The following is a 56,866-nucleotide window of genomic DNA, read 5'->3' as shown; positions in this document are numbered from 1 at the left end:
CAGCCGCACTGAGAGGCAGCGGCAAAAATATAAGTACGCCCTCGCTTTAAAGGTTGGCAGCCCCATCGCCGACACCAATCAAACGAATTAAGTGTGGATACCGTCTTATGGAGCAAAACCCGCAGTCACAGCTGAAACTTCTTGTCCAACGTGGTAAGGAGCAAGGCTATCTGACCTATGCCGAGGTCAATGACCATCTGCCGGAAGATATCGTCGATTCAGATCAAATCGAAGACATCATCCAAATGATCAATGACATGGGCATTCAGGTGATGGAAGAAGCACCGGATGCCGATGATCTGTTGCTGGCTGAAACCTCCAACAACACTGACGAAGATGCGGAAGAAGCTGCTGCACAGGTACTGTCCAGCGTGGAATCTGAAATCGGGCGTACCACTGACCCGGTCCGCATGTACATGCGCGAAATGGGTACCGTTGAACTGTTGACCCGCGAAGGCGAAATTGACATCGCAAAACGCATCGAAGACGGGATCAACCAGGTTCAGTGCTCTGTTGCTGAGTACCCGGAAGCGATCACCTATCTGCTGGAGCAGTACGATCGCGTTGAAGCGGAAGAAGCGCGCCTGTCTGACCTGATCACCGGTTTTGTCGACCCGAACGCTGAAGAAGATATGGCACCTACCGCCACTCACGTCGGTTCTGAACTGTCTCAGGAAGAGATGGATGATGACGAAGACGAAGATGAGGAAGAGAGCGACGACGACAGCGCCGATGATGACAACAGCATCGACCCAGAACTGGCGCGCGAGAAGTTTGCCGAGCTGCGTACCCAGTACGAAGTGACGCGTGACACCATCAAAGCGAAAGGCCGCAGCCACGCAGCCGCTCAGGAAGAGATCCTGAAACTGTCTGAAGTGTTCAAACAGTTCCGCCTGGTGCCAAAACAGTTCGACTACCTGGTGAACAGCATGCGCGTGATGATGGATCGCGTACGTACCCAGGAACGCATTATCATGAAGCTGTGCGTTGAGCAGTGCAAAATGCCGAAGAAGAACTTCATCACCCTCTTCACCGGCAACGAAACCAGCGAAACCTGGTTCAACGCGGCTATCGCGATGAACAAGCCGTGGTCTGAAAAGCTGCACGACGTGAAAGAAGACGTGTATCGCGGCCTGCAGAAGCTGCAGCAGATTGAAGAAGAGACCGGCCTGACCATCGAGCAGGTTAAAGACATCAACCGTCGCATGTCCATCGGTGAAGCGAAAGCCCGCCGTGCGAAGAAAGAGATGGTTGAAGCGAACTTGCGTCTGGTTATCTCTATCGCCAAGAAATACACCAACCGCGGTCTGCAGTTCCTGGATCTGATTCAGGAAGGCAACATCGGTCTGATGAAAGCGGTAGACAAGTTTGAATACCGTCGTGGTTACAAGTTCTCCACCTACGCAACCTGGTGGATCCGTCAGGCTATTACCCGCTCTATCGCGGATCAGGCGCGCACCATCCGTATTCCGGTGCATATGATTGAGACCATCAACAAGCTCAACCGTATTTCCCGCCAGATGCTGCAGGAGATGGGTCGCGAGCCGACGCCGGAAGAGCTGGCCGAGCGCATGCTGATGCCGGAAGACAAGATCCGTAAAGTGCTGAAGATCGCCAAAGAGCCAATCTCCATGGAAACACCAATTGGTGATGATGAAGATTCGCATCTGGGTGATTTCATCGAGGATACCACCCTCGAGCTGCCGCTTGACTCTGCCACCACCGAGAGCCTGCGTGCCGCAACGCACGATGTTCTGGCTGGCCTGACCGCCCGTGAAGCGAAAGTCCTGCGTATGCGTTTCGGTATCGATATGAACACCGACCACACGCTGGAAGAAGTGGGTAAACAGTTCGACGTTACCCGCGAACGTATCCGTCAGATCGAAGCGAAGGCGCTGCGTAAGCTGCGTCACCCAAGCCGCTCTGAAGTGCTGCGTAGCTTCCTGGACGACTAATCTGTTCTGACAGTGAAAAAGCTCCCCTCGGGGAGCTTTTTTTATTGCCTCGACCTGTGGGAAAGGGTCAGGGTGAGGGCATCAGGCCGTAGAGGTCCCTAAAGCCCCCGCACCATCAGCGCCTCATCCAGCTCCCTGTAGGCCTCCACCAGCTTGTCCAGCGTCGCCCTGTTGAGCCCGCTCGGGTTCGGCAACACCCACACCTGCGTAACGCCAATCATGATGCTCTGCTTACCCCACTTAGCCCCACGCTGGCTGAATGCCTGCTCGTAGGCCTGCTTGCCGAGGATCGCCAGCGCGGCCGGCTGGTAGTCTTCAATCTTCTTCACCAGCTCCCGCCCGCCGCTGCGCAGTTCATGCAGGTTGACCTCGCTTGCCTGTACCGTCGGCCGCTCGACCAGCATTGTAATTCCGCAGCGCGTGTCCAGCAGATGCTGCTCCTCTTCGGGCTTGAGTAACCTGTCGGTAAACCCGGCCTGGTAGATCACCTTCCAGAAGCGATTGCCCGGATGGGCAAAGTGAAAACCGGTGTGCGCCGAGGACTTGCCCGGGTTGATTCCGCAGAACACCACCCGCAGGCCAGGGGCCAGAATGTCGTTGATCATCTTTACTCCCGCTGATACATCGTTATGGAAGTATAAAGGATTGATAATGCGTTGTTTATAAAAACAGCAGGCAGGTGTGAATGGCTGGATTGCTGCGGGGAGTTACTTTATAATTCACCGCCACGGCCCCTTAGCTCAGTGGTTAGAGCAGGCGACTCATAATCGCTTGGTCGCTGGTTCAAGTCCAGCAGGGGCCACCAAATTTTCCCTTTAGTATCAGCAATATATCCATCGCAAATCCTTGTAAAACTAGCTATTCTCTTCCGTTGTGTCGCAAAAGTGTCGCACGACTTAGCCACTGCGAGCCAACGCACCAACATTTCAAACGACGAGTTAGAGGAAAATGGAAAGAAAAATTCCGCAGCCTTTAGTGTCAGTTGTAGCCGATCACATATCATCCGTAGAAACCCACGCTAGTTTAGATAGTCTTTTTTTCTATGCCGATGCTCCGGGAGATGCTCCCGAAGGTTCAAAGCATGTAAAAGCTTTAGAATGGTTACGTAGAATTAATAAAGTATGCGAAGACCCTTTATCGGTACTCGGCAAGTTGATCGAGGGATACATGGAGAGTGAGGAATCTTACGCTACACCATCGCCGTTCAGCTTTCTTGCAGATAACAAAAACGAGCCAACCTTCAAAGAAAACGTAAATAAAATGTTGGCTAAATACGGTTTTTCTTACATGACAGGCGGCTTTATTGCTTCTGGTGGATCGAAGCCATCGCTATCATTGCAAGAGGCAATTGTAGGTAGAAACATGCCCGCGATTGAAATGGAATTCAATCGAGCCCTGGAGCACATTCAAAAAGAGCCAAAAGAATCAGTTTCGGCTGCATGTAACATTCTTGAATCTGTATGCAAAATTTATATTACAGACGAAGGTTTACAAATGCCCGCCAAACAAGACCTTCAGAGCGTCTGGAAGGTAGTGAAAGATAGTTTAGGTATGAATCCACAAGTCATTGAGGATAATGATCTGCGCAGAATCCTCACAGGATTGTTCTCTATAGTAGATGGTATTGGCGCTTTTCGTACACATGCCAGCACAGCACACGGCGCAGGAAGAAAGTCCTATAAGGTTCTGCCTCGCCATGCAAGGCTTGCAATTAACTCAGCTCATACGCTTGTTTTGTATATTCTTGAGTCATGGGACGAGAGGAAAAACAAAGAATAGATTTCAGTTTTTATATAACAGATTACTGTCCACAAACCCGCACCCTACTTGGTTTCGCGGGTTTCTATTTCCCTCCTCGCACCAACATAACTTGATCCATTCAACTCACAAAAATCAAAAAATATTCATATTTTTCTGAATGTTAAGCTCACAATCAGATCCTGTTAAGATCCACTAAACTGAAAAATACTGAAATTCTTTTCACTCTTTTCAGTTTCGGTTTTCCACAAAGCCGCCAGCACTGGCGCGGTCTGGCGGTCTGGTTTGAAGAAAAATAAAACTGAAAAATTTTTATGATCCAAAAACCGCAGGCGGGTGCGGTAATGTTTGGGGCGCACTCACGCCGGTTGCAGCTAGTGGAGCAAACTGCATAAACCACAACAATTAAAATGATATTATGTTCTGCGCCCGGCGTGTCCATCATCACATTTTAGAGATTCATGCTGTGAACTGTTATTTGTGACGAGCGCCAGAACCTTAGCAAAACTTAACATTTCAAATTGCGAATTCGTAATTTTGACGGATCCGCGTGTCGGTTTCGTTTTTTAACGGTAATTTTCTGCGAATTCGCAGATCGTATGTGGGGGATTCTGGCTGTAATTTTTGCAGGGAAGTTCTTCCCTGACAATATCAACCGGATCTCCCCCTCGCCCCAGCCATTAACCTGCATGGGTAATACCCAGCGGGCAATCACAATGTACTTTTGATCCATGAACCGCTACGGGTACGCCGTGAAACTTACACGCGGCTCATCGAGTCATTGACACGACCGCAGGGGATTTTTAAATAAATAATTATCTATCGACTAAATTTCCCCTTGCCCCAGCCCTCGCCACGGGCCGTTAAGTCGATTGACGGCGCGGCAGCTATTCCCTCAGCATCATAAAAAAATGCGGACGTTGTAAAGCTGTACACGGTGCCATAAACAGTAAATGAGATATTGTTGCCTATGCCGTCAACTTTCGCACGGGCGGTGTTCGCGGTAAGCGTTGGGGCGATATGTTGTTTTTCGAGAGCCGCCAGCGGATCGCCGTCAATCTTGCTTGCTAAAAAATAACGATATACTTCCCCTGTGGTCATGTTCGAGCCGTCATATTCAGTTATATATAACCACGTACGGGGCGTGAGTTGGCGAACCTCATAAAGTTTGTCACTCACCGTTAAGCGCTGGATATGCTGAAAATAACAGTATCCCGCAATCACGATAGCCATGGTGAATGTAGCCACCCAATGCAACGCCTTAAACGCCTTAATAGTGGTGCTGCTTAACATAGTCTATGCCTTGCTTTATCCAAAATTGGTCCATCGGATCATCACCAAACGGCGGGGCTCCCGTAAAATTGCCCCATTCCGGCCTTGATGTGCCGGCCTTCCACTGCGCCGCGCCAGCGGCAATAAGCAAAATCTTTTCAGGGATGCACGCTGCATAACCCACAGCGCCGTAATGAAAATTTCCGAAGTCAGCGTAAGCCCGTTTTTGTTGTTTGTAATCCCACGGTCCGCCGTTCCTTACTCGCTCATAAAACCACGTATACGTAAGCGGGGTGGCCATGTCCTGAACTCCGTGACGCGCCCGCGCAAGCCTGATGTGTTCGCGCAATATCTCCAGCCCGCGGGGCGGGTAAATCGGTATACATGCCATCGTTATTCCCTTTTACCTGGCAAAACCAGCAACATAAGAGCAACAGCACGGCGCGATACTGTTTGAGATCAATCTATTAATTTTATTTGCAACATCAATAAGTAACCCGATTAAATAACACGAATCTATAACACAATTTGTATCACCTGCGATCGGTTTTTAGCCGTTAATGAGGGTTTATTCTCTTTACATAAAATGGAGTTTTAAAAATGGCTATTCCTGCTTACCTGTGGCTTAGAGACGATGGCGGCAACCCGATTTATGGATCTGTGGATGTTCAAAACCGCGAGGGAAGCATTGAGGTGCTTTCTTTTAGTCACGGCCTGTTAGTTCCTACCGATAACAACACGGGCAAAATCACCGGTACACGCTTACATGCGCCGCTCGTAATAGAAAAGGAGTTTGATAGCTCCAGCCCATATCTTTATAAGGCCGTAGCTACCGGGCAGACGCTGAAAAGCGCGGAAATTGAGTGGTATAAAATCAACGATGCGGGGCAAGAGGTAGAGTATTTCAACATGCTGTTGGAAAACGTCCGGATAGTCAGCATTAACCCCGTTATGCATAACTGCAAAGAGCCAGGTTTACAGATGCATAATCATAATGAGGGCGTACAGCTGCGCTATGAGCGGATCACCTGGAAGTATTGCGATGGGAACGTCCAATATTCAGACGCGTGGAACGAGCGTGTAACAGCGTAAAAAAAAGGGCGGTTAATCCGCCCTATATTGTTTTTAGTGCCAATTCTTTCGCACCTTGGGTTTGCCAGCACGTAGCCTCCCTCGATGGCAATACCTCGCGCGATCACCCGGTGCCGGCTCTCCGCACTTCTTACACGTTCGGGGTATTTTAATCATGCTTAATGCTGTTAAGCATTCTCTGGCAGTTACCGCCTCTGTTTTTTGCTGCACCCTATGCAAGCACATACGTAATCAATCACACATAGTCCGGCGTGCCGCTCACCCTCACAAACCCTAAAAACTAAAGAAATCCCCCATCGCGCCGATCATCATCCGTGTGTATTATTTCCTGTAGCTTTTACAACAACTAACCTTAACTCAAATACTTAAGCGCCAAAGCGAAAGGCATCATGAGCACACCGATCAAACGGCTAGAAATCATTAAAAATGCCATTGAACTGGAAGATGACGACATCATCCAGAGCCAGCTGACACGCCTGAAAAATGAAGCGTTTGACGATGAGCTGCAGGCAATCGTCGTGGCGCTTGAGGAGAAGAACTATACCGCGGCCATGGCGGCCATTACCGCCTGGCTGCAGGGCCAGCGCGCCGTGACGCCGTGGCGCGATCCGCAGGTGGCGGCCAGCAAGCTGGAGCTGAAGGCGCTGGAAGAGCGTCTGCGCGATCTGATTGACCGCCGCAACGCGCGGATGCAGCAGCTTGATGAGTTCAACGATCTCTATTTCTCCCGCCTCGGGCCGCTGATGCAGCAGATCCTCGCCCTGCGTAAAACGCTGGCGGAGCTGAACCTGCGTCGTCAGCAGGCGGAAGCGCGTCGTCGCGAGGAGGATTACCGTCGCTGCCAGCACTATATGGCGCAGGCGGTAGAGGTGCTGGCGACGCTCACCCAGCGCTGGCGCGATCTCCCGGCGGACTCCGTGCAGGCCGCCGAGGCGCGTAAGCATCTGGAGCAGCAAAGCAATCTGATTGCCAACCTGCTGGCCGAAGCGCTGGAGCTGGAGAGCGGCTTAACGCGCGAGGAGGAGCCTGCGCGTCAGGCGCGCGACGAGGCCAACGAAGAGTACGAGAAGTATCGCGAACAGCATCACGATGCCGAAGTGCGGCTGCGCAAAGGTAAGCATCTTTCACAAGAGGACCAGAACGAACTCAAGCGTCTCTGGCGGCAGGCGAGCAAGCTCTGCCACCCGGATCTGGTGGCGGACGATCTGAAAGAAGAAGCCAACAACATGATGGTACAGCTTAACCAGGCGAAGCAGCGCGGCGATGTGAAAGCCATTCGTTCGCTGGTGGCCCGCCTGCAGCAGGGCTTCGAACCATTGATGGCAAGCGACAGGCTGAACGATCTGGAACGTATCCGCAAAAAAATGGCGCAGGTTCGCGAGCAAATCGACATTTTAGTGAACGAGCTGGCGGAGCTGGAGAAAGAGGAGTCCTGGCTGCTGGTCTCGTCGTTGAGCAATATGGAAGCGTACTTTGCTCAGCAGGAGAAAGCGCTGCACGAGGTCCGCGCCTCGCTCGAACATCAGGTGAGCGAAGCGCAGCTGGATTCAGCAGCCTGATTATTTGGCGTGCCAGTATGCGCTGGCACGCACCAGCTGTGGGTCAATCGCGTCGGTTTCAAACTGACGGTTCAGGCGTTTCACCACCTTCCCTTCCCCGGTCAGCCAGATAAAGTAATCGTCCTCCGGAACGCTCAGCGCCGCCAGATGGTCAGCGACTGCCTGCTCGCTGTGGCCCACCACCCACGTGATGTTGAACGCGCTCAGGTGCGCCAGATAGTCCTGGTACGATTCATCCCCAACCGTCACGACCGCGTGTATGTCCGGGCGAACCGGCAGTTGAGCAATGCTCTCTAAGCGTCGGCGCAGCGCGGGCATGCCGGATTCATCGCACACGTACAGCTGCCAGGCGTAATCCTCCGGCACCACCAGCGAACCGCGCGGGCCGCCGATGGTCAGCTTGTCTCCCGCTTTCGCCTCAACCGCCCAGCTGCTGGCAATGCCGCCGTCATGAATGAAGAAATCGAGAACCAGCTCATGATTTGCCTCATCGTATAGCGGCGTATAGTCGCGCGCCTGCGGACGCACGCCGTCGCCCCAGTCGATGCCTTCATCGGTGACCACCGGCGGCGTAAACGTCGTCCCGGGTGCCGGGAAAAAGACTTTGGTATGGTCGTCGAAACCGCGGGAGCTAAAGCCCTCCAGCGCCTCGCCGCCTAAAACAATGCGCTGGAAACCCGCGCTGGCGCGCTCAACGCGGAGCACCGTCAGCTCGCGAAAACGCAGGTCATTACGAACACGCTGTGGATAACGAGTAGATGCCATTTTTAGACCCTTTTCTGGTGAATACGATATATCTAAATCAATTTTCAAATGATAATGATTACTAATAAGGAAAAATGCAAGATCTTTTAGATTGCATCTGAATATATCTTAGATATAGTTTAGATATATCAAAAAAAGGGAATACTATGCGACACGAACACGAGGGCGGCGGACGTCGGCCGCGCTTTTTCGGCCACGGCGATTTGCGGCTGGTGATTCTGGATATCCTGACCCGCAACGCGAGCCACGGCTATGAGCTGATTAAAGAGATCGAGAACCTGACCCAGGGGAACTACACCCCGAGCCCGGGCGTCATCTATCCAACCCTGGATTATTTGCAGGATCAGGCGTTTATCACCATTACAGAAGAAGAGAACGGGCGTAAGCGCATTGCGATTACCGCTGAAGGACAACGCTGGCTGGACGAAAACCGGGAACAGCTGGAACAGATCCAGGTGCGTATCAAAGCGCGCAGCGTCGGCTTTCAGCTGCGCAAAAACCCACAGATGAAGCGGGCGCTGGATAACTTTAAGGCGGTATTAGACCTGAAGGTGAATCAGGGAGAGCTCAGCGACGCGCAGCTTAAGCAGATTATCGGCGTGATTGACCGCGCGGCGCTGGAGATCTCCCAGCTGGATTAAGCCGGTGCGTGCTCGCTCACGCGGAAGACGCGTACCAGCTCTTTCAGGTGCATCGCCTGTTCGTTAAGCGATGCCGCCGCCGCGACGGATTCCTCCACCAGCGCGGAGTTTTGCTGGGTAGTGGCATCAATCAGGCCAATCGCGCTGTTGATCTGCGAGATCCCCTCCGTCTGCTCATGGCTGGCCTGACGGATCTCGCGCAGGATCGCATCCATCTCCTCCACGTTGCCAACCATGCCGTTGATCAGCCCACTCGCTTTTTCGACCAGATTCATCCCGTCCTGGGTCTGGCTGGTGGAGCTCTCAATCAGCTCGCGGATTTCGCTGGCAGACGACGCGCTCTTCTGAGCAAGCTGGCGCACCTCTCCTGCCACCACCGCAAAGCCGCGGCCGTGCTCACCGGCGCGCGCCGCTTCCACCGCCGCGTTCAGCGCCAGAATGTTGGTCTGGAACGCAATAGCGTCGATCAGGTCGATAATGTCGGACATCCGGTTGGAGGTCTCGTTAATCAGGCGCATTTTGCTGGTCACCTGCTTCATCATCTCACCGTTGTTTTTGACCACCGTGGCGGCATCGGCAGAAAGGTTGGTCGCTTCACCGGTATGCGAGGCGGTATTTTTCACCGTCGCGGTGATCTGCTCCATCGAGGCGGCAGTCTGTTCAACGGAGCTGGCCTGCTCTTCCGTGCGTGCGGCCAGATCTTGGTTCCCGGCGACAATCTGCGCGGCTGCGCTGGAGATATTCTCCGAGCCGGTCTGCACCTGCTGCACAATGTCCAGCAGACGCGTCTTCATCTCCATCAGCGCATGCAGCAGCAGGCCCGTTTCGTCTTTGCCGTGCGGCGTGATGCTGCCCGTCAGATCGCCCTCTGAAATCGCTTTTGCGAAACTCACCGCCTCACCGAGCGGGCGGGTGATGGCGCGCACGATAAACCAGCCAATCAGGCTGCCTGCCCCAACGCTAAAGAGCGTGAGGAGGATCAGCAGCAGACGGTTAGACCTGAAATCTCCTTCCACCTGCGTGCCCGCACGCTGCATTTCGCTGTTCTGAATGGCGATCAGCTCCTTCACCTTCGCTTTATAAGCCTGCTGCACGGCGAGGGTGGTAGTCATCATTTCCTGTATGGCGCCCGCACGGTTGTTGTTCTGCACCGCCTGCAGAATGCGGTAGCGTGAATCCAGGTACTGCTGGCGCACGCTGCGGATATCCGCCAGCACCTGCTGAGACTTTTGATCCTGCAACGCGGTGTTCAGCTCGCCCAGGATCACCGTGATATGCTCGCTGATCTCTTTCAGGCGCTGCTGAGATTGCCCCGTGTAGGTACCCTGCTCGTCCAGCAGCATCAGCTGTTGAGTGCTAATAAATTCCTGGAAGTTATCAATTAACTGGTTCGCTTTTACCGTGGTCGGATAGTCATGGGTAACAATGGACTGCATCCCATTATTTGCCCGGTTCAGGCTCAGCAAAGACACACTTGCGCTGATCGCCATCAGGACAATAAAGAACCCAAACGCCAGAAATAATTTTGTGCCGATCTTTACGTCATGAAAGAACATATTTTCTCCATCGATGTGATTATTTCTCAGACGATCGCTGTTATCGGTAACGATTTCGCTAACTTTATGAGTTTGATCGTTTTTTTATTTCATAATCCTCACAATACATAGGTGCAGGCTATTAATATGGCCTCATCGATCGTTACCAGACCGCCAAACGGGGTATTTTCGAAATAGCATTCTGAAGAACTGACTTAGGCAGGAATAAATAACTGACGCACTTTCTTTAGTTATTTAATATTAAATTAACAATAAACCCCATTAATAGTCACAATCAGAAAAATAAAAAGCCGTTTATTCCCTACGGTATAAACGGCTTTTTTGGAACATGACTGACTCAATGGAGCACGGTCACCGCATCCTTAAGGCGTCCGGCGCGGTGCTTCACCATGGCCGAAATGTGCGCGCTCTCCTCGACCAGATCGGCGTTTTTCTGCGTGATGCTGTCGAGTTCAGCTACCGCGCGGGTTAGCTCTGATAAGCCGGTTGCCTGCTCGGAGGTCGCGTGGCTGATCTGGGCGATAAGCTGGGTCACGTTTTTCACCTGCACAACGATATCATCCATCGTACGGCCCGCGGCGTGAACCTGCTCAGAGCCGGACTGCACCTTGCTGGCGCTGGCATCAATGAGTTTACGAATATCATTAGCCGCACTGGCGCTGCGGCTGGCGAGATGACGGACTTCGCCCGCGACCACGGCAAACCCTTTGCCCTGCTCCCCTGCCCTTGCCGCTTCAACCGCCGCGTTCAGCGCCAGAATGTTGGTCTGGAACGCGATATCGTTAATCAGAGAGGTAATCGAGCCAATGCGCTGCGTGCTGTCGGCAATGTCATCCATCGTTTTAACCACGGTTTGCATCGCGTTGCCCCCTTTCGTCGCCGCGCTGCTGGCGGCCACGGAGAGTTTGTCCACCTCGGCGGCGGTTTCGGAGTTACTCTGAACGGACGCGGCCATCTGGTTCATTGTCGCGACGGTCTGCTGCACGTTCGCGACGGTCTGACGGGTCCGATCGTTCAGATCTTCATTTCCCTGCGCCAGCCTGTCGCTCCCGTCACGGACGCTCACCACCTGGCTCGACACGTCATTGATCAACCAGCGGCACATCAGGCCAAGTTGTCCTACCGCGCGCAGCGTCAGGCCCAGCTCATCGCTGCGGTTAAGATGCTGCACGCTGTTGCGCTCGCCGGTGGCGACCTTCAGCGCCTGTCGCGCCACATTCTCTATCGGGCGGACAATCTGTTGCTCAAAGAGCAGCGTTCCCATCAGCATCACCACCGCAGCGGCGGCAAGCGGTAACCAGCCTGCGGAGGTGGCGGCCAGCGTGGCGGCGAGTCCGGCAAAGAGCACCGCCATCACGCTGCGCACGCGCCAGCGCAGCGGCATGGCCGGGAGTTTACCCAGCCAGCCCTTTCCCACCACCAGCCCTTTGTGAATACGTTTTTTACAGCGCCCGTCGTTCAGCGCCCGGTAGAGCGGCTCCACGGCGGCGATCTCTTCCGCTGTGGCTCTGGTGCGAATCGACATATAGCCCGTCACCTGCCCGCGGCGCACCATCGGCACCGCGTTAGCACGCACCCAGTAGTGGTCACCGTTTTTGCGCCGGTTTTTGACAATCCCGCTCCACGGCTCGCCCTGCTGCAGCGTGTACCACATATCGGCAAACGCAGCTTTTGGCATATCGGGATGGCGCACCATATTGTGCGGCTGGCCCGTCAGCTCATCGAGCTGATAGCCGCTCACCTGCACAAAGGTGTCGTTGGCGTGGGTGATGTAACTGTGGACGTCTGTGGTAGACATTAAGGTGGTGTCATCGTCCAGAGGATATTCATTCTGGGTGACATAGGTTGGAGAGGACATCGTGAGCATCCCTTGCAGGTTATTTGAATGTTAATTTTGTGGGTCAATGTTTTTTCGGCGGTAAACAATTTATCTTTAGTTGTTAAACTTGATGAAGATCGCAGATTTGACTTAAACCATACTTTTTGTACGATATTTTAATTCATTGATTTCAAATACTTTCGCAAAGAAATTACCGACAAAGTATGACCTGTTAATGCCCGCTTAAGTTGCAGCGTATGCACCTCTTTAGTGCAGCGACGCTCTTCCCCCCTTTCTTTATACTTGCTGCCCCGTACCGCTAAATCCCGTTTGGCTTCTTTCGGCATGATTAAATATTGTGCAACATTATTTTAACCTGGCGTTTATCCCGATTTTCGTTAAGGCCTCTGAAGTGGCGTAATCCCTGCAATACTTAAACCAGTATCATGTGATACGCGATCCCCGGGAGCACATTTTGAACAGGTTACCTTCCAGCGCCTCGGCTCTTGCCTGTACCGCGCACGCACTGAATCTCATTGAGAAGCGAACGCTTGATCATGAGGAGATGAAACAACTTAACCGTGAGGTCATCGATTACTTTAAAGAGCACGTCAATCCAGGGTTTCTGGAGTATCGCAAATCTGTTACCGCCGGCGGGGATTACGGAGCCGTAGAGTGGCAAGCGGGAAGTCTCAACACGCTTGTCGACACCCAGGGACAGGAGTTTATCGATTGCCTGGGAGGTTTTGGAATTTTCAACGTGGGGCACCGTAATCCAGTTGTGGTTTCCGCCGTACAGAATCAACTTGCGAAACAACCTCTCCATAGCCAGGAACTGCTCGACCCGCTTCGCGCCATGCTCGCGAAAACGCTGGCGGCCTTAACGCCCGGCAAACTGAAATACAGCTTCTTCAGCAACAGCGGCACAGAATCGGTCGAAGCGGCGATTAAGCTCGCCAAAGCGTACCAGTCGCCGCGCGGGAAATTCACCTTTATCGCCACCAGCGGCGCGTTCCACGGTAAATCCCTCGGCGCACTGTCGGCGACCGCGAAATCCACTTTCCGTAAACCGTTTATGCCGCTGCTGCCGGGCTTCCGCCACGTGCCGTTCGGCGACATTAACGCCATGCGCACCGTGCTGAGCGAATGCCGTAAAACCGGCGATGACGTGGCGGCGGTGATCCTGGAGCCCATTCAGGGTGAAGGCGGCGTCATCCTCCCTCCGCAGGGCTATCTGCCTGCCGTGCGTCAGCTGTGCGACGAGTTTGGCGCGCTGCTGATCCTCGACGAAGTCCAGACCGGCATGGGGCGTACCGGCAAGATGTTCGCCTGCGAGCACGAAAACGTGCAGCCGGACATTCTGTGCCTGGCGAAAGCGCTCGGCGGCGGCGTGATGCCGATTGGCGCGACGGTCGCCACCGAAGAAGTTTTCTCGGTGCTGTTCGACAATCCGTTCCTGCATACCACCACCTTTGGCGGTAACCCGCTGGCCTGTGCGGCGGCGCTGGCGACCATCAACGTGCTGCTGGAGCAAAACCTGCCTGCGCAGGCGGAGCAAAAAGGCGACATGCTGCTGGACGGCTTCCGCCAGCTGGGCCGGGAATACCCTGACCTTGTGCAGGAGGCGCGCGGCAAAGGGATGCTGATGGCGATTGAGTTCGTTGATAACGAAATCGGCTACAGCTTCGCGAGCGAGATGTTCAGGCAGCGAGTGCTGGTGGCCGGAACGCTTAATAACGCAAAAACCATTCGTATTGAACCGCCGCTTACGCTGACCATTGAGCAGTGTGAGCAGGTGCTAAAAGCGGCACGTAAAGCGCTGGCAGCACTCAGAGTGCGCGTAGAAGAGATCTGATCAATCCCCCCTCTTAAACGAGGGGGATTTCATTTTTCTGGTATAAATATTACAAATTGAAATAATAGCATTATATTTCAGACATACATTTATACTTTTAAAATTATAAAGTTCCTTTTCTCTTACATGATTTTTTTTGCAACCAAACCGATATCCATACACCACCTTTATCTATTTGACCGCAAACAGGGCGCCCATTGTTAAAATCCGGTAAAAACACCACTGCTTACATCATTTAAAAATATTAATTAATTCTAATATTATACCTAAAAAAAACTAACGGCATATTATACCACCATACATTGAAATAATATTTCACGGCTCCTAGAATACCTGCCGCGGAACATCATAAACATGATGAAAAGAGCTTTTCAATAAGCCCGTCCATTATGCGAAATGCATATTCTAAATAACGGAACTTGTTAAACGTTATTCAAGTTCACGCTGTGAAAGCATATAGCTTTTACTCAATTTCAATTTGACAGAAAGATGTTTATTTAAAAGGATTTGTATGAAAAAGCACGTTTTAGCAATGGTCATTGCAACGGCAATGGTAAGTGGCGTAGCGATGAACGCACAGGCAGACACCGTCACGGTTTCTGGCGGTACGGTTAACTTCGTTGGCCAGGTTGTTAATGCTGCATGTTCGGTCGCAGCTGACTCCGTAGATCAGACTGTAACGCTGAGCCAGGTTCGTACTGTGAAATTGACGACAAAAGGAATGCAGGCGAACCAGAAAGAAGATTTCAAAATCGTTCTGGAAGATTGCGACACCACGGTAAGCCAGAACGCCGCTGTGATTTTCAACGGTCAGCAAGACGCAGCACTGGCAGGTTCACTGGCTAACACAGCGGGAGCTGGCTCAGCAACTAACGTCGCACTGCAACTGTTCGGACCGGATGGTAACGTACTCAATATCGGTGATACCTCCTCCAACGTGAAGCTGATCAATGGCGAGAACACCATCCCGCTGAGCGTTGACTACATCGCTACCGGTGCGGCCACGCCGGGTAACGTATCCTCGACTGCAACATTCCAGATGGTTTACTCCTGATTCGTTAGCTGCAGTAACACCCCCGGAATCTGATTCGGGGGTGTTTTGCCGATCCATCGAAACGGAGTCACTATGCGACAGGTCACCAGGCAATCAGTGCTGTTTTTCAGCGTATTGCTGTGCGTTGCACTGCCCGCCTCGGCAATTGACGACGGAAGCGTGCATTTTCAGGGGCAAGTCGTCAACACCGGCTGTTCCGTCAGTGCAGAAAGTCAGGACCAGATTGTGCGTATGGGCCAAATACGCAATAACGAATTTGCCGCAACGGGCGATTGGGCAGCACCGACAGCCTTTCAGATAACGCTAGAAGACTGCGATACCAGCGTCAGTCAACGTGCGGGCGTACTGTTCAGCGGCGAGTCCGATGCAAAAGACCCGCAAATTTTTCGCGCAGGTTATGGCGCAGGCGCAGCGCAGGGGATTGGTGTGGGAATATTTGACGCAACCGGCCATCTACTTATTCCGGATACAGCCCCGCCCTGCTACGCCCCCTTGCAGAACGGCGCCAATGTTCTGCGTTTTATGGCGAAATACCGCTCCACACAACCGCACGTTCAGGCTGGTACGGCCGACGCCCAGGTATGGTTTAACGTCGTCTACCAGTAAAACACTCAGAGGCCCGAGTGCCTCGTCATGAGAATTGAGGGAACAATGCAAATGAACACATCACCTACGTCTTTGTCTCGCCTGATGATGGCTGGTACGTTACTGCTGACAATGGGTCTGGCAACGAATGCCTCTGCAGGTGGAATTGCTTTAGGGGCTACCCGCGTCATTTATCCGCAGGGGGATAAACAGGTTTCATTACCGGTGATCAATTCGTCGGCAGACAATACGTTCTTAATACAATCATGGGTAGCCAACGTTGAGGGTATCAAGTCACCAGACTTTATCCTTACGCCACCGTTGTTTGTTATCCACCCTAAGAAAGAGAACACGCTGCGTATTATGTATATCGGCCCCGACCTTCCTGCCGATCGCGAAACTGTTTTCTATCTGAACAGCAAGGCTATTCCGTCTGTCGATAAAAATAAGCTTCAGGGCAATACGCTGCAAATAGCAACACAGAGTGTGATTAAGTTATTCATTCGCCCTAAGAAATTAACATCCCTTTCCGTGGATGCGCCCAAAACGCTGACGTGTCGGACAGAAAATGGAAAAGTCATCATAACGAATCCATCACCGTATTACGTATCGTTGGTGCAGTTCTTTGTTGGGGGAACCCGTCTTCCCAATTCAATGGTCGCACCTAAAAACACGTTGACGGTGGATATCCCCGGCGGCGGTTCCGGTAGTGTGAAATTCCAGACAGTGAATGATTTCGGCGCAAATACCCCTACGCAGATTTGTTCCCATTAACAACCTGAAATGAAATAGCAGACCTGCATTTTGTCTTCAAGGAAGGAAGTACTTAGCATTTACTGCAGGGAAAAGAGATGAAACGTAATACTTCACTGATTTTTAGCACATTTTCTTTAACATCCCTTACGCCAGTGGCGATGGCGATAGCAGGATTGCTATCGCCATCAGATGCAAGTGCAGAATATTTTTTCAACCCGGCATTTTTGTCTAGCGATCCCTCTGCCGTTGCTGACCTGTCGCGGTTTTCCACCAATGGCCAGGCACCAGGCGTTTATCGTGTCGATCTCTGGCTTAACGGGGCGTTTGTGGCGACTCGCGATATCACCTTTACGGCAAGAAATACGGCGTCGACGGCACAACCGCAGGCGGATGATACCGGTCTGACCGCCTGTTTATCAGCAAAAGCGCTGGAAAACCTGGGCGTTAACCTTCAGGCGTTTCCTGCGCTGACGGCGGAAAAAACGGACAGCTGTATTGATATTGCGTCAATCATTCCCGCCTCATCAACCACCTTTGATTTTGAGCATCAGCGGCTGGATATCAGTATCCCGCAAGCCGCCCTGAGGAATAGCGCACGCGGATATATTCCGCCTGAACAATGGGATGAAGGCATTAATGCCCTCCTGCTGAATTATAACTTCACCGGCTCTCGTAGCCGCGATCGGGGGGAGAGCAACTCAACCAGTAAAAGCTATTTCCTCGGGCTTAACAGCGGGTTGAACCTTGGCCCGTGGCGGTTAAGGGATTACTCAAGCTGGAATTATCACAACAGCGATGACTCACGCAGCGACAACTGGCAGCACATTAATACCTATGTTGAACGCGCGGTCATTCCGCTGAAAGGAAGACTGACGCTGGGTGACAGCTACACCCCATCAGACGTATTTGACAGCCTCCCTTTTCGCGGTGCGCAAATCGCCTCTGATGACAATATGCTGCCCGATAGCCTGAAGGGTTTCGCGCCCACGATCCGGGGTATCGCAAAAAGCAATGCTCAGGTAACCATTAAGCAAAATGGCTACACCATTTATCAAAGCTATGTTCCACCGGGTGCATTTGCGATTAGCGACCTGTTTCCCACGTCCTCAAGCGGTGACCTCAGTGTTGAGGTAAAAGAATCTGACGGTAGCATCAACAGCTATTCCGTGCCTTATTCCACCGTTCCCGTACTCCAGCGTGAAGGCCGCGTAAAGTACGCATTAACAGCGGCCGAATACCGCAGCAGCAGCGATCAACAGGACGAGGTTAATTTCGTTCAGGGGTCTCTAATCTGGGGGCTTTCGCATGGCTTCACGCTGTATAGCGGATCGCAGATAACCAACAATTACCACTCGCTGGCATTCGGCACCGGCCTGAATATGGGTGAACTGGGCGCTATCTCTGCGGATGTGACTCACGCGAAGAGCACGCTGGCGGATGACAGCACGCATTCAGGGCAATCGATCCGTTTTCTGTATGCAAAATCCCTTAACGGCCTCGGCACTAACTTTCAGCTGCTGGGCTACCGGTACTCGACCTCGGGATTCTATTCCCTGGATGAAACAGCCTATAAGCAAATGCGCGGCTACACGGGTGACCACGAGGACAACGATACCGAACAGCAAAATCCCTGGATGGATTATTACAATCTGTACTACACCAAGCGAGGAAAGGTTCAGTTCAACATCTCTCAGCAGCTTGGTCATGCAGGTTCGCTCTTTGTCACGGGCAGCCAACAGACCTACTGGCATACCGATGAAAAAAATACGCTACTCCAGGTAGGCTTTAGCGGAACCATTAAAGATGTGTCCTACAGCCTGTCCTACAACTACAACAAATCACCGGGCATGTCGAAAAGCGACGAGATTTACGCGCTGAATTTGTCGCTGCCATTGAGCCTGTGGCTGCGTCCACAAAACGATGTCAGCCAGAAGCATAACTATGCTTATGCCACCTACAACATCAGCACCGACAAAAAGGGTGAAACCTCGCAAAATGCCGGGATCAACGGCACATTGCTTGAGGATAACAACCTGAGCTACAGCGTTCAGGAAGGGTATTCAAGCCAGGGGACCAAATCACAAGGCTCCAGCAGCCTTGAATACGATAGCGCCTATGGCAATGCGAACGTGGGCTATAACTACAGCGGAAGCGGCGACTACCAGCAGGTGAACTACGGTTTGAGCGGCGGCGTCATTGCTCACCGGAATGGCATCACCCTTAGCCAGCCGCTGGGTGATACCAACGTGCTGATTGCCGCTCCGGGCGCGAGTAACGTCAAGGTCGAGAACGAGCCAGGTATTCATACCGACTGGAGAGGCTATGCCGTGGTTCCCTACGCGTCCTCGTATCATCTCAACCGCATGGCACTGGACATCAACTCACTGGCTGACGATATGGATATCGATGATGCCGTAACCAATGTGGTCCCAACCCGTGGCGCGGTTGTGCGTGCAACCTTCAAAGCCCGGCCTGGTACGCGTGCGTTAATGACCTTAACCCATCGGGGCAAACCCGTTCCTTTCGGTGCCATGGTGTCACGTGATGACAATGGCAGCGATACGATTGTGGGTGAAGACGGAGAGGTCTATCTCTCTGGCCTGAGCCCGGCGGGAACGCTGAAAATTCAGTGGGGTGAAGGGTCAGACAAGCAATGTAGCGTGAAGTATCAATTACCTGAAAGTAAACAGCCGCTGCTGCGGTTGAAAACGGAGTGTATATAAATGAAATTATGGATGATTTTATTTTATGTGGTCGGGCTGGCATTCTCACCTTATGGAATAGCCGATATTTGTAAAAATGCTAACGGTGGCATCTCGATTGTTAACTATGATTTGACCACCACGCTGAACACCAATCAGAACATTAAAGGTGGCTCCACAGAGCTGGAAAAAAATCAGGATGTGCAGGTTAACGCCACCTGTCCACCGGGTGAGTGGGAAAAACGCACCTATCGCTCCTATTTGAGCCCTTTTCCGGTCGTCAAAACGGATGGTGAATGGAAATATCTCCAGCTTGACCCGGATTATATTATTGGCGCCATGAAAATAAATGACGCAACCATTGGTGAATTTTATCCCCCCATTGAGTACGTTCACATGGGCGGCCACGATGAAGTGGATACCGGCGGCGTTTTCCCGGTCAACGATAATGACCTGATCTTTAAATTACAAATTGTCAGGCCTTTTATCGGCACCGTGGTTATCCCGCCAAAATTGATGTTCAATGTGTACGTCACCACGACGAATAACGATCGCCTGACCAATATTGTCTACCAGATTACCTACAGTGGCGTCATTACCGTGCCGCAAAACTGCGTCATTAATGCCGGGCAAACCGTAACGGTGGATCTGGGTTCTCTTTATCACGGTGATTTTACGCGCGCCGGGCAGATGCCGGACAACGCTCAACCCAAAACCTTCAATGTGCCCATTGAATGTAATGCTGATGTGAACTCGCCGGCACAATTAACCTTGCGCGTTATGGGCACATCGGACCCTCGCTACCCGGAAGCGCTGGCATCGGATAATCCTGATGTTGCCGTCGTGGTTACCAGTGAGCAAGACAACATATTGAAACCGAATGTCTTTTCAAGTAGCGCACCTTTTACGACTGATGAGGCGGGCAAGGCCAACGTGACGCTGAAAGCATATCCTATCAGCACAACGGGCAATTCCCCGGAACTGGGCGTGTTCACCGCTCTGGCCTTGTTACGCGTTGATTTCGCATAAGGATTGGGTGATGAAAAAGCGCAATTTTCTCCTGTTTCTGCTGGCAAATCTGGCGTTGTCCTTACAGACCGCCAGAGCAGATAATGACAGTTTCAATGTTCAGTTTATCGGCACCATCGTGGGGGAGTCCTGCAACGTCGACACAGGCAGCGTTGAGCAGACGGTCGAACTCGGTGACTTTACCGCGGATGATTTCCCGTCGGTTGGCACCACAACGCCGGATACAAAGTTTGATATCACGTTGAAAGGTTGCACCCGCGCCATTACCGGCACCAAAGTTTGGTTTACCGGGAATGTGGATGCGAACAACCCGACATTGCTGGCACTTTCAGATAACGGAAAGGGAACGCCTGGCAGGATGGCAACGGGCCTCGGCGTTGAGCTACTGGATTCCAATCGCACCCCAATACCGATCAATAATACGGAGTCCTCGCTTTATCCGCTGCTGCCGGGGGATAACACGCTCACGTTTTATTTGCACTATAAATCCACGCTGCCCGTTGTGACGTCAGGAAATGCGACTGCCGTTATGTATTTTGACCTGCTTTATCAGTAAGGAATATGAATGAAACCGTTTCTCCGGTTATTTTTCTTCTGCATTATTCTGATGCACCTGGGCAGTGCGAGTACAATGGCGCACGACGGGACCGTTTATATTGTAGGCACCGTAAAAAGCAAAACCTGCATCATATCGCCTGATTCGGAAAATCTTATCGTTCGTATGAGCGACGTCGCCACAGGGCAATTTACGAACCAGAAAAATAATACGCCATGGGAACATTTTGCTATCAATCTTGAAAACTGCGGCGCAGGGTTGAATAACATCAGTACCCATTTTGAAGGCACACCCAATCAGGGCAACGCAGATTTGCTTTCGCTGACAGGCGGTCCGGGTTATGCCAGCGGCGTGGCTATCGGTATTTATAATCCGGACAAAACGCTTATACCGCTGGGCGATGAAAGCCAGCTGTTTACGCTGTCAAATAACCAGCTTACTGCCACCCTTGATTTTTATGCCCGTTATCTTGCTGACGGATGCGCTGTATCGCCCGGAACAGCCAATGCTGCAGCAACCTTTATTTTGACTTATGCCTGATAACACCGTGATGAAACTGCGCATCCTGATCCCTGTTTTAGCACTCTTAACGTTCATCTCTTTTGCGCATGCAGGCGTCGTGATAGGGGGGACACGCTTCGTCTATCCTGAAAAACAGCACTCCATTACCGTTTCAGTGCGCAATAAATCCACGCTTCCCTGGCTGGTCAGCGCAAAAATTTATGCTGGCGGAAACTGGCCAGGGGCAACCTCTGTCCCCCAGGCGACCTCGGCGCTTGTTGCAACGCCCGCGCTTTTTGCACTACAGGGCGGACGCGAAAATAGCATCAGGATTTTTCGTGCCGATGAGGGGTTGCCTGCTGACCGTGAAACGCTTTTCACCCTCAGCATCTCAACCATTCCAGCCAGTAAGACCAGCAGCGACAACGTGCAAATGGCCGTACGTTCGAGCTTCAAAGTGTTCTATCGCCCTGAGGGATTAAACGGCAATCCAGAAAACGCGTATCGGGAAATCCTCTGGTCATATTCAGCAAACCAGCTCGTGGTGAAGAACCCGACCCCCTACTACGTGACGCTCTTCCAGACGCGTATTAACAACCAATCCATTGATAACGCGGGCATCATTGCCCCTTTTAGCCAGCGAACAATGGACGAGTGCCAGAAGGCGCCTCGCTGCGAAATACGCTGGCAAACCATAAACGACTATGGCCGGGTTATGCCGCCCGTGGTTAACATCCTTAATCTGAAATGAGTACCCATCATGTTTTTCATAAAGCCCCCTTCCTCGTTCTGACCGTTTTCGTCACACTGACCGCACCGGCGCTGAGCCAGGCCGCTGAGTTTACCGCTGAGCAGAAGACGGAAATCGGCAAAATCGCCGAGGATTACTTTACCGCCCATCCGGAAAAAATGGGTGAAGCGATATCTATCTACCTGGCTAATCATCCTGAGTTTCTGGTTGCCGCGAGCGAAAACCTACGCCAAAGCCAGCAAGCGGCCGCACAAAAAATGAAAGAGATGCAGGACGCAGCCAAAAAAGCGCAGTAAAGCAAAATCTAAAGCCGGGCGGACTACGCTCATCCGGCCTACAAAACCATTCCACCTTTTCCCCAAAAGCCCGGTAAGCGCAGCGCCACCGGGCAAGACCATTACTCCGGCAATAACCCGACAAAGCTGCGTTTTTTGCGCGGCTCCGACATCAGCTCCTCCAGCTTATCCACGCACGCGAGATAGTGCGGGGTTTGCTTATGCGCCAGCACCGCCTCTTCGTCTTTATAGGCTTCGTAGATAAAGAACCGGGTTTTCACCCTCGGGTCCTGCAATACGTCAAAACGCAGGTTCCCCGGCTCCTGGATTGCGCCCTCGTGGTTGGCGCGAAACACCTCCAGAAACTCGTCCACCCGCTCGGGCTTAATGTTGATCTCTACCAGCGTCACGTTCATTTTGCTTCTCCCTGTTTCTCTTCCTGCCAGAACTGGAACGCATCACGGGCATTCCAGTTATCGTGCACCACTTTCTTCACCGCCTTCAGCATGGCGAGCGGCGCGCTGGACTGGAAGATGTTGCGCCCCATGTCCACGCCGGACGCGCCCTGGTCTATCGCGCGCCAGCACATCTCCAGCGCCTCGTGCTCCGGCAGCTTTTTGCCCCCCGCGATAACGATCGGCACCGGGCAGCTGGCGGTGACTTTTTCAAAACCCTCATCCACGTAGTAGGTTTTGACGAACTGCGCCCCCATTTCGGCGGCAATGCGGCTTGCCAGCGAGAAATACCGAGCGTCACGCGCCATCTCTTTCCCCACGCCCGTTACCGCCAGCGTCGGCATGCCGTAGCGCGCCCCTGCATCGACAAGCTTGATGATGTTGTTGATCGACTGATGCTCAAACTCGCTTCCGATGTACACCTGCGCCGCCACCGCGCAGACGTTCAGGCGCAGGGCGTCTTCCATCGCCACCGCCACGCACTCGTTGGAAAGTTCGCCCAGAATCGAGTTACCGCCGGAGGCGCGCAGCACCACCGGTTTGTTCGTCGCGGCGGGCACCTGGCTCCTGAGGATGCCGCGGGTACACATCAGCACGTCGGTTTCACCAAACAGCGGCGCGATAGAGAGGTCGATACGCTCAAGGCCGGTAGTCGGCCCCTGAAAGTAGCCGTGGTCAAAGGCCAGCATCACCGTGCGGTTGCTGTTTGGGTTGAAGATGCGCGCCAGCCGCGACTGCATGCCCCAGTCCAGCGAGCCGCAGCCCTTCAGGGTGAACGGCACATTTTGCTGCGGCGTGCCGATGCCAAAATCCTTGCCGTCTTTGATGTCGTCTAAATCAGCCATTTGCTCCCCCGTCAGAAATCGTATTTGCTGATGTTCTCTTTGGTGAACACCACGCGTTCCGGCAGCAGCACGATGCCGTTGCCCTTCGCCTCATACTGGTAGCCCTGCACGCTGTTCGGCTCGACCTTCAGCGTCCCGATATTTTTCACGTCCACGCTGTCGCCAACGTTAAGATCGCCTTTTTTCAGCAAACGATCGGCTACATTGACCGCAATTTTGCCCTGTTGCACCACGTCCCACAGGCCGAAGGCCTTCACCGTGCCGCGCTCAACGTACGGGCGCATCACGTTCGGCGTGCTGAACCCGACAATCGCCACCCCTTCCCGCTTCAGGTTTTCTGCCGCCTGCGCGGCAGCAGGAAGCGCGTTGGCGTCCGGGGCGATGACCGCATCCAGATCCGGATAGGCTTTTAAGATCCCTTCGGCGGTCTGCAACGATTTGGTGGCGTCGTTATAGCCAAACTGGGTGGTGACGATCTGCCACTGGGGATGGTCTTTCTCGATTTTGGCCTTCGCCTCTTTCACCCACTGGTTCTGGTCGGTGACGGTCGGGCTGGAGTAGAAGAACGCCACTTTCGCGTTCGGTTTGGTGACCTGCTTGCCCGCCATCTCCACCAGCAGGCCGCCCAGCTGTTCCGGCGTCCCCTGATTGATGTAGATGCTGCGGCACTCCGGCTTGGTATCGGAATCCCAGGTCAGAACCTTGACGCCGCGCTGCATCGCGCGCTTCAGCGCCGGACACAACCCATCCGGCGACACGGCGGAGACGATAATGGCGTTATAGCCCTGGTTGACGAAGTTATTGATGAGCTGCACCTGGCCGGAGACGCTCGGCTCGGTTGGGCCGTCGTAGGTCACGTCCACGCCAAGATCTTTCCCCGCCTCTTTCGCACCGTTGCCGCCGCTGGTGAAGAAGCCGACGCCCACCAGCTTCGGGATAAAGGCAATGCGGTCCGCCGCCTGCGCCGAAGCGAAGCTGAGGACCATTGCCAGGACGAGCAGTTTTGTTTTCATCTTACGCTCCGGATAGTTTTCTAAAGAGAGATCGCACCCATTCGCGGTGCAGACTCAGCGAACGCCCCATCACCACCACAACCAGCAGCGCCCCCGACAGCGCGCTCGACACCTGGTTGGGGATGCCGACCATCTGTAAACCCTGTTGCAGGTACCCCACCAGCAGCGCCGCCAGCGCCGTACCGACAACCGAACCTGACCCGCCGTAGATATTGGCTCCGCCGAGCACGGCGGCGGTGAGCGCAGGCATTAAAAGATCGCGCCCCAGATCCGAACGCGCGGAGCCGAAATAGGAGACCATCACCAGCGCGGCAATCGCCGAGGCCACGCCCACCAGGCCGTACAGCACGTAGGGCATGCCGTTCACCGGCAGCGCCGCATAGCGCGCCGCGCGCGGGTTCTGCCCAATCAAAAACAGATGACGGCCAAAGCGCCCGCGGTGGGTAATAAGCCAGAAGAAGACGGTGATTACCGCGAACAAGACCAATGGGATCGGCAGACCCAACACCGTGAGGTTAGCGAACGCCGTGAAGCTGTCCGGGAAGCCGCCGATGCCCTCGTAGCCCGTCGCGCCCGCCATGCCGGAGAGCAGCAGCGCGCCGCCGCCGTAGAGGTAGAGCGTGCCGAGGGTGATCACCAGCGGGCTGATGCCGGTGTAGTGGATCAGCGCCGCGTTTACCAGCCCGCACAGCAGACCCAGCAGCAGCGTCAGCGGAACGGCGACCGCCATCGGCCACCCGGCCTGCATCATCACCCCCAGCGCAATCGCGCACAGGCCGATGGTCGAGCCGAGGGAGATGTCGATCCCGCCGCTGACGATCACCAGCGTCAGCGGCAGCGCCACAATACCGATGCAGATGAAGTCGCTGGTGCTGAACAGCAGCATGTTGATATCGAGCATCCGCGGGTTGATGGCCCCGAAAAGCAGGATCTCCAGCACCAGCAAAATGAGCAGCGCGCTTTCCCAGTTAAGCCTCATTTACGCCACCTCTTTTTTACGTTTGGGAAAGGGGGTGACGTGCTTTCCCCCTCTGTTGCCCGCCTGGAAACGACCGTACTTCAGCGCCCGCTGATGCCGCGCCAGCGCCTGACGCAGACGCCCGTCGAGCACCAGCACGCCCAGCAGCACCAGCCCGGCGATAAAGTCGTTCCACCAGGCCGGAAGCCTGAACAGCACCAGCACGGTGTCGATTTGGGTGAGGAAGAACGCACCGAGCAGCGCGCCGATCAGCGTGCCCGTGCCGCCCAGCAGTGAAATGCCCCCCAGTACGCAGGCGGCGATGGCCTTCATCTCCAGCCCGCTGCCGGTCTGGTTGGGCACGAAGCCAATCTGTGCGGCAAAGACAATCCCGGCGCAGGCCGCCAGCATGCCGTTGAGGGTAAAGGCGATCATGCGGGTGCGATTCACCGCCACGCCCAGCTGGCGCGCGGCGGCGAGGTTATCCCCCACCGCGTAGAAATCACGCCCGAACGCGGTGCGCGACAGCGTCCACGCGCCGGTGACCACGATAATCAACACCACCATGCCAAGGGGCGACACGCCGATGGCCGCAGGCTCAGAGAGGGATTTCAACCCCGGCGGCAGCCCTTCAATCCACTTTCCGCCCGTCCAGAGCAGCATCGCTCCACGGTACAGCCCCAGCGTGCCGAGGGTGGCGACAATCGCCGGGATGCGTAATCCCACCACCAGAAAACCGTTGAATGCCCCCGCCAGCGCGCCAACTGACAGCGCGAAGAGAATGGAAACGGGCAGGCTGTAGCCACTGTTCAGCGCCACGCCGACGGCGATGGCGGACAGCCCAACGGTCGACCCCACGGAGACGTCGATATTGCGGGTCAGCATCACCAGCGCCGCGCCGATCGCCAGCAGGATCAGGATCTGCGAGCTGGCGAAGATCATCCCCAGTGTCTGCAAGCTGAAGTAGGACGGGTTCAGCGCCACCAGCACGGCGAACAGCGCCAGAATGGCGAGAAACGCGCTCAGCTCGCGGTTTTTCAGTAAGATCTTCATGATTGCCCTCCAAACGCCAGCGCCATCATGCGATCGAGGCTGACGGCATGGCGCGGCAGTTCGCCGCTGAGTACGCCCTGATGCATCACCAGCACGCGATCGGCAAGGCCGGGAAACTCATCGAGATCGCTTGAGATCATCAGCACCGCCACGTTCTGCGCCGCCACGCTTTTGATAAGCTGGTAGATATCGGCGCGCGCCGAGACGTCCACGCCACGCGTCGGTTCATCGACGATCAGCAATAACGGGTTGGCCTCCAGACAGCGTGCCAGCAGCACCTTCTGCTGGTTGCCGCCGGAGAGCGTGCGCAGGGTTTGATCCGCATGGTTGAGCTTGATCCCCAGCGCCCGGTGATAGCGCTCCACCACCGCGGACTCTCTTTTCCGCTGCTGCCAGAGCGACGGCTCGTTCAGCGCCACGGTGTTCCAGCGGATCGGCGCGTCGAGGAACAGGCCCGACACCTGCCTGTCTTCCGGCAGGTAGACCAGGCCTTTGTCCAGACGTGAACTTACCGGTGCGGCGGTGATGTCCTGGTTCTCCAGCCAGACGCGCCCCCCGCGCACAGGCCGCAGGCCATAGAGCGTTTCGGCAAACTCGGTGCGCCCGGAGCCTACCAACCCGGCCAGGCCGACGATCTCCCCGGCGTAGATCTCAAGGCTCAGATCGATAAACCCTTCCCCGGTAAGATCCTCCACCCGGAGCACCGGAAAGTCCTGCGGCTGGGTGCGGCGGTTGCCCGGCAGCGCCAGCCACAGCTTTTGCGTATCGCTGAGGGATTTCTCGCGGCTTACCGGCGTCATGGCGGCGATCAGGGCGCTATCGTCGAACTGCGCGGTTTCACCGCTGAGCACCACCGCGCCGTCGCGCATCACCGAGACGTGGCTCGACAGCATGCGAATTTCCGGCAGCTTATGCGAGATAAACACGATCCCGACGCCGAGCGCCTGCAGGGCGCGGATCTGACGAAACAGCCGTTCGGTTTCGCCCGGCGTGAGGGAGGCCGTGGGCTCGTCGAGGATCAGGATCCTGGCGTTGCGCATTAATCCGCGCAGAATCTCCACCATCTGCTGATCCGCCACTTCCAGGGTGCTGGCGGCGGCGTCGAGGTTCAGCCGGCATTGCAGCTGCTCAAGTTTCTCCGCCAGCCGCTTTTCCAGACCGCGCTCGCGCGGCAGGCGGAACAGGATGTTTTCCCGCACCGTCAGGTTGGGGAACAGCAGCGGCTCCTGCGGCACGAGGTAAATGCCGAGCCCGTGCGCCTGCACGGGCGTCAGCCGCGCATATGACTGCCCCTCGACGGAAAGTTCACCCTCATCCGGCGTCTCGACTCCGGCGATGATCTTCATCAGCGTCGATTTTCCCGCGCCGTTCCCGCCCATCAGCGCGTGCACCTGGCCCGCAAGCAGCGTGAAATCAATGCCTTTTAGAACCGGCACGCCTGAGAACTGCTTGCTGATACTTCGCGCGTCGAGAAGTGGGGTCATCATCGCTCCGCTATTGAACAAATGATTTTTAGATTTAATAATGTTCAAAAGCGTAGACGGTGAACTATATTTACAACCGTGCAGGGATCACAGTTTTATCGATTGAGATTCAGATAAACCAGAAACGATCGAAATGATCCGTTTTGTCGCGTGGCTCACACTTTCCCTCCGCGTCATCACGAACATATGATCTAAATTTTTATAAGAGTTCAACTATGAGCGATAAACGCACTGCGGAAGAAGGACGGTTTGCCGGGCTGGCGCTGGCGGAAGAGGAGCTGGTGGCGCGCGTGGCCTGGTGCTACTACCACGACGGGCTGACCCAGAACGATATCGGCGAACGCCTCGGGCTGCCGCGATTAAAAATCTCCCGCCTGCTGGAGAAAGGCCGCCAGTCCGGGGTGATCCGCGTGCAGATTAACTCCCGCTACGAGGGCTGCCTGTCGCTTGAAACCGAGCTACAGCAGCGCTTTGGCCTGAAGCTGGTGCGCGTGATGCCTGCCCTAAATACGCCGCCGATGAACGTGCGGTTAGGCATTGGCGCGGCGCAGTCGCTGATGGGCGTGCTGGAGCCCGGCCAGCTGCTGGCGGTGGGGTTCGGTGAAACCACCATGAGCAGCCTGCAGCACCTGAGCGGCTTTATCAGCTCGCAGCAGATCCGCCTCGTGACGCTCTCCGGCGGCGTCGGGCCGTACATGACTGGTATCGGCCAGCTGGATGCGGCCTGCAGCGTCAGCATGATCCCCGCCCCGCTTCGCGTGTCTTCCGCCGAAGTGGCCGGGATCTTAAAACGCGAGACCAGCGTGCGGGACGTGATCCTCGCCGCCACCGCAGCCGACGTGGCGGTAGTTGGTATTGGTTCAGTAAACCAGCGCCGTGACGCCACGATCCTGCGCTCCGGCTATATCAGCGAAGGCGAGCAGCTGATGTACGCCCGCAAAGGCGCGGTCGGCGACATTCTCGGCTATTTCCTCAATGCCGAAGGGGAGTGCGTTGAGGAGCTGGAGATCCACAAAGAATTACTCGGCGTCTCGCTTGATGAGCTGGCGCAGCTGCCCACCATCGTTGGCGTGGCCGGCGGGGAAGAGAAAGCCGATGCGATTTATGCCGCACTGAAGGGTCGCCGTATCAATGGCCTGGTGACGGAAGAGACGACAGCCCGCGCGGTGCTGGCTCTGGCCAAATAAGAGCCCGCCCTGCGCTAACAGCGAGGCAAGCTCATGAGTTACCTTTTAGCGTTAGATGCAGGGACCGGCAGCGTTCGCGCCGTGATTTTCGATTTGCAGGGCAACCAGATTGCCGTCGGCCAGGCCGAGTGGAAGCACCTGAGCGTGGAGAACGTGCCGGGGTCGATGGAGTTTGACCTCGAGACCAACTGGCAGCTGGCCTGCCGGTGCATTCATCAGGCGCTTGAGCGTGCGCGCCTGAGCGCGGCAGATATCCAGTCCGTCGCCTGCTGTTCGATGCGCGAAGGGATCGTGCTGTACGACCGTAACGGCGAGGCCATCTGGGCCTGCGCCAACGTCGACGCCCGCGCCAGCCGCGAGGTGGCCGAACTCAAAGAGATCCACGATGACCGTTTTGAATCCGAAGTGTATGAGGTCTCCGGCCAGACGCTGGCGCTGAGCGCCATGCCGCGCCTGCTGTGGCTGGCGCACCACCGTCCGGATATTTACCGCAGGGCCGCGACTATCACCATGATCAGCGACTGGCTGGCGGCGAAGCTCTCCGGCGAGCTGGCGGTCGACCCGTCGAACGCGGGCACCACCGGCATGCTGGATCTCTTCTCCCGCGACTGGCGTCCGGCGCTTCTCGACATGGCCGGGCTGCGCGCCGATATTCTCTCTCCGGTAAAAGAGACCGGCACCGTACTGGGTGCTATAACCCGGGAGGCCGCGCAGCAGAGCGGCCTGCGCGAAGGCACGCCGGTAGTGATGGGCGGCGGCGACGTGCAGCTGGGCTGTCTGGGGCTGGGCGTGGTTCGCGCCGGACAAACGGCGGTGCTGGGCGGCACCTTCTGGCAGCAGGTGGTCAATCTGCCGCAGGTACGCACCGACCCCGACATGAACATCCGCGTGAATCCGCACGTTATCCCCGGCATGGTGCAGGCGGAGTCGATCAGCTTCTTTACCGGGCTGACCATGCGCTGGTTCCGCGACGCCTTCTGCGCGGAGGAAAAGCTGATTGCCGAGCGGATGGGGATGGACACCTATTCCCTGCTGGAAGAGATGGCCAGCCGGGTGCCGGCGGGCTCCCACGGGGTAATGCCGATCTTCTCCGACGCGATGCATTTCAAGCAGTGGTACCACGCCGCGCCGTCGTTTATTAACCTCTCCATTGACCCGGAAAAATGCAATAAAGCGACGCTGTTCCGCGCCCTGGAAGAGAACGCGGCGATTGTTTCGGCCTGCAACCTGGCGCAGATTTCACGCTTTTCCGGCGTGACGTTTGAGAGCCTGGTGTTTGCGGGCGGCGGGTCAAAAGGTGCCCTGTGGAGCCAGATTTTAAGCGACGTCACGGGCCTGCCGGTGCGCGTTCCGGAAGTGAAAGAAGCCACGGCGCTGGGCTGCGCGATTGCCGCGGGTACGGGCGCGGGGCTGTTTGCGGATATGGCCTCGACGGGCGAGCGGCTGGTGAAATGGAGCCGCGAGTTCACGCCAAACCCGGCGCACCGCGAGCTGTACGACGGCATGATGCAGAAATGGCAGGCGGTATACGCGGACCAGCTCGGGCTGGTGGACAGCGGACTGACCACGTCGATGTGGCAGGCGCCGGGGCTGGTGCGGGCAGCGGCGCCGTAAATAACGCCGGATGGCGCTACGCTTATCTGTCCTGGGGATTTGTAGCCCCGGTAAGCGCAGCGCCACCGGGGAAGTTCTTTGAGATCTATCACAATCATTCGATCCCGCTTTTACCTTTCCGCTGCCGCTGGCTAAATTAGTAACTCATCCGACCACATAACAATAATTTTACACTGGAAGAGACTATGAGCCGCTACCCGTCGTTATTCGCCCCTCTCGATCTGGGGTTCACCACACTCAAAAACCGCGTGTTGATGGGCTCGATGCACACCGGGCTCGAGGAGCATCCGGACGGGGCCGAGCGTCTGGCGGCTTTCTATGCCGCGCGCGCGCGCCACGGGGTGGCGCTGATTGTCACCGGCGGCGTGGCCCCTTCCCCTTCCGGCGTCGGCATGGAGGGCGGTGCGGTGCTGAACGATGCAGCACAGCTCCCGCATCACCGCATTGTGACCGACGCGGTACACAACGAGGGCGGTAAAATCGCCCTGCAAATTCTGCACACCGGACGCTACAGCTATCAGCCGAATCTGGTTGCGCCATCGGCCATTCAGGCGCCGATTAACCGCTTCACTCCGCATGCTCTGAGCCACGACGAGATCCTGGCGCTGATTGACGACTTCGCCCGCTGCGCCGCGCTGGCGCGTGAAGCGGGCTATGACGGCGTTGAGGTGATGGGCTCCGAAGGCTACCTGATTAACGAGTTCCTCGCCGCCCGCACCAACCAGCGCGACGACGAATGGGGCGGCGACTATGCCCGCCGGATGCGCTTTGCTGTAGAAGTCGTGCGCGCCGTGCGCGAACGTGCGGGCGCGGACTTTATCATCATCTTCCGCCTGTCGATGCTCGATCTGGTGGAGGGCGGAGGCACGTTTGACGAAACCTTGCAGCTGGCGCAGGCGATTGAAGCCGCGGGGGCCACCATTATCAACACCGGCATCGGCTGGCACGAGGCGCGCATCCCGACCATCGCCACGCCGGTGCCGCGCGCGGCGTTCAGCTGGGTGACGCGCAGGCTGAAAGGCAAAGTGTCCGTTCCTCTGGTCACCACCAACCGCATTAACGATCCGCAGGTGGCGGACGATGTGATTTCACGCGGCGATGCCGACATGGTCTCGATGGCGCGCCCGTTCCTGGCCGATGCCGAGCTGCTGTCGAAAGCGCAAAGCGGACGCGCGGATGAGATCAACACTTGCATCGGCTGTAATCAGGCCTGTCTGGATCAGATCTTCGTCGGGAAGGTCACCTCCTGCCTGGTTAACCCACGCGCCTGCCATGAAACCAAAATGCCGATCGTTTCGGCGGTCAATAAAAAACGCCTGGCCGTCGTGGGTGCTGGCCCGGCAGGCCTGGCGTTTGCGGTCAATGCCGCCTCGCGCGGGCACGGCGTGACGCTGTTTGATGCGTTGGGAGAGATTGGCGGGCAGTTTAATATCGCCAAACAGATCCCCGGCAAAGAGGAGTTCTACGAAACGCTGCGCTACTACCGCCGGATGATCGAGCTGACGGGCGTCGAGCTGCGGCTTAACCAGTTTGTCCACGCGGCGGATCTGACTGATTTTGATGAGGTGATCCTGGCGAGCGGGATCGTACCGCGCACGCCTGCGATCGAGGGTATCGATCATCCAAAAGTGCTGAGCTATCTCGACGTGCTGCGTGACAAAGCGCCGGTTGGCGAGAAGGTGGCGATTATCGGCTGCGGCGGGATCGGTTTTGACACCGCGATGTATTTAAGCCAGCCGGGCGAAGCCACCAGCCAGAACATTGCCGAATTCTGCGTGGAATGGGGTATCGACACCAGCCTCAGCCAGTCCGGCGGCCTGCGACCCGAAGGGCCACAACTGCCGAAAAGCCCGCGCCAGATCGTGATGCTGCAGCGTAAAGCCAGCAAACCGGGCGAAGGGCTGGGGAAAACCACCGGCTGGATCCACCGCGCCACCCTGCTCTCGCGCGGGGTGAAGATGATCCCGGCGGTGAGCTACCAGAAGATCGACGACGACGGGCTGCACGTCACGATCGGCGGCGAGCCGCAGCTGCTGCGCGTGGATCATGTGATTTTGTGTGCCGGGCAGGAGCCGAAGCGGGATCTGGCGGATCCGCTGCGCGAGGCCGGTAAAACGGTGCATCTGATCGGCGGGTGCGACGTGGCGATGGAGCTGGATGCGCGGCGGGCAATTGCGCAGGGGACGAAGTTAGCTCTGGCGATCTAGGGCATAGCCGGGCGGCGCTTCGCTTGCCCGGCCTACGGGTTCGAGGCCATTGTAGGCCCGGTAAGCGCAGCGCCACCGGGCAAAACAATCTTACCGACGACGTCCCAGCTTCACCGACTTCAGCACCACAAACTTATTGTTCGTCGCAATGGTGACGCAGTTACCGAAAATCTTCTTCAGCTTGTGGAAGTAGTCCAGGTGGCGGTTCGCCACGATGTACAGCTCGCCGTTAATCTTCAGGCAGCGGCGCGCGTGGTGGAACATCTCCCAGGCGACGTTATCCGTCAGGGCGTGCTTCTGGTGGAACGGCGGGTTACAGAACACGGCGTTGAAGCGGAACGGCTCTACGCCCGACAGCGCGTTGTTGATCATAAACTCGCAGCGGTCCAGCGCGTCCGGCATATTGGTTTCCACGTTCAGACGGCTGGAGGCCACCGCCATCGGCGATTCGTCGCTGAACACCACGCTGGCCTCCGGGTTCTTCGCCAGCAGCGTCAGGCCAATCACGCCGTTGCCGCAGCCCAGATCGACAATTTCCCCTTCCAGATTTTCCGGCAGGTGTTCCATAAAGAAGCGCGCGCCGATATCCAGACCGGTGCGGGAGAAGACGTTCGCGTGGTTATGGATGGTCCAGTCTGTCCCTTCCAGCTTCCAGCTCAGCGTGTCCGGCGCGTCGGCCAGCTCGGGTGCGGCGAACGTACAGTTGATCAGGCGCGCTTTTTTCCAGGCCAGCGTGGTGGTGGTCGGGCCAAGGACTTTCTCGAACAGCTCCAGCGTCGAAGTATGAATATCGCGCGCTTTGGCACCCGCGATGATGCGGGTTTCTGGCGTGACGACCTTACGCAGCGCGCGCAGCTGCTGCTCCAGCAGCGCCATGGTTTTTGGCACTTTGATGAGCACCACGCCCGGCGCCTGCGGGTAGTCCGCGGTGCTGTCGAGGAACTTCACGCTGGATTCGTCGATGTCGTTATGGCGCAGGTTTTCACGCGTCGCCAGCTCGCTTAAGTAGGAATCGCCGATGCTGTACGGCGTGTGCTCCGCCAGGGCGCAGCCCAGCGCGCCGAAGGCGTCATTCAGGATCAAAACCGGGCCGCGGATTTCAGTCTCATCCAACTGCTGCAGCAGATATTCATCCGCCGCTTCCCACGCCTGAAGCGGGTTAACGTCGTCCGTTTCCGGGAAACGTTTAAGGTTGAGTGAACGGAAACCGTTGTCTAAGTGGCTCATCGGCCCTCCTGAATGGTAAAATTTGGCGTATCCCTGAAAAGGGTGCGTGAGTATACCCGTTTTATTGTCGATTTGGGGCGTTGATGAACCAACTTACTTATCTCCAGGGCTACCCGGAGCATTTACTTTCTCAGGTTCGCAGCCTGATTGCCGAGCAGAAGCTCGGCGCGGTGCTGGAAAAACGCTACCCCGGCACCCACGATTTCGCGACCGATAAAGCCCTCTGGCAGTATACGCAGGATCTGAAAAACCGGTATCTGAAGAGCGCGCCGCCGATCAACAAGGTGATGTACGACAACAAGATCCACGTGCTGAAAAACGCGCTCGGCCTGCACACCGCCGTCTCCCGCGTGCAGGGCGGCAAGCTGAAGGCCAAGGCGGAGATCCGCGTCGCGACGGTTTTTCGCAACGCGCCGGAAGCCTTTCTGCGGATGATTGTGGTGCACGAGCTCGCACACCTGAAAGAGAAAGAGCACGACAAAGCGTTCTATTCTCTGTGCTGCCATATGGAGCCGCAGTACCACCAGCTGGAGTTTGATACCCGGCTGTGGCTTACGCATTTATCGTTAAAAGGTAATGCGGAATAGCGCACGCGAATTGTCATGATGACGTGCTACAGTGGCTAAAAGTTCCCCGCTACGGAGTACGTAAACGTTTATGATACGTTTCGCAGTCATTGGAACGAACTGGATCACGCGCCAGTTCGTCGACGCCGCCCACGAAACCGGCAAACTGAAACTTACCGCAGTCTATTCCCGCAGCCTTGAGCAGGCGCAGAGTTTTGCCAACGATTACCTGGTCGAGCATCTCTTCACCTCGCTTGATGACATGGCGCAAAGCGACGCCATTGACGCGGTCTATATCGCCAGCCCGAACGCCCTGCACTTCCCGCAAACGAAGCTGTTCCTCAGCCATAAAAAGCATGTGATTTGCGAGAAGCCGCTGGCGTCGAACATCGAAGAAGTGGAAGCCGCCATCGCGCTTGCCCGCGAAAACCAGGTGGTGCTGTTCGAAGCGTTCAAAACCGCCAGCCTGCCGAACTTCCTGCTGCTGCAGCAGTCCCTGCCGAAGGTGGGCAAAGTGCGCAAAGCGTTTATCAACTACTGCCAGTACTCGTCGCGCTACCAGCGCTATCTCGACGGCGAGAACCCGAACACCTTTAACCCGGCCTTCTCTAACGGCTCGATTATGGATATCGGTTTCTACTGCCTGGCCTCTGCCGTGGCCCTGTGGGGCGAGCCGCACGGCGTCACGGCCACCGCCAGCCTGCTGGAGAGCGGCGTGGATGCGCACGGTGTCGCGGTGCTGGATTACGGTGATTTCAGCGTGACGCTGCAGCACTCCAAGGTGAGCGATTCTGTCCTGCCGAGCGAAATTCAGGGCGAAGCGGGCTCGCTGGTTATCGAGAAGATCGCCGAGTGCCAGAAGGTGAGCTTTGTCCCGCGCGGCGGCAAAGCGCAGGAGCTGACGCAGCCTCAGCATATTAACACTATGCTCTATGAGGCAGAGGTCTTCGCCCGTCTGGTGGAAGACAACGAAGTGAATCACCCAGGCCTTGCGGTGAGCCGCACCACGGCGAAGCTGCAAACGGAGATCCGCCGTCAGACCGGCGTGGTGTTCCCGGCAGACGGCGTGAGCGCGGAAGTTATCGCGTAAAGCTGTGTAATGAAACGGCGCAGGCCATTGACGAAACCGATGGTCTGACATATTTTGTTACCTGCAAAGGGGAGTAACTTCTTCGCCGGTGGATCGTCATTACGATGCGTGCAATACCGCATCCGGTCGCCGGGCAACCCTCGTGGTTGTAAGTGAGACCTTGCCGGAAGGCGAGGTCTATGCATAAAAAGCTAACGGCTATCGTCTTCTGACCATGGCCGTTTTTGTTTTTTATGTGTAAGGAAAATAGTATGCATTCTGTCGGCACTCCAATGTTGTGGGGCGGATTCGCGGTTGTCGTGCTCATCATGCTGGCGATCGACCTCTTTTTGCAGGGCCGTCGCGGCGCGCACGGCATGACCATGAAACAGGCCGCCGCCTGGTCGCTGGTCTGGGTTACTCTCTCCCTGCTCTTCTGCGCCGCCTTCTGGTGGTATCTGGCCTCGACCGAAGGCCGCGCGGTGGCCGATCCTCAGGCGCTCGCCTTCCTCACCGGCTATCTGATTGAAAAAGCCCTGGCGGTTGATAACGTCTTCGTCTGGCTGATGCTGTTCAGCTACTTCGCCGTGCCTGCGGCTCTGCAGCGTCGCGTGCTAGTGTATGGCGTGCTGGGTGCAATTATCCTGCGTACCATCATGATCTTCGCTGGCAGCTGGCTGATTACCCAGTTCGAGTGGCTGCTGTACGTCTTCGGCGCGTTCCTGCTGTTCACCGGGATCAAAATGGCGCTGGCAAAAGAGGACGGCTCCGCGATTGGCGATCGTCCGCTGGTGAAGTGGATCCGCGGCCATCTGCGCATGACCGACAAGATCGAGAGCGAGCACTTCTTCGTGCGCAAGAACGGCCTGCTGTTTGCCACCCCGCTGCTGCTGGTGCTGATTCTGGTTGAGCTGAGCGACGTGATTTTCGCCGTGGACAGCATTCCGGCCATTTTCGCGGTGACCACCGACCCGTTCATCGTCCTGACCTCTAACCTGTTCGCCATCCTCGGCCTGCGCGCGATGTACTTCCTGCTGGCGGGCGCGGCGGAGCGCTTCTCCATGCTGAAGTACGGCCTGTCGGTGATCCTGGTGTTTATCGGTATCAAGATGCTGATCGTCGATTTCTACCATATCCCGATCGCCATTTCGCTCGGCGTGGTGTTTGGCATTCTGATCGTGACGCTGATTATCAATACCTGGGTTAACCGCCAGCACGATAAGAAGCAGCAGGCTTAATGCGTTTTGCCCGGTGGCGCTGCGCTTACCGGGCCTACAACGTCACCCCGTAGGCCGGGTAAGCGCAGCGCCACCCGGCACTTTCGTTAATCAATAGTTAAAAAACATGACGCAACACGTAAAATCCAGCATTTTACGCTTCCCTCCTTTCGCGCATTCCCTATACTCGACCAGGCAAACATTTACTTACATCCGGACATAAATGTGACTAAGAGCACATTCGGAATGGAACGCAATTTCACTCAGGAATAATGTATGAGCACACAATCGACGGGTCTTTTTGCGCGCCTGGCGCAGGGAAGTCTGGTTAAACAAATTCTGGTAGGACTGGTGCTGGGTATTCTGCTGGCCATGGTGTCAAAACCTGCTGCGGAGGCCACGGGGCTGCTCGGGACGCTGTTTGTGGGCGCCCTGAAAGCCGTCGCGCCGGTACTGGTTCTGATGCTGGTCATGGCATCGATTGCCAACCACCAGCACGGACAAAAAACCAATATTCGCCCTATTCTGTTCCTGTATCTTCTGGGAACCTTCTCTGCAGCCTTAACGGCCGTGGTGTTTAGCTTCCTGTTCCCGTCCACGCTGCACCTGACCAGCGCGGCCGGTGATATCACGCCGCCGTCCGGGATTGTGGAAGTCCTTCGCGGTCTGCTGATGAGCATGGTCTCTAACCCCATCACCGCGCTGATGAGCGGAAACTACATTGGCATCCTGGTCTGGGCGATTGGTCTGGGCTTCGCGCTGCGTCACGGCAACGAGACCACGAAAAACCTGGTCAACGATTTGTCCAACGCTGTCACCTTTATGGTGAAGCTGGTGATTCGCTTTGCGCCAATCGGTATTTTCGGCCTGGTCTCCTCTACGCTTGCAACCACCGGTTTTGACGCGCTGTGGGGCTACGCGCAACTGCTGGTTGTGCTGGTCGGCTGTATGCTGCTGGTGGCGCTGGTGATCAACCCGCTGCTGGTGTTCTGGCAGATCCGCCGCAACCCGTATCCGCTGGTGCTGACCTGCCTGCGCGAGAGCGGCGTGTATGCCTTCTTCACCCGCAGCTCTGCGGCGAACATACCGGTGAACATGGCGCTGGCGGAGAAGCTGAACCTGGATCGCGATACCTATTCCGTGTCGATCCCACTGGGTGCGACCGTGAACATGGCGGGCGCGGCGATTACGATCACTGTACTGACCCTGGCGGCGGTGCATACGCTGGGTATTCCGGTCGATCTGCCAACCGCGCTGCTGCTGAGCGTGGTGGCATCGCTGTGTGCCTGCGGCGCATCCGGCGTGGCGGGCGGTTCGCTGCTGCTGATCCCGCTGGCGTGTAATATGTTCGGTATCCCGAACGAAATCGCCATGCAGGTGGTTGCCGTCGGCTTTATCATCGGCGTGCTGCAGGACTCCTGCGAAACCGCGCTGAACTCCTCTACCGACGTGCTGTTTACCGCGGCGGCCTGTCAGGCGGAAGACGCGCGTTTAGCGAAGAACGCCCTCCGCAGTTAAAAAGAAAAGCCCGGTGGCGGCTACGCCTTACCGGGCCTACAGGGTTTAGTAGGTCGGGTAAGCGCTAGCGCCACCCGACAAAGTACTTATAGCGTCACACCGCTCTTAAAGATTGCCAGCTCGCGGAAATCGTTCTTCTCGTTGCAGGTCTGCTTGCCGCTGGCAATTTCCACAATCGCATCCACGAATTCCGTCAGCAGCTGCGGCATCGCCTTGCCGTGGATAAGCTGCCCGGCATCAAAGTCAATCCAGTGTTTTTTCTTCGCCGCCAGCTCGCTGTTGGTGGCGATTTTCACCGTCGGCACAAAACCGCCGTACGGCGTGCCGCGACCGGTGCTGAACAGCACCATATGGCAGCCGGCTCCCGCCAGCGCGCTGGTGGCGACCGCATCGTTACCGGGCGCGCTCAGCAGGTTCAGACCGTGCATTTTCAGGCGCTCGCCGTAGCGCAGAACGTCAACCACCTGGCTCGCGCCTGCTTTCTGGGTGCAGCCGAGGGATTTCTCTTCCAGCGTGGTGATCCCCCCCGCTTTGTTACCCGGCGACGGGTTCTCGTAAATGGGCTGATTGTGGGCAATGAAGTACTGCTTGAAGTCGTTCACCATGGTGACGGTCTTCTCAAACGTCTCTTCATCGCGGCAGTGGCTCATCAGAATACGTTCCGCACCGAACATCTCCGGCACCTCGGTCAATACCGTCGTGCCGCCGTTGGCGATCACATAGTCCGAGAAGCGCCCCAGCATCGGGTTGGCGGTGATACCGGACAGGCCATCAGACCCGCCGCACTCCAGACCAAACTTCAGCTCGCTCAGCTTGCCCGGCTCGCGCTTGTCGTGGCGCATCACCTCATACAGCTGATGAAGCTGTTCGACGCCCGCTTCCACTTCGTCGTCCTGATGCTGGCACACCATAAAGTGCACGCGCTCAGGGTCAAACTCACCGAGCGTCTCGCGGAAGGCGTCCACCTGATTGTTCTCACAGCCCAGGCCAATCACCAGCACCGCGCCCGCGTTCGGGTGGTGCACCATGTTTTGCAGCATGGTTCGGGTGTTGATGTGGTCGTCACCCAACTGGGAGCAGCCGTAGGTGTGGCTGAACAGATGCACGCCGTCAGTGCCTTCGGCATCGTTGGTCTCTTTCAGGAAGCGCGTCTGGATCTGACGCGCAATCCCGTTCACGCAGCCGACGGTCGGGAGGATCCATAGCTCGTTGCGGATCCCCACGTCGCCGTTTGCGCGGCGGTAGATCTGCACCTCACGATCCGCCGACTGCTCTTGTGCCGCAGGTAAATCAGGTTGATAGCTGTACTCGTCCAGATCGCTCAGATTTGTGCGGGCGTTGTGGGAATGGATGTATTCACCCGGCGCGATATCCGCCAGCGCATGACCGATGGGCAGACCGTACTTCACCACGTTTTCCCCTTTGGCAATGGGGATCAGGGCAAACTTATGTCCACGTCCAACGGACTGGCGTAACGTCACCGACTGGTTGTCGAAGGTGACTTCCGTCCCTTCGGTTAAATCTGCCAGCGCGACGGCCACGTTATCCAGCGAATGGATTTTGATGTATTGCATATCAACCTCAAACGGCCCTAGTTCAGTTCAATGGCGAAGTAGTCACGCGCATTGTTAAAGCAGATGTTTTTCACCATGTCGCCCAGCAGCTGGATATCCGCCGGCGCTTCGCCTGCGTGCACCCAGCGGCCAATCATCTGGCACAGGATGCGGCGGAAGTATTCATGACGGGTATAGGACAGGAAGCTGCGGCTGTCGGTCAGCATGCCGACAAAGCGGCTCAGCAGGCCAAGCTGCGCCAGCTGCGTCATCTGACGCTCCATGCCGTCCTTCTGATCGTTGAACCACCAGCCGGAACCGAACTGCATCTTGCCCGGCATCCCTTCGCCCTGGAAGTTGCCCACCATGGTGCCCAGCACTTCGTTATCGCGCGGGTTCAGGCAGTAGAGAATGGTTTTCGGCAGCAGGTTTTGTTCGTTCTGTTTGCTCAGCAGTTTTGACAGCTCTTCCGCCAGCGGACGGTCATTGATGGAGTCAAAGCCCACGTCCGCGCCCAGCAGCTTAAACTGACGCTGGTTGTTATTGCGCAGCGCACCGATGTGGTACTGCTGTACCCAGCCGCGACGCGCGTATTCGGCACCGAGGAACACCAGTACCGCCGTTTTGAACTGCGCCACTTCGTGCTCACTCAGGGCTTCGCCGGAGAGGCGACGCGCCAGAATACCGTCCAGCTCGGCCTCGTTTGATTCCGCAAACAGCACCACGTCCAGCGCGTGGTCAGAGACTTTACAGCCGTGCGCCGCGAAGTGATCCAGACGTTTGGTCAGCGCGGTTTGCAGATCGGCGAAACGACGGATGTCGGTATCGGACACTTCCGCCAGCTTCGCCATGTAGTCGTTGAACGTGGCCTGCTCAATGTTGAAGGCTTTGTCCGGGCGCCAGCTTGGCAGCACTTTGATATCAAAAGAGGTGTCTTTGGCGACAACGGCATGATGCTCCAGGGAGTCAATCGGATCGTCGGTGGTGCCGACCATCTTCACGTTCATCTGCTTCATGATGCCGCGCGCGGAGAAGTTATCCTGCGCCAGGAGCGCGTTGCACTGGTCCCAGATTTCATCGGCGGTCGTTGGAGAGAGCAGTTTGCCGGTGATGCCAAACGGGCGACGCAGCTCAAGGTGCGTCCAGTGATAGAGCGGGTTACCGATGGTGTGCGGGACGGTCGCCGCCCAGGCGTCAAACTTCTCGCGATCGGTCGCATCGCCGGTGCAAAGGCGCTCAGCCACGCCGTTGGTGCGCATCGCACGCCATTTGTAATGGTCACCCTTCAGCCAGATGTCATACAGGTTTTTGAAACGGTAATTTTCGGCAACCTGCTGCGGCGGCAGATGGCAGTGGTAGTCGAAAATCGGCTGATCTTTTGCATAGTCGTGGTACAGGCGGCGAGCAAATTCGGTATCTAACAGAAAATCGTCGGTCATAAACGGCGTCATTATCGTCTTCCTCATTACGGGAGCGTCAGAAAGCGTATGTTCATATGCTGCAAAGTTATCACACCAATTTCCACCATCCGACGTTTTTTTCGTGAGTGAGATCAATAAACGCAGACAAATACATTACCCAAATTGGAGTAAATCCTTCTACAAGCCGCGCCAGTACTGGCTTGAAGCGACACGAATAATGTCCCCACAAAGAATCATACATTTGTGATGTCACTCACCTTTTAAAGCTGTATGACAAGTTATCTTTTCGCCGTCGCAAACTATAAGCCGACGGAATGCATTCCTGGTGTCAGTTACACCAGATTTAACGGTACGGAAACCGACTTATGCAGATGACTTTTGGCAAGGTTCGGGCCGTTCCGGGACATTTCCCGGTTACGCCCCTCCCGTTACTGAACGGCTCCCGGCAACGGTCGAGCGGTTACCGTGTCCCGGCACGGCAATACTATAACGATGAGGTTTTACATGCGTAAAATTAAAGGGTTACGTTGGTATATGATCGCACTGGTGACGTTAGGCACCGTGCTGGGCTACCTGACGCGTAACACCGTGGCAGCGGCAGCGCCAACGTTGATGGAAGAGCTGCATATCTCCACGCAGCAATACTCCTACATCATTGCTGCCTATTCCGCGGCGTACACCATCATGCAGCCTGTTGCAGGCTACGTGCTGGATATCCTCGGTACCAAAATCGGCTATGCCTTCTTCGCCATCGCCTGGGCGGTGTTCTGCGGAGCCACCGCGCTGGCGGGCAGCTGGGGCGGCCTGGCGCTGGCGCGCGGTGCGGTCGGTGCGGCAGAAGCCGCGATGATCCCGGCGGGACTGAAGGCCAGTTCCGAGTGGTTCCCGGCAAAAGAGCGCTCTATTGCTGTCGGCTACTTCAACGTGGGTTCGTCCATCGGGGCGATGATTGCGCCGCCGCTGGTGGTGTGGGCTATCGTGATGCACAGCTGGCAGATGGCTTTCATCATTTCCGGCGTGCTGAGCTTCGCCTGGGCAATCGCGTGGCTGGTTTTCTATAAGCACCCGCGCGATCAGAAAAAACTCTCCGAAGAAGAACGCGAGTACATCATTGGTGGTCAGGAAGCGCAGCATCAGACCAACAACGGCAAAAAAATGACCGTCTGGCAGATCCTGGGCACCCGTCAGTTCTGGGGTATCGCCCTGCCGCGTTTCCTGGCGGAACCGGCCTGGGGGACCTTCAACGCGTGGATCCCACTGTTCATGTTTAAAGTCTACGGCTTTAACCTGAAAGAGATCGCGATGTTCGCCTGGATGCCGATGCTGTTCGCTGACCTGGGCTGTATCGTGGGCGGCTACCTGCCACCGCTGTTCCAGCGCTGGTTTGGCGTGAACCTGATCGTTTCCCGTAAGATGGTGGTCACCATGGGCGCACTGCTGATGATTGGCCCGGGCATGATCGGCCTGTTCACCAGCCCGTACGTGGCCATCGCCCTGCTGTGCATCGGTGGTTTTGCGCACCAGTCCCTGTCCGGCGCGCTGATTACGCTCTCGTCTGACGTCTTCGGTCGCAACGAAGTGGCCACCGCCAACGGCCTGACCGGGATGGCCGCCTGGACCGCGAGTACGATGTTCGCGCTGGTCGTCGGCGCGCTGGCGGATACCATCGGCTTCAGCCCGCTGTTTGCGGTACTGGCGGTCTTCGACCTGCTGGGCGCGGTGGTGATCTGGACGGTGCTGAAAAGCAAATCGGCAGAGGAGCTGGCAAAAGAGTCACTCGGGAAACCGGCCACGCAGAGTTAGCATTGCTGTGCCGGGTGGCGCTACGCTTACCCGGCCTACAAACCCCGTAGGCCCGTGCAAGCGAAGCGTCGCCGGGCATTTAAAGGCCACTCAGTAGTGGCTTTTTTAATGGCAAAATCTGGAGAGTGGCACGCAAAAGTGGTATAACAAATCATCTGCCGTACCCTGCCTGGAGCGCATATGGAAATCACCGAACCACGTCGTTTATATCAACAACTTGCTGCGGAGCTGAAAGATCGCATCGAGCAAGGGGTCTATCTTGTCGGTGATAAACTGCCCGCCGAGCGCTTTATCGCGGATGAAAAAAGCGTCAGCCGCACCGTGGTGCGCGAAGCGATCATCATGCTGGAAGTCGAAGGCTACGTTGAGGTACGCAAAGGCTCCGGCATTCACGTCATTTCCAATCTGCCGAAACACTCTCCCGTCGCGGACGAGAGTCTGGAATTCGCCAGCTATGGTCCGTTTGAACTGCTCCAGGCTCGCCAGCTGATTGAAAGCAACATTGCCGAATTTGCGGCGACGCAGGTGACCAAGCAGGACATCATGAAGCTGATGGAAATCCAGGAGAATGCCCGCAAGGAAAAATGTTTCCGCGATTCAGAGTGGGATCTGCAGTTCCACGTTCAGGTCGCCCTGGCGACCCAAAACACGGCGCTGGCGGCAATCGTTGAGAAAATGTGGACTCAGCGCGTTCACAACCCGTACTGGAAAAAACTGCACGACCATATCGATTCCCGTACCGTCGACAACTGGTGTGACGATCACGATCAAATCCTCAAGGCGCTGATTCGTAAAGATCCGCACGCCGCTAAGCTGGCGATGTGGCAGCACCTGGAAAACACCAAGCAGATGCTGTTCAATGAAACCAGCGACGACTTCGAATTTAACGCTGACCGCTATCTTTTCGCCGATAATCCCGTTGTTCATCTCGATACGGTCCCCAGTGCCGCAAAATAGATGACCTTCCCGCTGGCAGGCGCTTCGCTGCGCCTTCCGGCGAACGTGGGTAAGCAAAACATATATAGTGTCAGCCTTTGTAAATCCCCTCGCTCACTTTCTGGGCTTACGCCAAAATCAACTCACGCCTGCAAATTCTGTGACGCAGAACGTTGGGCTTTGTTACAATTGGATTCACTTCGTTATTTTGTAAGTTAGTGCTTGCTAACCAGCCAATTAACAGGGAACAGTGTTGGCCACACCGCAATGTGTCCGCGAGCGACCATAATGAAATCACAACCATGTCGCCGTGCTGTTTGTCCCGGATAACAGGCATGACGTTAACCGATTTCCAGGAACACTGAATGGAACTTTTGACCCAACTACTGCATGCCCTCTGGGCGCAGGATTTTGAAACGCTGGCCAACCCTTCCATGATTGGCATGCTCTATTTCGTCTTGTTTATGATCCTGTTCCTTGAGAACGGCTTGCTGCCTGCTGCTTTCCTGCCCGGTGACAGTTTACTGGTGCTTGTCGGCGTGCTGTGCGCCAAAGGGGCGATGGCATTCCCGCAAACTATTTTGTTACTGACCGTCGCTGCGAGTCTCGGCTGCTGGGTCAGCTACATCCAGGGAAGATGGCTGGGCAATACCCGGATCGTCCAGAACTGGCTCTCGCACCTGCCTGCACATTATCACCAGCGGGCGCACCACCTTTTCCATAAGCACGGGCTTTCTGCGCTGCTGATTGGCCGCTTTATCGCCTTTGTACGCACCCTGTTGCCGACTATTGCCGGTCTGTCGGGGCTGAGCAGCGCGCGCTTCCAGTTCTTTAACTGGATGAGCGGCCTGCTGTGGGTACTGATTCTGACGACGCTCGGCTATGCGTTGGGGAAAACGCCAGTCTTTATGAAATATGAAGACCAGCTGATGTCCTGCCTGATGCTGCTGCCTGTGGTGCTGCTGGTCTTCGGTCTGATCGGCTCGCTGGTCGTCCTGTGGAAAAAGAAATACGGAGCCAGAGGCTAACGATGGCTATCTCACCGCTCGCCCTGCGCCGTTTTGCCTGCGCCGTGATGACACTGGTGGTGCTCAGCGCCATGCTGCTGGCATGGAGCGCGCTTTCGCACCAGGAATCCACGCTAGCCATTCGCCCGGTGAACCAGGGTGCCAGCGTGCCTGACGGTTTTTCTGTCTGGCACCATCTGGACGCGAACGGGATCCGCTTTAAAAGCATCACCCCGCAGGACGATGTTTTACTGATCAAGTTTGATTCCCGAGCGCAAAGTGCCGCCGCAAAAGTGGTTCTCGACCGTACGCTGCCGCACGGGTATATCATCGCTCAGCAGGAAGATGACAGCCAGCCTGCTGCCTGGCTGTCGCTGATTCGCGATACGTCGCATCGGTTTGGATAATTACCAGGATTCCGAATCTTTTCACTCACTTTGGTGAATCCCCCGTTTACTTACTATGCTTAAGTACGCGGAGCACCCCTCGAATGTACTCCGCATAACTTTGGATAGCGGCTTACGCCGCAACACAATGGAAGGTTTCGATAATGAAATTCCGCATGACTCTGGCTCTGGCCCTTTTTTCTTTAAGCACAGCATCCTTCGCAAATTCTCTCTGTCAGGAGAAAGAACAGGATATTCAGCGTGAGATCGGTTATGCCGAAAAGCATAACAATCAGCACCGTGTTGATGGTCTTAAAAAAGCGCTGAGCGAAGTGAAAGCGAACTGTTCAGACAGCAAGCTGCGTGCCGACCACCAGAAGAAAATCGCTGAACAGAAGGACGAGATAGCCGAGCGCCGTCGCGACCTGCAGGAAGCGAAAGAGAAAGGGGATGCGGAAAAAATTGCTAAGCGCGAGAAGAAGTTGAAAGAAGCGCAGGACGACCTGAAAGCGCTGGAAGCTCGCGATTATTGAGTTAACGGAAATCTCAACAGGAGAGAATCATGTCAAAAGATACGACGTCTGAACATCTGCGCGCTGAACTGAAATCCCTGGCCGATACCCTGGAAGAGGTGCTGAACTCCTCTGCTGACAAGTCAAAAGAAGAGGTCAGCAAGCTGCGCAGCAAGGCGGAGCAGGCGCTGAAAGAGAGCCGCTATCGCCTGGGTGAAACCGGCGATGCGCTGGCAAAACAGACCCGCGAAGCGGCCGCGCGTGCGGACGAATACGTGCGTGATAATCCATGGACGGGTGTCGGGATTGGTGCCGCAGTCGGTGTGGTACTGGGTGTCCTGCTGACGCGTCGTTGATATGGAAGATCCTCGTCACGCACAAGGGCCTGCTAACAACGTCCTCGGCATCGGCCAGCGTATTTTGACGACGCTGGTCGGGATTGCCGAAACGCGCGTCCGGCTGGCAGTGGTCGAACTGGAGGAGGAGAAAGCGAACCTCTTCCAGATGCTGCTGATGCTTGGACTGACCATGCTCTTCGCCGCGTTTGGTCTGATGAGCCTGATGGTGTTAATCATCTGGGCCATTGACCCGCAGTATCGTCTTAACGCCATGATTGCCACGACCGTCATTCTGCTGGTCGCGGCGCTGATTGGCGGCATATGGACGCTGCGTAAAGCGCGTAAGTCCACGTTCCTGCGCCATACGCGTCAGGAGCTGGCTAACGATCGCGCCCTGCTGGAGGATGACAAGCCGTGAGCGGTAAAGCCGAACGTCAAAAGCGAAAAGCGTACCTGCTAAGCCAGATCCAGCAGCAACGGCTGGATCTGTCGGCCAGCCGTCGCGACTGGATTGACGCGACGCGACGGTTTGACCGGGGCTGGAACACCTTCCTGAGCCTGCGTTCATGGGCGCTGGTCGGCAGCAGCGTGATGGCTATCTGGACGGTTCGTCATCCAAATATGCTCATCCGCTGGGCGCGCCGGGGTTTTGGTGCCTGGAGCGCCTGGCGTCTGGTGAAAGCCACGATCCGTCAGCAGCAATTACGCTAGCCTTCTCGCCGGGTGGCGGCTACGCCTTACCCGGCCTACTTACACTCGTAGGACGGGTAAGCGCAGCGCCACCCGGCAAAATCCCCCCCTCCCTTACTCAATATCTTTGAAGAAGATTGACAGTTTTCCTTGCTAACAATCGCCCACCGTCACGTTTATGATGCTCTCCATCGACAGCAACGACGCGGTATCTACCCGGAATTGCAGACAAATAACGTTCAGCCGCTGATGTGGTTTCCTGGAGAGTAAAATGAAAAAATTAGAAGATGTTGGTGTACTGGTCGCGCGTATTCTGATGCCAATTCTGTTCATCGTGGCAGGTTGGGGCAAAATCACCGGTTATGCGGGTACCCAGCAGTATATGGAAGCCATGGGCGTTCCGGGGTTCCTGTTGCCACTGACCATTCTTCTTGAGTTCGGCGGCGGCCTGGCAGTGCTGTTCGGCTTCCTGACCCGCACCACCGCGCTGTTTACCGCAGGCTTCACCCTGCTGACCGCGTTCATCTTCCACAGCAACTTTGCGGAAGGCGTGAACTCACTGATGTTCATGAAAAACCTGACCATCGCGGGTGGCTTCCTGCTGCTGGCCGTCACTGGCCCGGGCGCATACAGCATCGACCGTCTTCTGAATAAGAAATGGTAAGCACGCTATACTGAATAAACACAAAGCGAGGAGACATCTCCTCGCTTTTGCTATCTGACGGAGGAGAAAAAATGGGACAACTCGTAGACGGCGTCTGGCAGGATGTCTGGTATGACACCAAATCCACCGGAGGTCGCTTTAAGCGCTCTGTTTCGGCCTTCCGTAACTGGCTGACCGCCGACGGCGCACCAGGCCCGAGCGGCGAAGGCGGCTTCGCGGCTGAGAAAGATCGTTATCATCTTTATGTTTCCCTCGCCTGCCCGTGGGCCCACCGCACGCTGATCGTGCGCAAGCTTAAAGGTCTCGAATCCTTCATTCCGGTTTCCGTGGTCAACCCGCTGATGCTGGAAAATGGCTGGACGTTTGACAGTGATTTCCCTGCGGCAACCGGCGACGATCTTTATCACCATGATTTCCTGTACCAGCTCTATCTGCGCGCCGATCCGCACTACACCGGGCGCGTGACCGTGCCGGTGCTGTGGGACAAGAAAAACCAGACGATTGTCAGCAATGAGTCTGCGGAAATCATCCGCATGTTCAATACCGCGTTTGACGCGCACGGCGCCCGTGCCGGAGATTACTATCCGGTGGAGCTGCGCGAGAAAATTGACGAACTGAACGGCTGGATTTACGACAACGTCAATAACGGTGTCTATAAGGCCGGTTTCGCCACCAGCCAGGAAGCGTATGACGAAGCGGTCGGAAAGGTGTTTGAATCGCTGGAACGCCTGGAACAGATCCTGGGCCAGCATCGCTACCTGACGGGCGATCGCCTGACGGAAGCGGACATTCGCCTGTGGACCACGCTGGTTCGCTTTGATCCGGTCTATGTCACCCACTTTAAGTGCGACAAGCACCGCATCAGCGATTACCTGAACCTGCATGGTTTCCTGCGCGACATCTACCAGATGCAGGGCATCGCGGAGACGGTCGACTTCGACCATATTCGCACCCACTATTTCCGCAGCCACAAGACCATCAACCCGACGGGCATTATCTCCATCGGTCCGTGGCAGGATCTGGATGAACCGCACGGGCGCGACGTCCGTTTTGGATAAATATTAAGGGCATCACCAGATGCCCTTTTTTAATTCACAATCTCCATCTATTCTTACCTCGATCGCTTAGAAAACAAGTGATTGACTGACTAATGAGGCAAGGAAAATGGACTGGTATTTAAAAGTACTGCGCAACTACATTGGATTTGGTGGCCGCGCCCGCCGCAAAGAGTACTGGATGTTCGTTCTGGTGAACTTCATCCTCATCATGGTGCTGGGGATTGTGGATAAAATTCTTGGCTGGGAGCGGGCTGGCGGTGAAGGCGTGCTGACCACCATTTATGGCCTGTTAGTCCTGCTGCCATCGTGGGCGGTATTGTTCCGTCGGCTGCACGATACCGATCGTTCGGCGTGGTGGCTATTGCTGCTGTTGATCCCGATCGTGGGCTGGATCGTGATTCTTATCTTCAACTGTCAGAGCGGGACGCCGGGCGAAAACCGCTTTGGTCCGGATCCTAAGATCGTCGCGTAAATTACTGCCCGGTGGCGCTTACGCTTACCGGGCCTACTCGTTTATTTATTGTGGTGGGCGAAGAGTTTGGGTATTTCGCGCAGGCACCATGATTTGGCTTCGCCCATGCTGTCGCGACGCCACGCCATAATGATATCCACTTCGCTGGTGTACTCCGGGCTCACGACCCGCAGCCGCCCTTCCGCAATATCTTTTTCCACAAACGGGTACGGCATCGTCGCCACGCCCAGACCGGCCAGCAGCGCCTGCCGTTTGTCTTCCAGGGAGGTCACCGTCAGACGTGGCTGTTTATCCAGCAGCTGCACCGTCAGCACCGGACGCTCGCGCGCGGTATCCGCGACCGCCACGCCGCGATATTTCACGCGCGTCACTTCAGAGAGCGGCTCCGGCTCCTGGTGAATCGGATGGTTGGGGGCGGCAACGTAGACGTTCATGACGCTGTAGAGTTTGCGCGAGTTGATTTCCGATGAGGAACGGAAGTGCATGTCCGGCGCAATAACGATATCTGCCCTGCCCGTCTCCAGGCGCTCCCACGCCCCTGCCAGCACCTCGGTGATGATCGACAGCTGCGTATTAGCCTTCGCCGCCAGGCGGTCCACCAGCGGGAACAGCGCTTCGGTTGGCACCAGCGCTTCGGTCACGAGCGTCAGATGGGTTTCCCAACCGCGCGCCAGCGCTTCGGCGTCGGTCGTCAGCTTATCCGCCGCTTCCAGCAGCACGCGGCCGCGCTCCAGCAGCATTCGACCGACGTTGGTGAATTTTGTTCGATGACCGGAGCGGTCAAACAGCACCACGTCCAGCTCTTCCTCCAGCTTCTGCATGGTGTAGCTCAGCGCAGACGGAACGCGCCCCAGTTCATCGGCCGCCGCCGCAAAACTGCCGCGCCGGTCAATCGCGTCCATGACGCGAAGCGCCTCAAGCGTCAATGCTCTCTCTTTAGCCATCTCGTTCTCATTCAGGAAATTTGAACATACCAGGCAGAATATCTGGCTAACAATGAAGCGTCCATACCTTTACCATTGTTTTAGTGTAAAGAGAGGTCAAGTTTATGATTACGACAAGAACAGCTAAACAGTGCGGACAAGCCGATTTCGGTTGGCTGCAGGCCCGCTACACCTTTTCCTTTGGACACTACTTTGACCCTAAACTCCTCGGTTACGCTTCACTGCGCGTGTTGAACCAGGAAGTGCTCGCCCCGGGCGCCTCCTTCCAGCCGCGTACGTACCCGAAAGTCGATATCCTGAACCTGATCCTGGAAGGCGAGGCAGAATACCGCGATAGCGAGGGCAATCATGTCCAGGCAAAGGCTGGCGAAGCGCTGTTAATTTCCACGCAGCCGGGCATCAGCTACAGCGAGCATAACCTCAGCAAAGACAAAACGCTGACCCGCATGCAGCTGTGGCTCGACGCCTGCCCTGAGCGGGAAAATCCGCTGGTACAGAAGTTAGATTTAACGGGCGATAAGCAACAGCTGATTGCATCCCCTGATGGCAGTAAAGAGAGCCTGCAGCTGCGTCAGCAGGTGTGGCTGCACCATATCGAGCTGAAGAAAGGTGAGCAGGCAAGCTTCCAGCTTCACGGCCCGCGCGCCTATCTGCAGTCGATTCACGGTACGGTGCATGCGGTGACGCACGCGGAAGAGAAAGAAGCGCTCACCTGCGGCGACGGCGCGTTTATTCGTGATGAAGCGAATATCACCCTTGTGGCGGATACGCCGCTGCGCGCGCTGCTGATTGATTTGCCGGTTTAAAGAACGCCCTCACCCTAACCCTCTCCCACAGGGAGAGGGAACCGATAGAGCCCTGAACTCGCTACACCTTACTCGCCATGATCTCAATAATCTGCCGGTCCGTGGCCTGCATCGAGCGGCACGCCAGGGCGCACAGGTTCGCGATCGACTGCTCCACATCGTGCGCGACAATCCCCTCGTTGCCCGTCACGCCCGACTCATCCAGCGCCATCATCACCGCTTTCCAGGCGCTGCTGACGCTGGTGGAGACCTTCATGGCGCAGCTGTTTGACGCCCCGTCGCAGATCATCCCGCTGACGTCGCCGATCATACTGCCGATCGCCATCGCGATGGTCCGATAACGGCCCCCCATCAGCCACGCCATGCCCGCCGCAGCGCCCATCGCCGCCGTTGTCGCCGCACACAGTGCGGACAGGCGCGGAAGCTGATAATGGATATAGATCGCGGACAGATGCGACAGCATCAGCGCCCGCGCCAGCCGTTCGTCACCGGCCTGAAGGTGCTCAGCCACAACAACGACGGGCATGGTGGCGGTGATCCCCTGGTTACCGGAGCCCGAATTGCTCATCGCCGGCAGCGTTGCGCCCCCCATCCGGGCATCCGAGGCGGCGCTGGTGCGAATAACAATGTCTGAACCCAGATCCTGCGCCAGCCATCCGCGCGAGCGCTGCTTCTCAAGCGTTGCGCCAATATGCAGCCCCCACTTCCCGCTGAGCCCTTCGCGGGAGAGCGCATCGTTCAGTTGCCCTGCTTCCAGGATGAAGCGAATGGCCTCAAACGGCACCTGCTCGACAAATTCCAGGATCTGCGACAGCGTAGCGTGCGACAGTACTGCCAGCGGGTTGTCATCCACCTCGGTCACGGGCTTATCCAGCGTAAAGCGCGTTTCCCCCTGGCAAACCACTTCCACCACCCGGGTATGCCCGCCCGCGATGGTCACCATTGCCGAGAGATCCCCGGCATAAACGCAGGCACGGGAATAGAGGATCTCATCGCAGGGCTCCTGCAGTTTTACCTGCACTTGCCCTGCCTCAAGCAGGGCTTTGGCGCGGACCAGTGCATCGGCTGTGGCATCTTTCAACACCTCCAGTCCGGCGTGCGCATTACCGCCAATTGCGCCCAGCGCCGCAGCAATGGGCAACCCGACCATGCCGGTACCCGGCACCGTCACGCCCAGCCCGTTTTTCATCAGGTTCGGCGAGACCCACGCCTCAATCCGTGTGACCTCCCCCGGCAGAAGGTCTGCGGCAATCGCACAGGCCAGTGCCAGAGAGACGGGCTCGGTGCACCCAAGGGCAGGCTTCACTTCTTCCTGCACCGCGCGAATAAATTGATTCCATAAAGGATGAGTTTGCTCAGACATCGTTACGACCTTAATTACCCTCAGGAGAATGCGAGGAAAGGAGAAACACAAAGCAGCAGTCCGGTGATGACAATAATCACCAGCGATACGCCTTTATATTTATGCAGCGCCGGTACCTTGTAGACCAGCCATGCCGGGATCAGACAGCCCACCATGCCGAAGATGGGGCTGCAAATGGAGGTGAAGCTCAACACCGGCGCGTTCAGGACTATCGCGCTCCAGGCCAGCAGAATGGCGAACAGCATAATCCCGCGCTGGACGGCGTTTTCATTGATTCTTTCTGCCGGCATTTTGCGGCGCAGGATGTTCATGACGATACCCTGCGTGGCCTCGCGGAAGCCGAGGTAGACGCCGAAGAACGCGGTCATCACGGCGAAGATATTGAGGATCACGCTGACGATTTTGACCCAACCCGCGCCGTCGCCGCTGATAAACTGCGCCGCAATCGCCAGGGCAGAGATATTCTGCTCGTAGGCTTTGACCGCCTCATCGTGCCCCATCGCCAGGGTGAAAGAGACGGCATAGAAGAAGACCGTCACAAACAGGACACCAAAAGCAATGTTCATCGCCCGCAGCGCCTTATGGCGCGCCACCTCCACCGATTTTTCACGCGAGCGGTAAGAGATCACCATCGGGCTGAGGGTCTGAATAAAGAGAATGGAGGTTAAGGTAAAGGGCAGCGTAATGATGGCGTTTTTAATCAGCAGCCCCAGCGGCGGCAGCATGCCCACGTTGGCTAAATGCCAGAGGCCGATCATCGACAGGCCCAGCGCGGCAACTACGAATAATTTGGTCAGCACCATCAGGCTGGACACTTTAAACAGCAGCTTTTCACCGCGTGAAGAAATCGCGACCAGAATGCAAATCAGGAATAAACCGTAGAACGGATTTTCCGAGAGCAAACCGTCGGTCACGCCGAAGGTGTGCAAATACGAGGCGCTGTCGTTGGTAATGGCCGTGGAATAGACAAACATCCAGATCACCAGCATCACGAAATAGAGCGCACCTAATAAAATCCCCCAGTTCTTACCCAAATACCCGCTAATTACGCTCGGGTAGTCTTTGCATTCCGGGGATTCTGCCAGCGTGTTAATAAACAACCGTTGGAATAAATACATGGCGGGATAACCAATAATGGACGAGAGCAAAAAGACCCACAGCCCCATTAATCCGACTTGTACCGGGAGAAAAACAATCCCCGCGCCAATAGCCATTCCGATACTCATGATGACCCAACCCGTGTCGGTGCTGTCGAATTTGATCGCCTCTCGCCACTCGCTTTCACTCATTCCCTCCCGCCTTGCCGCGGGGGAATCATTCACAATGACACTGCTGTTTGTTGCCGTATCCATGGGGCACTCGCTTATTTTGTAGGGTAAACAGTTGTTTTTATAAGGTTCCGATCGCCAGCGATGGCGATTCAGATGGCAGCAGGTGCTTGTTATTGATGTGAGAAAATATTAACCGGAGCGAGGGAGAAAAAAGTCACAACTTTTATGAGGATTTTCGAATGATAGAGGAAAATTTGCTTTGTTAATGGGTTGATAGACGGTATTTTTCTAAAAGTGACGCCGATCAAGAAATAAAAACCCGCGCGGTGCGCGGGCAGGAAATCAGTTAGCCAGCGCGTTAGCCATATCCGTTCTAATCTGTTTGCGCTGTTCCGGCGTCAATACCTGACTGACGTCGAAGTAATATTTCACGCGGTAATAGCGGGTCTGCTCTTCAATTTTGCTGAATGCACTAAGCTGGCTTTTCACCGTGCTTTCGTCCCATTTGCCCGCCTGGAACATGTCGATCAGCGCACCGTCCTTCACGCCCGTCATCGGGATCTTGCTGACATTTTGTTCCAGCTGCTTATGCAGATCTTCAATCTTTTTCACCTGCTCATTGCTGAGCTTCAGGTGCTGTACCAGAGGATCCTGGGACGGTGACGGGGCAGCCTCAACGTTCGCGGCCTGCGCCGTAAAACTGCACACCACCAGTGAAGCAGCAGCCAACGCAATGCGGGTCATTTTCATCATCTTACAGTCCTTACATGCTGTTATAGGAAAAAGCAGGAGCATTGTTTTTCAAGAGCGGATGAATATGTGTGAGTAATTATATAAACAATTTTGTATGTTAAGCGGATCGATTTATTTATCTCCTCCATTAAACCCTATGACTCTATTTCTCTTTATAAGATCAGTTATTTACAATAAATTTGAGTTATGTAACCATCCCACCTTATCCCTTCATTTAGTCAGGTTTTTGTTATGGATAACTGGCTGGCGCTTTTTGACGGACAGACCCGTTACTTTCTGGATATCAATGACAGTCCAGTGAAGCCGGATGTTTTGCGCTTTCGCGGCAGGGAAGCCCTGAGCGAGCCCTTCCGGTGGGATATTGAGTTCACCTGCCTGCAGGCGCACATCCCCCCGGAACAGGTGCTGATGAAATATGCCACCTTCCGGATGCGAAGCGGCAAAAATGTGCACGGCAGGGTGACCCGCCTGGAATGGCTTTCCACCTCAAAGGACCAGTCCCGTTACCGGCTCACGCTCAGTTCTCGCCTGGCGCTCCTGGGATACACCCGGCAGTGCGCCGTATTTCAGAACCAGTCTGTTCCGGAGGTGGTGGAGCAGGTGCTGCGTCAGCACGGGCTGGAAGGGCCGGACTTTGAGTTTCGTCTGGAGCGCAGCTATCCGGCGCGTGAACTTATCACCCAGTGGCGGGAGACGGATTTACAGTTTATCCAGCGCATTCTGTCCGAGGTGGGAATTTACTGGCGAACGGAGATGGATGATGTGCGCGGTCTGGATACGTACATATTTGCCGACAGCCAGCTTAACTACCGGTTTGACGTGCGCCTGCCCTACAGCGAGCCATCGGGCCTGTTTGACGGCGCAGCAGAATCGGTCTGGGATGTGCGGACCTGGCACAGGGTTGCCACCGGCACCGTCGCCACGCGGGATTACAACTACCGGACAGCCACCACGCCGATGGATGCGACGGTCAGTGTGCGTAACGATGCGGTCACCACCGGGGAGTATTACCGCTACGCAGCGCCTTACCGTGACGCAGGTGACGACACCAGCCCTGAGCCGGAAACTGAATCCGGCGCCTTTTATGCCCGTATCTACCATGAGCGGGAACTGAATAAATCAGCCCGCATCCACCTGTTCAGCAATGCTGCCCACCTCACGCCCGGGCAGGTGCTGGAGCCACAGGGCGACGTCATTACGGCCCTGAAGGAGGGGGTTGTCCTCACGCTCGTGACCTTCCGGGGAGCCCGTGATTCCCGCCTGCACGTGTCGGTGTGGGGCATGCCCTACACCGAGCGTTACTGTTTCCGCCCGGCGGACATCCCGCGCCCGGAAATCCACGGCACGCTTCCGGCCCGGGTCGAGAGCCGGGAGAAAAATGATATTTACGCCCACCTTGACGAACAGGGGCGCTACCGGGTGAAGCCCGACTTCGACCGGGAGAGGACGGAACCCGGGTACGGCTACCTGTGGCTGCGGATGGCAAAGCCTTATGCCGGAGACACGCTGGGGTGGCACACACCGCTCACCGACGGGACCAAAGTGGCGATAGCGTACAGCAACGGTGATATTGACCTGCCGTATATCGCATATGCCCTCCACGATTCTGAACATCCTGACCCTGTCTCCCGCGACAACCACACCCGCAACGTGCTGCGCACCCCGGCGAACAACAAGCTGCGGATGGAGGATAAACGTGGCGAGGAGCATATCAAGCTCGCCACGGAGTACGGCAAAACGCAGCTGAACAGCGGGCATCTGGTGGACGCACAGGGACAGCGTCGCGGCACAGGCTCAGAGCTGCGCACCGATGAGTGGGGCACGATACGTGCCGGGAAGGGGCTGTTTGTCAGCGCGGATGCACAGGCGAAAGCGCAGGGTGACGCACTGGATATGAGCGCTGCCCTGAAGGAAATCGACCGGCTGAATCAGCAACTGCAGCAGCTGGAAATCGCGGCGGAGCAGGCACAGGCGCTGAAGGCGGACGTTGACAGC

General features: G+C 56.0%; 54 protein-coding genes and 1 tRNA gene. 36 read left to right on the top strand and 19 right to left on the bottom strand.

Annotated elements, in window-relative coordinates:
• Positions 1 to 107 precede the first annotated feature (107 nt).
• Positions 108 to 1,955 carry an RNA polymerase sigma factor RpoD gene (rpoD, locus tag B498_RS01885; protein ID WP_008503184.1) on the top strand — a complete coding sequence of 616 codons (1,848 nt, stop codon included), beginning with the start codon at positions 108 to 110 and terminating at the stop codon, positions 1,953 to 1,955.
• A 98-nt stretch (positions 1,956 to 2,053) separates the two neighbouring features.
• Here the strand turns inward: rpoD and mug are convergent, their stop codons facing one another.
• Positions 2,054 to 2,560: a G/U mismatch-specific DNA glycosylase gene (gene mug / locus B498_RS01890; protein ID WP_008503183.1), complete on the bottom strand. Its 507-nt coding sequence runs from the start codon at positions 2,558 to 2,560 to the stop codon at positions 2,054 to 2,056.
• A gap of 124 nt (positions 2,561 to 2,684) precedes the next feature.
• Between mug and B498_RS01895 the strand changes: the two genes are divergently transcribed.
• Positions 2,685 to 2,760 (top strand) — tRNA-Ile (locus B498_RS01895).
• A 143-nt stretch (positions 2,761 to 2,903) separates the two neighbouring features.
• On the top strand, positions 2,904 to 3,734 hold the full coding sequence (locus tag B498_RS01900) for an abortive infection family protein (RefSeq protein WP_008503182.1): 831 nt from the start codon (positions 2,904 to 2,906) through the stop codon (positions 3,732 to 3,734).
• A 798-nt stretch (positions 3,735 to 4,532) separates the two neighbouring features.
• Here B498_RS01900 and B498_RS01905 read toward each other — a convergent pair.
• Positions 4,533 to 5,006, bottom strand: coding sequence for a hypothetical protein (locus B498_RS01905; protein ID WP_008503181.1), 474 nt, complete (start codon positions 5,004 to 5,006; stop codon positions 4,533 to 4,535).
• A complete protein-coding gene (locus B498_RS0121735) occupies positions 4,984 to 5,286 on the bottom strand; it encodes a polymorphic toxin type 44 domain-containing protein (RefSeq protein WP_008503179.1) in 303 nt (100 codons plus the stop codon). The genes B498_RS01905 and B498_RS0121735 overlap by 23 nt, the downstream gene beginning before the upstream one ends.
• Before the next feature lie 299 nt (positions 5,287 to 5,585).
• On the opposite strand from B498_RS0121735, the gene B498_RS01910 reads away from it, so the two are divergent.
• Entirely contained in the window at positions 5,586 to 6,077 is a 492-nt protein-coding gene (locus B498_RS01910) for an Hcp family type VI secretion system effector (RefSeq protein ID WP_008503178.1), read from the top strand.
• 389 nt (positions 6,078 to 6,466) lie between these two features.
• Entirely contained in the window at positions 6,467 to 7,636 is a 1,170-nt protein-coding gene (locus B498_RS01915; RefSeq protein ID WP_008503177.1) for a DNA repair ATPase, read from the top strand.
• Here the strand turns inward: B498_RS01915 and B498_RS01920 are convergent, their stop codons facing one another.
• Positions 7,637 to 8,401 carry a siderophore-interacting protein gene (locus tag B498_RS01920; protein WP_008503176.1) on the bottom strand — a complete coding sequence of 255 codons (765 nt, stop codon included), beginning with the start codon at positions 8,399 to 8,401 and terminating at the stop codon, positions 7,637 to 7,639. It lies immediately after the preceding gene.
• A 146-nt stretch (positions 8,402 to 8,547) separates the two neighbouring features.
• Between B498_RS01920 and B498_RS01925 the strand changes: the two genes are divergently transcribed.
• Positions 8,548 to 9,042 (top strand): PadR family transcriptional regulator, encoded by a 495-nt coding sequence (locus B498_RS01925; RefSeq protein WP_008503175.1) that lies wholly within the window; start codon positions 8,548 to 8,550, stop codon positions 9,040 to 9,042.
• Here B498_RS01925 and B498_RS01930 read toward each other — a convergent pair.
• Together B498_RS01930 and B498_RS01935 are read right to left on the bottom strand one after the other, a co-directional pair.
• Positions 9,039 to 10,598, bottom strand: coding sequence for a methyl-accepting chemotaxis protein (locus tag B498_RS01930; protein WP_008503174.1), 1,560 nt, complete (start codon positions 10,596 to 10,598; stop codon positions 9,039 to 9,041). The genes B498_RS01925 and B498_RS01930 overlap by 4 nt on opposite strands.
• Before the next feature lie 337 nt (positions 10,599 to 10,935).
• Positions 10,936 to 12,456, bottom strand: coding sequence for a PAS domain-containing methyl-accepting chemotaxis protein (locus B498_RS01935; protein ID WP_008503173.1), 1,521 nt, complete (start codon positions 12,454 to 12,456; stop codon positions 10,936 to 10,938).
• A 436-nt stretch (positions 12,457 to 12,892) separates the two neighbouring features.
• Between B498_RS01935 and ygjG the strand changes: the two genes are divergently transcribed.
• The 10 genes from ygjG (at position 12,893) to B498_RS01985 (ending at position 22,502) form a co-directional block, all read left to right on the top strand.
• Positions 12,893 to 14,272: a putrescine aminotransferase gene (gene ygjG, locus B498_RS01940; RefSeq protein ID WP_008503172.1), complete on the top strand. Its 1,380-nt coding sequence runs from the start codon at positions 12,893 to 12,895 to the stop codon at positions 14,270 to 14,272.
• A gap of 511 nt (positions 14,273 to 14,783) precedes the next feature.
• Entirely contained in the window at positions 14,784 to 15,326 is a 543-nt protein-coding gene (locus B498_RS01945) for a fimbrial protein BcfA (RefSeq protein WP_008503171.1), read from the top strand.
• A gap of 72 nt (positions 15,327 to 15,398) precedes the next feature.
• Positions 15,399 to 15,932 carry a fimbrial protein gene (locus tag B498_RS01950; RefSeq protein ID WP_008503170.1) on the top strand — a complete coding sequence of 178 codons (534 nt, stop codon included), beginning with the start codon at positions 15,399 to 15,401 and terminating at the stop codon, positions 15,930 to 15,932.
• A 45-nt stretch (positions 15,933 to 15,977) separates the two neighbouring features.
• Complete coding sequence (locus B498_RS01955; protein WP_008503169.1) at positions 15,978 to 16,685, top strand: fimbria/pilus periplasmic chaperone; 708 nt, start codon at positions 15,978 to 15,980, stop codon at positions 16,683 to 16,685.
• A gap of 77 nt (positions 16,686 to 16,762) precedes the next feature.
• The gene (locus B498_RS01960) at positions 16,763 to 19,390 is read left to right on the top strand and encodes a fimbrial biogenesis usher protein (RefSeq protein ID WP_008503168.1); all 2,628 of its coding nucleotides are present in this window, start codon (positions 16,763 to 16,765) and stop codon (positions 19,388 to 19,390) included.
• Positions 19,391 to 20,398 (top strand): fimbrial protein, encoded by a 1,008-nt coding sequence (locus tag B498_RS01965; protein WP_008503167.1) that lies wholly within the window; start codon positions 19,391 to 19,393, stop codon positions 20,396 to 20,398.
• Between the two features lie 10 nt (positions 20,399 to 20,408).
• The gene (locus B498_RS01970) at positions 20,409 to 20,954 is read left to right on the top strand and encodes a fimbrial protein (protein ID WP_008503166.1); all 546 of its coding nucleotides are present in this window, start codon (positions 20,409 to 20,411) and stop codon (positions 20,952 to 20,954) included.
• Between the two features lie 9 nt (positions 20,955 to 20,963).
• Entirely contained in the window at positions 20,964 to 21,494 is a 531-nt protein-coding gene (locus B498_RS01975; protein ID WP_008503165.1) for a fimbrial protein, read from the top strand.
• 10 nt (positions 21,495 to 21,504) lie between these two features.
• Positions 21,505 to 22,206 carry a fimbria/pilus periplasmic chaperone gene (locus B498_RS01980; protein WP_025912528.1) on the top strand — a complete coding sequence of 234 codons (702 nt, stop codon included), beginning with the start codon at positions 21,505 to 21,507 and terminating at the stop codon, positions 22,204 to 22,206.
• A complete protein-coding gene (locus tag B498_RS01985) occupies positions 22,203 to 22,502 on the top strand; it encodes a hypothetical protein (protein ID WP_008503163.1) in 300 nt (99 codons plus the stop codon). Before B498_RS01980 ends, B498_RS01985 begins: the two co-directional genes overlap by 4 nt.
• 101 nt (positions 22,503 to 22,603) lie before the next feature.
• Here B498_RS01985 and lsrG read toward each other — a convergent pair whose 3' ends face one another.
• From lsrG to lsrA, 6 genes are read right to left on the bottom strand one after another with little or no spacing between them, the layout of a single operon-like run.
• Entirely contained in the window at positions 22,604 to 22,897 is a 294-nt protein-coding gene (lsrG, locus tag B498_RS01990) for a (4S)-4-hydroxy-5-phosphonooxypentane-2,3-dione isomerase (RefSeq protein WP_008503162.1), read from the bottom strand.
• Positions 22,894 to 23,781, bottom strand: a complete 888-nt coding sequence (gene lsrF, locus B498_RS01995; RefSeq protein ID WP_008503161.1) for a 3-hydroxy-5-phosphonooxypentane-2,4-dione thiolase — start codon at positions 23,779 to 23,781, stop codon at positions 22,894 to 22,896. Before lsrF ends, lsrG begins: the two co-directional genes overlap by 4 nt.
• A gap of 11 nt (positions 23,782 to 23,792) precedes the next feature.
• Entirely contained in the window at positions 23,793 to 24,794 is a 1,002-nt protein-coding gene (gene lsrB / locus B498_RS02000; RefSeq protein WP_008503160.1) for an autoinducer 2 ABC transporter substrate-binding protein LsrB, read from the bottom strand.
• A 1-nt stretch (position 24,795) separates the two neighbouring features.
• Positions 24,796 to 25,773: an autoinducer 2 ABC transporter permease LsrD gene (gene lsrD, locus B498_RS02005; RefSeq protein ID WP_008503159.1), complete on the bottom strand. Its 978-nt coding sequence runs from the start codon at positions 25,771 to 25,773 to the stop codon at positions 24,796 to 24,798.
• Positions 25,774 to 26,805 (bottom strand): autoinducer 2 ABC transporter permease LsrC, encoded by a 1,032-nt coding sequence (lsrC, locus tag B498_RS02010; RefSeq protein ID WP_008503158.1) that lies wholly within the window; start codon positions 26,803 to 26,805, stop codon positions 25,774 to 25,776.
• Entirely contained in the window at positions 26,802 to 28,289 is a 1,488-nt protein-coding gene (lsrA, locus tag B498_RS02015; protein ID WP_008503157.1) for an autoinducer 2 ABC transporter ATP-binding protein LsrA, read from the bottom strand. Before lsrA ends, lsrC begins: the two co-directional genes overlap by 4 nt.
• Positions 28,290 to 28,504: 215 nt before the next feature.
• Between lsrA and lsrR the strand changes: the two genes are divergently transcribed.
• From lsrR to B498_RS02030, 3 genes are all read left to right on the top strand, one after another.
• The gene (gene lsrR, locus B498_RS02020; RefSeq protein WP_008503156.1) at positions 28,505 to 29,476 is read left to right on the top strand and encodes a transcriptional regulator LsrR; all 972 of its coding nucleotides are present in this window, start codon (positions 28,505 to 28,507) and stop codon (positions 29,474 to 29,476) included.
• 33 nt (positions 29,477 to 29,509) lie between these two features.
• A complete protein-coding gene (gene lsrK, locus B498_RS02025) occupies positions 29,510 to 31,090 on the top strand; it encodes an autoinducer-2 kinase (RefSeq protein WP_008503155.1) in 1,581 nt (526 codons plus the stop codon).
• Positions 31,091 to 31,275: 185 nt separating this feature from the next.
• Positions 31,276 to 33,297 (top strand): NADPH-dependent 2,4-dienoyl-CoA reductase, encoded by a 2,022-nt coding sequence (locus B498_RS02030; protein ID WP_008503154.1) that lies wholly within the window; start codon positions 31,276 to 31,278, stop codon positions 33,295 to 33,297.
• A 90-nt stretch (positions 33,298 to 33,387) separates the two neighbouring features.
• Here B498_RS02030 and rlmG read toward each other — a convergent pair whose 3' ends face one another.
• Positions 33,388 to 34,524 (bottom strand): 23S rRNA (guanine(1835)-N(2))-methyltransferase RlmG, encoded by a 1,137-nt coding sequence (gene rlmG, locus B498_RS02035; protein WP_008503153.1) that lies wholly within the window; start codon positions 34,522 to 34,524, stop codon positions 33,388 to 33,390.
• A gap of 83 nt (positions 34,525 to 34,607) precedes the next feature.
• On the opposite strand from rlmG, the gene B498_RS02040 reads away from it, so the two are divergent.
• The 4 genes from B498_RS02040 (at position 34,608) to sstT (ending at position 38,894) form a co-directional block, all read left to right on the top strand.
• Entirely contained in the window at positions 34,608 to 35,111 is a 504-nt protein-coding gene (locus B498_RS02040) for a YgjP-like metallopeptidase domain-containing protein (RefSeq protein ID WP_008503152.1), read from the top strand.
• Positions 35,112 to 35,181: 70 nt separating this feature from the next.
• Positions 35,182 to 36,180 carry a Gfo/Idh/MocA family protein gene (locus B498_RS02045; RefSeq protein ID WP_008503151.1) on the top strand — a complete coding sequence of 333 codons (999 nt, stop codon included), beginning with the start codon at positions 35,182 to 35,184 and terminating at the stop codon, positions 36,178 to 36,180.
• Positions 36,181 to 36,431: 251 nt separating this feature from the next.
• Positions 36,432 to 37,397 carry a TerC family protein gene (locus B498_RS02050; RefSeq protein ID WP_008503150.1) on the top strand — a complete coding sequence of 322 codons (966 nt, stop codon included), beginning with the start codon at positions 36,432 to 36,434 and terminating at the stop codon, positions 37,395 to 37,397.
• 255 nt (positions 37,398 to 37,652) lie between these two features.
• Complete coding sequence (gene sstT / locus B498_RS02055; RefSeq protein WP_008503149.1) at positions 37,653 to 38,894, top strand: serine/threonine transporter SstT; 1,242 nt, start codon at positions 37,653 to 37,655, stop codon at positions 38,892 to 38,894.
• Positions 38,895 to 38,980: 86 nt separating this feature from the next.
• On the opposite strand, the gene B498_RS02060 is transcribed toward sstT, so the two are convergent.
• Together B498_RS02060 and uxaC are read right to left on the bottom strand one after the other, a co-directional pair.
• Positions 38,981 to 40,468 carry a UxaA family hydrolase gene (locus B498_RS02060; protein WP_008503148.1) on the bottom strand — a complete coding sequence of 496 codons (1,488 nt, stop codon included), beginning with the start codon at positions 40,466 to 40,468 and terminating at the stop codon, positions 38,981 to 38,983.
• A 17-nt stretch (positions 40,469 to 40,485) separates the two neighbouring features.
• Positions 40,486 to 41,898, bottom strand: a complete 1,413-nt coding sequence (uxaC, locus tag B498_RS02065; RefSeq protein ID WP_008503147.1) for a glucuronate isomerase — start codon at positions 41,896 to 41,898, stop codon at positions 40,486 to 40,488.
• Positions 41,899 to 42,372: 474 nt separating this feature from the next.
• Here uxaC and B498_RS02070 point away from each other — a divergent pair, with 474 nt between their 5' ends.
• From B498_RS02070 to B498_RS02120, 11 genes are all read left to right on the top strand, one after another.
• Entirely contained in the window at positions 42,373 to 43,671 is a 1,299-nt protein-coding gene (locus tag B498_RS02070; protein ID WP_008503146.1) for an MFS transporter, read from the top strand.
• Between the two features lie 180 nt (positions 43,672 to 43,851).
• Entirely contained in the window at positions 43,852 to 44,628 is a 777-nt protein-coding gene (gene exuR, locus B498_RS02075; protein ID WP_008503145.1) for a transcriptional regulator ExuR, read from the top strand.
• A gap of 344 nt (positions 44,629 to 44,972) precedes the next feature.
• Positions 44,973 to 45,635, top strand: a complete 663-nt coding sequence (gene yqjA / locus B498_RS02080) for a DedA family general envelope maintenance protein YqjA (protein WP_008503144.1) — start codon at positions 44,973 to 44,975, stop codon at positions 45,633 to 45,635.
• Positions 45,636 to 45,637: 2 nt separating this feature from the next.
• Positions 45,638 to 46,021, top strand: coding sequence for an EnvZ/OmpR regulon moderator MzrA (gene mzrA, locus B498_RS02085; protein WP_008503143.1), 384 nt, complete (start codon positions 45,638 to 45,640; stop codon positions 46,019 to 46,021).
• 143 nt (positions 46,022 to 46,164) lie between these two features.
• Complete coding sequence (locus tag B498_RS02090) at positions 46,165 to 46,533, top strand: DUF1090 domain-containing protein (RefSeq protein WP_008503142.1); 369 nt, start codon at positions 46,165 to 46,167, stop codon at positions 46,531 to 46,533.
• A 29-nt stretch (positions 46,534 to 46,562) separates the two neighbouring features.
• Complete coding sequence (locus B498_RS02095) at positions 46,563 to 46,868, top strand: DUF883 family protein (protein ID WP_008503141.1); 306 nt, start codon at positions 46,563 to 46,565, stop codon at positions 46,866 to 46,868.
• Position 46,869: 1 nt separating this feature from the next.
• Complete coding sequence (locus B498_RS02100; RefSeq protein WP_008503140.1) at positions 46,870 to 47,268, top strand: phage holin family protein; 399 nt, start codon at positions 46,870 to 46,872, stop codon at positions 47,266 to 47,268.
• Entirely contained in the window at positions 47,265 to 47,561 is a 297-nt protein-coding gene (locus B498_RS02105) for a YqjK-like family protein (protein WP_008503139.1), read from the top strand. The genes B498_RS02100 and B498_RS02105 overlap by 4 nt, the downstream gene beginning before the upstream one ends.
• A 250-nt stretch (positions 47,562 to 47,811) precedes the next feature.
• Positions 47,812 to 48,204, top strand: coding sequence for a DoxX family protein (locus tag B498_RS02110; protein ID WP_008503138.1), 393 nt, complete (start codon positions 47,812 to 47,814; stop codon positions 48,202 to 48,204).
• Between the two features lie 71 nt (positions 48,205 to 48,275).
• Complete coding sequence (locus B498_RS02115; protein ID WP_008503137.1) at positions 48,276 to 49,262, top strand: glutathione S-transferase family protein; 987 nt, start codon at positions 48,276 to 48,278, stop codon at positions 49,260 to 49,262.
• 106 nt (positions 49,263 to 49,368) lie between these two features.
• The gene (locus B498_RS02120) at positions 49,369 to 49,734 is read left to right on the top strand and encodes a DUF805 domain-containing protein (RefSeq protein WP_008503136.1); all 366 of its coding nucleotides are present in this window, start codon (positions 49,369 to 49,371) and stop codon (positions 49,732 to 49,734) included.
• 41 nt (positions 49,735 to 49,775) lie between these two features.
• On the opposite strand, the gene yhaJ is transcribed toward B498_RS02120, so the two are convergent.
• Positions 49,776 to 50,678 (bottom strand): DNA-binding transcriptional regulator YhaJ, encoded by a 903-nt coding sequence (yhaJ, locus tag B498_RS02125; RefSeq protein WP_008503135.1) that lies wholly within the window; start codon positions 50,676 to 50,678, stop codon positions 49,776 to 49,778.
• A gap of 104 nt (positions 50,679 to 50,782) precedes the next feature.
• On the opposite strand from yhaJ, the gene B498_RS02130 reads away from it, so the two are divergent.
• A complete protein-coding gene (locus B498_RS02130) occupies positions 50,783 to 51,484 on the top strand; it encodes a pirin family protein (RefSeq protein WP_008503134.1) in 702 nt (233 codons plus the stop codon).
• A gap of 61 nt (positions 51,485 to 51,545) precedes the next feature.
• On the opposite strand, the gene B498_RS02135 is transcribed toward B498_RS02130, so the two are convergent.
• The 3 genes from B498_RS02135 to B498_RS02145 form a co-directional block, all read right to left on the bottom strand.
• The gene (locus B498_RS02135) at positions 51,546 to 52,847 is read right to left on the bottom strand and encodes a serine dehydratase subunit alpha family protein (protein WP_008503133.1); all 1,302 of its coding nucleotides are present in this window, start codon (positions 52,845 to 52,847) and stop codon (positions 51,546 to 51,548) included.
• Between the two features lie 20 nt (positions 52,848 to 52,867).
• Entirely contained in the window at positions 52,868 to 54,199 is a 1,332-nt protein-coding gene (locus B498_RS02140; RefSeq protein WP_008503132.1) for an amino acid permease, read from the bottom strand.
• Positions 54,200 to 54,460: 261 nt separating this feature from the next.
• On the bottom strand, positions 54,461 to 54,871 hold the full coding sequence (locus B498_RS02145; RefSeq protein WP_008503131.1) for a Spy/CpxP family protein refolding chaperone: 411 nt from the start codon (positions 54,869 to 54,871) through the stop codon (positions 54,461 to 54,463).
• Between the two features lie 231 nt (positions 54,872 to 55,102).
• On the opposite strand from B498_RS02145, the gene B498_RS02150 reads away from it, so the two are divergent.
• Positions 55,103 to 56,866: type VI secretion system Vgr family protein (locus B498_RS02150; RefSeq protein ID WP_008503130.1), on the top strand; the 1,764-nt coding region annotated here is incomplete at its 3' end.

The sequence above is a fragment of the Enterobacter sp. SST3 genome, from assembly GCF_000286655.1.
Lineage (GTDB): Bacteria > Pseudomonadota > Gammaproteobacteria > Enterobacterales > Enterobacteriaceae > Enterobacter > Enterobacter roggenkampii.
Note: the sequence above shows the minus strand (reverse complement) of the source record. Positions and strands in the feature narration are given on the sequence as shown.

Excerpts from the sequence above, each read along its gene's own strand:
- sstT (WP_008503149.1), top strand. The coding sequence starts at position 37,653 with ATGAGCACACAATCGACGGGTCTTTTTGCGCGCCTGGCGCAGGGAAGT.
- B498_RS02050 (WP_008503150.1), top strand. The coding sequence starts at position 36,432 with ATGCATTCTGTCGGCACTCCAATGTTGTGGGGCGGATTCGCGGTTGTC.
- lsrC (WP_008503158.1), bottom strand. The coding sequence starts at position 26,805 with ATGAAGATCTTACTGAAAAACCGCGAGCTGAGCGCGTTTCTCGCCATT.
- lsrA (WP_008503157.1), bottom strand. The coding sequence starts at position 28,289 with ATGACCCCACTTCTCGACGCGCGAAGTATCAGCAAGCAGTTCTCAGGC.
- B498_RS01955 (WP_008503169.1), top strand. The coding sequence starts at position 15,978 with ATGCAAATGAACACATCACCTACGTCTTTGTCTCGCCTGATGATGGCT.
- uxaC (WP_008503147.1), bottom strand. The coding sequence starts at position 41,898 with ATGACGCCGTTTATGACCGACGATTTTCTGTTAGATACCGAATTTGCT.
- B498_RS01915 (WP_008503177.1), top strand. The coding sequence starts at position 6,467 with ATGAGCACACCGATCAAACGGCTAGAAATCATTAAAAATGCCATTGAA.
- B498_RS01985 (WP_008503163.1), top strand. The coding sequence starts at position 22,203 with ATGAGTACCCATCATGTTTTTCATAAAGCCCCCTTCCTCGTTCTGACC.
- B498_RS02145 (WP_008503131.1), bottom strand. The coding sequence starts at position 54,871 with ATGATGAAAATGACCCGCATTGCGTTGGCTGCTGCTTCACTGGTGGTG.
- B498_RS01980 (WP_025912528.1), top strand. The coding sequence starts at position 21,505 with ATGAAACTGCGCATCCTGATCCCTGTTTTAGCACTCTTAACGTTCATC.
- B498_RS01925 (WP_008503175.1), top strand. The coding sequence starts at position 8,548 with ATGCGACACGAACACGAGGGCGGCGGACGTCGGCCGCGCTTTTTCGGC.
- lsrD (WP_008503159.1), bottom strand. The coding sequence starts at position 25,773 with ATGAGGCTTAACTGGGAAAGCGCGCTGCTCATTTTGCTGGTGCTGGAG.
- B498_RS02140 (WP_008503132.1), bottom strand. The coding sequence starts at position 54,199 with ATGGATACGGCAACAAACAGCAGTGTCATTGTGAATGATTCCCCCGCG.
- exuR (WP_008503145.1), top strand. The coding sequence starts at position 43,852 with ATGGAAATCACCGAACCACGTCGTTTATATCAACAACTTGCTGCGGAG.
- B498_RS02115 (WP_008503137.1), top strand. The coding sequence starts at position 48,276 with ATGGGACAACTCGTAGACGGCGTCTGGCAGGATGTCTGGTATGACACC.
- lsrG (WP_008503162.1), bottom strand. The coding sequence starts at position 22,897 with ATGAACGTGACGCTGGTAGAGATCAACATTAAGCCCGAGCGGGTGGAC.
- B498_RS02095 (WP_008503141.1), top strand. The coding sequence starts at position 46,563 with ATGTCAAAAGATACGACGTCTGAACATCTGCGCGCTGAACTGAAATCC.
- lsrR (WP_008503156.1), top strand. The coding sequence starts at position 28,505 with ATGAGCGATAAACGCACTGCGGAAGAAGGACGGTTTGCCGGGCTGGCG.
- B498_RS02135 (WP_008503133.1), bottom strand. The coding sequence starts at position 52,847 with ATGTCTGAGCAAACTCATCCTTTATGGAATCAATTTATTCGCGCGGTG.
- B498_RS02100 (WP_008503140.1), top strand. The coding sequence starts at position 46,870 with ATGGAAGATCCTCGTCACGCACAAGGGCCTGCTAACAACGTCCTCGGC.
- B498_RS01950 (WP_008503170.1), top strand. The coding sequence starts at position 15,399 with ATGCGACAGGTCACCAGGCAATCAGTGCTGTTTTTCAGCGTATTGCTG.
- rpoD (WP_008503184.1), top strand. The coding sequence starts at position 108 with ATGGAGCAAAACCCGCAGTCACAGCTGAAACTTCTTGTCCAACGTGGT.
- yhaJ (WP_008503135.1), bottom strand. The coding sequence starts at position 50,678 with ATGGCTAAAGAGAGAGCATTGACGCTTGAGGCGCTTCGCGTCATGGAC.
- rlmG (WP_008503153.1), bottom strand. The coding sequence starts at position 34,524 with ATGAGCCACTTAGACAACGGTTTCCGTTCACTCAACCTTAAACGTTTC.
- yqjA (WP_008503144.1), top strand. The coding sequence starts at position 44,973 with ATGGAACTTTTGACCCAACTACTGCATGCCCTCTGGGCGCAGGATTTT.
- B498_RS01920 (WP_008503176.1), bottom strand. The coding sequence starts at position 8,401 with ATGGCATCTACTCGTTATCCACAGCGTGTTCGTAATGACCTGCGTTTT.
- lsrK (WP_008503155.1), top strand. The coding sequence starts at position 29,510 with ATGAGTTACCTTTTAGCGTTAGATGCAGGGACCGGCAGCGTTCGCGCC.
- mzrA (WP_008503143.1), top strand. The coding sequence starts at position 45,638 with ATGGCTATCTCACCGCTCGCCCTGCGCCGTTTTGCCTGCGCCGTGATG.
- B498_RS01905 (WP_008503181.1), bottom strand. The coding sequence starts at position 5,006 with ATGTTAAGCAGCACCACTATTAAGGCGTTTAAGGCGTTGCATTGGGTG.
- B498_RS0121735 (WP_008503179.1), bottom strand. The coding sequence starts at position 5,286 with ATGGCCACCCCGCTTACGTATACGTGGTTTTATGAGCGAGTAAGGAAC.
- B498_RS01975 (WP_008503165.1), top strand. The coding sequence starts at position 20,964 with ATGAAACCGTTTCTCCGGTTATTTTTCTTCTGCATTATTCTGATGCAC.
- lsrB (WP_008503160.1), bottom strand. The coding sequence starts at position 24,794 with ATGAAAACAAAACTGCTCGTCCTGGCAATGGTCCTCAGCTTCGCTTCG.
- B498_RS02110 (WP_008503138.1), top strand. The coding sequence starts at position 47,812 with ATGAAAAAATTAGAAGATGTTGGTGTACTGGTCGCGCGTATTCTGATG.
- B498_RS01965 (WP_008503167.1), top strand. The coding sequence starts at position 19,391 with ATGAAATTATGGATGATTTTATTTTATGTGGTCGGGCTGGCATTCTCA.
- B498_RS02070 (WP_008503146.1), top strand. The coding sequence starts at position 42,373 with ATGCGTAAAATTAAAGGGTTACGTTGGTATATGATCGCACTGGTGACG.
- B498_RS01970 (WP_008503166.1), top strand. The coding sequence starts at position 20,409 with ATGAAAAAGCGCAATTTTCTCCTGTTTCTGCTGGCAAATCTGGCGTTG.
- mug (WP_008503183.1), bottom strand. The coding sequence starts at position 2,560 with ATGATCAACGACATTCTGGCCCCTGGCCTGCGGGTGGTGTTCTGCGGA.
- B498_RS02120 (WP_008503136.1), top strand. The coding sequence starts at position 49,369 with ATGGACTGGTATTTAAAAGTACTGCGCAACTACATTGGATTTGGTGGC.
- B498_RS02090 (WP_008503142.1), top strand. The coding sequence starts at position 46,165 with ATGAAATTCCGCATGACTCTGGCTCTGGCCCTTTTTTCTTTAAGCACA.
- B498_RS02060 (WP_008503148.1), bottom strand. The coding sequence starts at position 40,468 with ATGCAATACATCAAAATCCATTCGCTGGATAACGTGGCCGTCGCGCTG.
- B498_RS01960 (WP_008503168.1), top strand. The coding sequence starts at position 16,763 with ATGAAACGTAATACTTCACTGATTTTTAGCACATTTTCTTTAACATCC.
- lsrF (WP_008503161.1), bottom strand. The coding sequence starts at position 23,781 with ATGGCTGATTTAGACGACATCAAAGACGGCAAGGATTTTGGCATCGGC.
- B498_RS02030 (WP_008503154.1), top strand. The coding sequence starts at position 31,276 with ATGAGCCGCTACCCGTCGTTATTCGCCCCTCTCGATCTGGGGTTCACC.
- B498_RS01945 (WP_008503171.1), top strand. The coding sequence starts at position 14,784 with ATGAAAAAGCACGTTTTAGCAATGGTCATTGCAACGGCAATGGTAAGT.
- B498_RS01935 (WP_008503173.1), bottom strand. The coding sequence starts at position 12,456 with ATGTCCTCTCCAACCTATGTCACCCAGAATGAATATCCTCTGGACGAT.
- B498_RS01900 (WP_008503182.1), top strand. The coding sequence starts at position 2,904 with ATGGAAAGAAAAATTCCGCAGCCTTTAGTGTCAGTTGTAGCCGATCAC.
- B498_RS02040 (WP_008503152.1), top strand. The coding sequence starts at position 34,608 with ATGAACCAACTTACTTATCTCCAGGGCTACCCGGAGCATTTACTTTCT.
- B498_RS02045 (WP_008503151.1), top strand. The coding sequence starts at position 35,182 with ATGATACGTTTCGCAGTCATTGGAACGAACTGGATCACGCGCCAGTTC.
- B498_RS02130 (WP_008503134.1), top strand. The coding sequence starts at position 50,783 with ATGATTACGACAAGAACAGCTAAACAGTGCGGACAAGCCGATTTCGGT.
- B498_RS01910 (WP_008503178.1), top strand. The coding sequence starts at position 5,586 with ATGGCTATTCCTGCTTACCTGTGGCTTAGAGACGATGGCGGCAACCCG.
- B498_RS01930 (WP_008503174.1), bottom strand. The coding sequence starts at position 10,598 with ATGTTCTTTCATGACGTAAAGATCGGCACAAAATTATTTCTGGCGTTT.